Genomic DNA, 57,671 nt, shown 5'->3' on the forward strand with positions numbered 1-57,671 from the left:
TACAGGACTAAGATAAACTGTAAATCTAACACAGGATTATTCATTAAAAAGTGTAAACTTTTTTCAGGACGGCACACCGTTTCTGCATGGAACACCCCGAACATTATGAAACATTCTAATTATCAATTAATTACATTTTTTCTTGATTGTAATGGGCTGGTAACCAGTGAAATCGATTTTTAGCTGATAAGACTACAAGACCGGCAAAGGTGTCAACAGGGGTTGACAGGGTTGACAGCATTTCTAATGATTTCCCTGTAAGTGAATGATTTTCATTGTATTAAATAAATAGGGGGTTACAGGTGTAAACCCTTAAAACGTCTAACGCGTTCCGTTTTTCTGCGGAACACCACGAATACTACGGAACATCCTCATTACCAGTTATTTTGATTTGAGGCGTTTATAAGCTATTGGTAAATCAAAAGCAGACACGACAGGTTAAACATAGACTGAAATAAACCAGTTATAAACGCATTGCAAAATATTCGTTTGCGTTTTAAATAACCTTTTTCAAAACTTTTATCCTTCCGGAATCTTAACTCTATATAATTGAATATATAAATTTATGGATTTACTCCGCTCATTAAACGGACAAATTGCCCTGGTAACCGGGGCTGATAGTGGTATAGGGAAAGGTGTTGCAATTGCGATGGCGCATGCCGGTGCTAAAGTCGTTATAAATCATGTGGACGCTCACGAAGTTGCACAGCAAACAGTAGACGAAATTAAGGCAAACGGCGACGAAGCCTATGCCATACATGCCGACGTAAGTAATGAAGAAGATGTCCAGGCTATGTTTGCTGAAACTTATGCGCGTTATGGAACGGTTGATATCTTGGTGAATAATGCGGGCCTTCAAAGAGATTCAAAGTTTGTTGATATGACCCTTGAGCAATGGAACACCGTCATCAATATAAATTTAACCGGTCAGTTTTTGTGTTCACGCGAGGCAACAAAAGAATTTATTAGAAGGGGAGTTGTTGAAGGCCGTAGTAAGGCCGCGGGCAAAATACTCTGCATGAGCAGCGTTCACCAGGTGATACCCTGGGCGGGGCATGTAAACTATGCGGCCAGCAAAGGCGGTATCGATATGCTGATGAAAAGCATGGCGCAAGAGCTGGCGCCACACAAAATAAGGGTGGCAGGTATATGCCCCGGCGCCATACAAACGCCTATTAATAAGCCGGCGTGGGATACGCCGGAGGCCTTGAGCAAGTTATTAACGCTTATACCTTACAGCCGAATCGGCGAACCGGAAGACATTGCAAAACTGGCTGTTTGGCTGGCATCTGACGAAGCTGATTATATTACTGGTACCTCTGTATTTATAGACGGAGGGATGACGTTATACCCAGGCTTCGCTGACAATGGCTAGTTATCTTTCGGACTTGCAAATTACTTAAACCGGGTAAATCTGCTAATTTATTGGCTTTAGTCAACGCGAATGACTTTCCCCTGACACAAAATGCACGTTAACAAATTGTTAAAGCATTTTTTCAGGTAATCTTTCTTTGACATATTGTAAAAAATACACTAAGTAATTTGAAATTTTCTAAATTAAATATGTTTAATTGACATTATATATGAAATAATCACAAAAGTGCTATTTAGTGTATCAAAATTTTAATTTATGGCTATTTTTGTTGCGGATTTAAAATTAAAATAACATGAAAAGGATATTCTTAACATTCGCAACCGCTGCTTTATTAAGCGTGAACGTATTTGCTGCCGATGGTGGTAAAAAAGCTGATGAAAATGTGGCTTCTTATTCTGCAAGACAGGCTTTTACTTCCGATTTTGCCGAAGCTACCGACGCAGTTTGGACTATTACAAAAAATTGTCAGAAAGTTGATTTCGTAATCGACGGGGCTAAGAAAACTGCCTTCTATACTTTGGCCGGCGACTTCCTGGGTACAACTCAAACTACTGTTTACAAAGCCATTCCTGCAAAATCACAAAAATTAATTGCTGAAAGCTACAAAGGTTACACCCCTGGCGAAGTAATTGTTTACCAGGCAAATGAAGCTTTAAACAGCGATATTGAGCCAACTTCTTACTTCGTTGACTTAAAAAACGAAAAGCACGAGGTTTTGGTAAGGGTTACCGGTTCAGGAAGCATAGAGTTTTTTAAACAGGTAAAATAATTTATCTCCTTAATTGTTTAGGCTTAAGCCACCCGGATTCCGGGTGGCTTTTTTCTTGCTAACTTTTTTACTTTCAGTAGTTAATATTGACATTACTGACTTTTTCAACAGTCCGTTGCTTCTCGTTTTTATCCATAAAAAAGCACCGTGGTTGATAAAAATGCACTTTTTTAAAAACAAGTTAGTTAAATAAACCTTATATATTAGTCCGGATTCGCGGGCAGGGATACCTACATACCTACGCAATCCTTTTTTTCTAAAAACTAGTGTATTTAATTCTATGTCAAAAACTATTATCGTTTCAAACAGGCTGCCAGTAAAAATCTCAAAAACAGGCGACGAGTATACGTCGGCAACAAGCGAGGGAGGGCTGGCGACAGGTTTAGGATCGATCTATAAACAAGGTGACAATAAATGGATAGGATGGCCCGGCCTGGAGATCACCGAAGAGGCTGACCAGAAAACAATAACAAAGCAACTGGCTGAATTAAGTCTGGTGCCGGTATTTCTTGACCAGGAGGAAATTAACCAATATTACGAGGGCTTTAGCAACGAAATATTGTGGCCGGTGTTTCATTATTATACCTCTACCTATGCAGTTTACAGACAATCAAACTGGGAATATTACAATGCTGTAAATGAAAAGTTCAGGGATGCCGTACTGGCAATTGCGGAACCTGGCGATATCATCTGGATACATGATTACCAGCTTATGCTGCTGCCCGAGCTGGTCAGAAAGAAAATGCCGGAAGTATCCATCGGCTTTTTCCTGCATATCCCTTTTCCGTCGCACGAGATGTTTAGGCTTATTCCCTGGCGTAAGGAGTTGCTGGAAGGCATGCTTGGGGCTGATTTAATAGGTTTCCACACTTTTGACGATGTACGTCATTTCCTGGGCGCTGCAACACGTATTTTGCCTGTAAGCTCATCTGCAAATGTTATCACCTGCGGAGACAGGTCTGTAGTGGTTGAATCATTCCCAATGGGCATCGATTATAATAAGTACTCATCATTACCGCTTGAGCCGGAAGTAAAGGAACAGGCCGCGCAAATAAAAGATGCATTTAAAGATACCAAGCTTATCCTGTCAATCGACAGGCTTGATTACAGCAAAGGTATATTACAGCGCCTGCAGGCGTTTGAGCAGCTGCTGCAATTGCATCCAGAATATTGCGGTAAAATAACACTGTATATGATCGTGGTGCCTTCGCGCGACACAGTGCCACAATATGCACACCTCCGTGATGAGATTGATAAAAGGGTGGGCAATATTAATGCCCTGTACCGCAATATGGAATGGGCGCCTATTCATTATTATTACCGTTCTTTTCCAATTGAGACACTTTCGGCGTTGTATTCCTCGGCGGATGTGTGTTTGGTGACGCCGATGCGCGACGGGATGAACCTGGTGAGTAAAGAGTACGCAGCCAGCCGGACCGGTAACGACGGCGTACTTATTTTAAGCGAAATGGCCGGAGCCTCGAAAGAACTGATCGAATCCATTATTGTTAACCCCAATAATACCAATGAAGTTTGTGAAGCTATTTTAAAGGCGATAAAAATGCCTGCGGCAGAGCAGAAGAGGCGGATGCAGGCCATGCGGCAGCTTATCAGTAAATTCAATATAAGCCACTGGGTGAAAATATTTATGGACAGGCTGAAAGAAGTTAAACAAATGCAACGGTCGATGCAAACAAGGCATGTAAGCTTCGGTACCGAGCAGTCCATAGTTAACCGCTATAACAAAACAAAAAAACGCATCATATTTTTAGATTACGATGGTACGCTGGTAAGTTTTAAATCGAACATAAACCAGGCTGCGCCCGACAAACACTTGTATGCTATCATTGATAAATTAACAGATGACCCGGCTAACGACGTAGTATTAATAAGCGGCCGGAAGCACGAAAACCTTAACGACTGGTTTAGCGATAAAAAAATCTACCTGATCGCGGAACACGGCGCATGGTTTAAGCAGCAAAATACCTCCTGGCATAAAATATCCGGCCTGACTGACAGCTGGAAAAACGACATTTACCCGATATTGGAAACTTATGTAGACCGTACGCCGGGTTCGTTTATCGAGGAAAAAACCTACTCTCTGGTCTGGCATTACCGTAAGGCCGATGGCGGTTTGGGTGAATTAAGGGCTAATGAGCTGATGAATAATCTGAAATATCTGGCCAGCGACAAAGGCCTGCAACTGCTGCCGGGGGATAAGGTGCTGGAAGTAAAGAATATGGAGATTAATAAAGGCAAAGCGGCGTTAATGCTGGTTGAAAAGAAAGATTACGACTTTATTATTGCCCTTGGTGATGACTATACGGATGAAGACATATTTAAAGCCCTGCCTGACTCGGCTGTTACCATAAAGGTGGGGGGAAATTTGTCAGCTGCAAAATTCTACCTTCGCAACCCGCTTGAAGTGCGGAAATTATTATCCAGTTTTGTTGAAGAGGTGCCGGTGCAGTAACCTGCACCTCTTTTGATAGTATTCCGGATCAGGCTATTTCCTGGGCTTCCGCTCAACGATAATGCCATTATACGAGATCGGATCCCGGTTATTGCTAACTACCTGTAATGAAGCATACCCTGTAGAACCGATGTTAAGCCTTATGTAACGAACATCCTTTGCTCCGCGGTCATTATGTTCATTAGGGGTAATAACAATGTTATAACTGCCTTTTTTATCCACGGTGGACTTATAACTGAAACTTGTGGACGTAAATTTAACGCCGCCATCCGTAGGGTCGACAGGCGGAAGAGTTACCCGGCCATAATAAGGCAGGTACGCCGATACCGTATCTTTAGATACCGTTAAATCATAGCCATAGGTTAACGATTTGGAGTTGCCCGTCATAGGGATAACATAGTTAGCCTCAAAAACATAATTTTGCGACTGCAGCAGGGATTTGATTTTTTCAGCTTTCGCCGCCTCTCGTTCCTTCTTCCCCTGGGCCGATACTGCCTGTGTGCAAAATAGTATCACCACAGATACCATCAGCAATTTTGTTAAATTTTTCATTTTTAATTCCCAATACAATTAAGTAATTATATATAAGATGCAATTGCTTGCTTAATTCCATAACTAATAAGGTCGGCTAATTATTCAACTAATATACAGCTTAAAGGTTTAATAAATGCAAAAAAGCTGCCCGTTAAAGGCAGCTTTTTTGCATATCAGGATGTTCCGGTTTCGATTATATCAGGTTAACACTGCGGTTAACAAATTCCGTTAACTCTGCACCGGTTAATAAGCCTTGGGACAACAGGGCCAGGTCAAAAGCTTGTTTTGACAAAGCAGCCTGTGTTTCTTCGTTTTCTTCGCCCAGTATACGGCTGATAAGTTTGTGGTTGCCATTTACAATCACTTTATAATTATCCGGCATGTTGCCATAGAAGCCCATGCCGCCACCCATGGCAGCCATCTCCTTCATACGGCGCATAAACTCGTCCATCGTAATGGTAACCGGCAGCTCATCGGGGCTTAAGCTTTCCAACTCAACCTTGTATGCAGGCTTATTGATAGCTTTGTTAAAAATATCCTTTACTTTGGTAATTTGTTCCTCAGTAAGCACAGTCTCCGGCGCATCTTCTTTTTTAATCAGTTTATCGGCAACATCAGCGTCCACACGTTTAAACGATGTTTTTTCAAGCTTATGCTCAATGTGGCCAATAAAGTGATTATCGATAGGGGAATTCATTAACAGCACATCGTAGCCTTTTTTACCTGCCGACTGAATAAATGAATCCTGTTTCGCCGGGTCGTTGGTGTAAATGTAAACCAGCTGGCCGTCTTTATCGGTTTGTTCGGGAGCAATCTTGTCTTTGTATTCGTTAAGGGTAAAGTTTTCGTTTTTGGTATTGGTAAGCAAAACAAAATCCTTGGCTTTTTCATAGAACTTTTCTTCACTGATGATACCGTATTTCACGAACAGGCCGATATCGCTCCACTTTTCCTCATAAGATTTGCGGTCGGCTTTAAAAAGATCTGCCAATTTATCGGCTACTTTTTTAGTAATATAGGTGTTTATTTTTTTAACGTTACTGTCTGCCTGCAGGAAGCTCCGCGATACATTAAGCGGGATATCCGGCGAATCGATAACGCCGTGCAGCAGCATTAAAAATTCAGGTACGATGTCCTTAACCTCATCGGTAATGAACACCTGCCGGCTAAATAATTTGATTTTGTTTCTTTGTACCTCAAAATCGTTTTTCAGCTTCGGAAAATACAGTACCCCTGTGAGGTTGAACGGATAATCGACATTCAGGTGTATCCAGAACAGCGGATCTTCCGAGAATGGGTAGAGTTGCTTGTAGAAGTCAAGGTAATCCTCGTCCTTAAGTTCGTTTGGCGATTTTGTCCAGATAGGGTTGGTTTCGTTGATGATGTTGTCAACTTCAATAGTTTTATATTTAGGTTCACCTTTTTCATCAACGCCGTCGTCTTCAGTTTCAGTTTTGGTGCCGAATTTGATAGGTACTGGCAGGAACTTACAGTATTTATCGAGGATCTGCTGCAATTTATATTTGTCAAGGAATTCTTCCGAATCTTTATTGATGTGCAACGTTATTTCTGTTCCGCGCTCCTGTAAGCTCCCTTCACTCAGTTCAAATTCGGTGCTGCCGTCGCATGTCCAATGTGCAGGTTCCGCGCCTTCCTGGTACGATAGCGATTCTATTTCAACCTTATCAGCTACCATAAATGCCGAATAGAAGCCTAAACCAAAGCGTCCGATGATCTCGTTGGCGTCTTTGGCTTCTTTATATTTTTCCATAAACTCGGTAGCGCCAGAAAACGCTATCTGGTTAATGTACTTTTTAATCTCTTCGCCGGTCATACCCAGGCCGCGGTCGGAGATGGTGATGGTTTTCGCTTCTTTATCAAAAGCAACTTCAACGCGCAGTTCGCCAAGTTCGCCATTATATTGGCCCAGGGACGACAGTCGTTTAATTTTTTGTGTAGCATCAACTGCATTTGATACCAGCTCCCTTAAAAAAATTTCATGGTCAGAGTAAAGAAATTTTTTGATGATGGGGAAGATGTTTTCGGTATGGATCGAAATTGTGCCTTTTTCCTGCATAATTTTTTTATTTAATTTAAAGATTAATGTTTTAGTGATAACATGCCATATCAAGGGTTGTTCCAAATTGCTTTTGGTTGACAAATTGGCAGGGTTAGGCTGATTGATTTTGAATTATAAGTTCAGATGGAATTTAGCAGATTATTGAATACAGTTTTGATTTTTTCTTCTGTATCCGCATCTGTAATATTTCCCGCGGCGTCCATTTTTGAACGAATGTATGAAATTAACAGTGTCGTATCGTCAGACAAATTTGCATCAATCGCGCCAAGGACTTTAAGCAGGGCGGTGTGCGCATTTTCTCCGCCGGTTGAGGCAGTAATTAAAGCCGTTGGCTTACCCGAGAATGAGCCGCTCGACACCGTCCAGTCCAATGCATTTTTGAGCTGACCGGGGATGCCGAACGCATATTCGGGGGTACAGATAATTATTCCGTTAGCTTCGGCTATAAGATCCCGGAATTTTGTTACTGACTCTGGTGGAGTATCATTATCATTTCCAGGGTCGAATGGTGGTATTGTTGCCAACTCGTCGTAGATGGCGAAATTTACACTTGCCGGGGACAGTTTGCTTAAAAAGTTTAGTATATTATGATTTGATGAGCCGGAGCGAAGGCTTCCTGGGATGGCGAAGATTTGTTTTTTGACTGAAGACTGCATAAGTAGAATTGATATACAATACCACACTTTAACCTATTTGCTAATCGTTCAGCTATTAAATATGATGAAATGCTGACGATCTTACTCACTTACTCAGCAAAATCCTGTAATCCCTAAATCCTGCGAACGTTAATCAGACTACCCGCCCGGCGGACTAAACTGTAAAATAAAGGTAGCACCCATTCCCGGCGATGATTGTACCTGTATATTGCCCTTATGCAGCAGCATAATTTGTTTGCAAAGACTAAGGCCTATGCCGCTGCCGGTTTTGCGGGTACTAAAAAATGGTATGAAAATCTTATCGAGCAATTCGGGCGGCATTCCCATACCGTTGTCCGAAACTTTTACTAATGTGCGGTTATTGGTTACCTCCGCAGAGAGGGTTAAGCGTGGTTCTTCAACTTCTTTTACCGCTTCGATTGCGTTTACTACCAGGTTAATTAACACCTGCTCAATCAGGTTAAGGTCGGCTTCTATCGCTAACGTCGGGTCACGCAGGATAATTTCCAGGTCTATTTTTTTCTTTTCCATCGTTGGCCGCATCAGTTGGCTCAACGATTCGAAAAGGTTGCGTACCAGTATCTTGGTTAAATCAAGCTTGGTGATCTTGTTAAGATTACGGTAGCTTTCGGTAAACTTCAGCAAACCCTCGCTGCGGCGCTTGATGGTATCAATACCAAGTTCCAGGTCCTCCATTTCCCCGCCAACCTTGCTGTTTTTGATCTCGGGGCTTTGCAGCCGGTTTTTTAGTGTGTCTGCCAATGACGATATGGGCGCTACTGAGTTCATTATCTCGTGCGTCATTACGTTCAGCAGCTTTTGCCAGGCTTTTGATTCGGTTTCATCTAATGCCTCACTTACGTTCTGGAAAGCAATCAGCTTATAAATTTTTTCTTCGCTGCGCATAACACTGGCAGTAACCAAAATTTTAACCAGCTGCTGGTTGCGGGTTATCGTTAATATTTTAGTGTCGCCGGGTTTCAGCCGGATCACTTCATGATACAGCGTTTCTTCGCGCTTGTCTAAAGAATGGATGGTTTTTAAATAGGGGATACCTATCAGTCTTTTAAAGGCCTCATTTATCCAGCCTATTTCGCCGCTTTCCTGCTCATAAGATATGATGCCGGTATCCACCAGTTCCAGTATTTTTTGCAGGTAATGGTATTGTGTTTCACGTTCCCGGCTGATGAGTTTGAAGGTGGTATTGATTTCGTTAAAGCCCTTTCGCAGCGGCTTTAACTCATTCGGCGCTTTGCGCACATCAAAATGGCGCGAGAAATCGCGGTAATGTATCGATTCGACAAACTGGCTTACCTCGTCCTGGGCTTTCTTCTGAAAGCGGATAAGGTCGATGACTTCGTAAATGCAAAGCGGAATAGTAATTACCGCAAACATTTTTTGGTCGCCTAATAAAATTATAGATGTAGCAGTAGTTGTCGCAAATAGTATAATCACCCGCAGCACCAGCCGCCATTCGTAACGCTTAAATATCATATTTGCTCAATCTGCGGTATAAGGCCGTACGTGTTAAACCCAGTTCTTTTGCAGCGCGGGTAATATTGCCGTTATGCTTATCTATCACACGCAAAATGGCGTTTTTTTCAAGCGTGCTAAGCGGTACATTATCGTCATCCTCAACCACCTCCCCAGGCGTTTCCAATATCGAAAATAAAAGGTCGTCAGCCCTTAGTACAGGGTCATCTGCCATAATAACGGCACGTTCAATGGTGTATTGCAGCTCACGGACATTGCCCGGATAGTTATAGGATTTTAACTTCTGAAGGGCGGCAGCATCAAAATCGATGGCTGGTTTCAAATATTTGCCTGCATAAAGCCTGGCAAAATGCTTCGCCAATATCACAATGTCCTCGTTTCGCTTGCGCAGCGGCGGCATGTTGATTTCGACCGTGTTGATACGATAGATCAAGTCTTTACGAAAACGGCCTTCATTAGCCAGTTCTGACAGTGGCACGTTTGTAGCGCAAATCAGCCTGATATCCACATCTACAGGTTTATTGGTGCCCAAACGCGTAACTTGCCGGTTTTGCAGCACAGTTAATAGCTTGGCCTGTTGCTGTAATGATATGTTTCCGATTTCGTCAAGGAACAATGTGCCGCCGTGCGCCTCTTCAAAACGTCCGGCGCGGTCTTCACGGGCATCGGTAAAAGCACCCTTTTTGTGACCGAAAAGCTCGCTTTCAAAAAGAGTGTCGGTCAATGCCCCTACGTCGACCTTAACGAATGGTTTATCAGCACGAAGTGAGCGCTCATGAATAGCCTTTGCCATCAGATCTTTTCCGGTCCCGTTTTCGCCCAAAAGCAGAATGTTTGCATCGGTAGGAGCGATTTTGTTGACCTTGTGAAAGATATCTTCCATAACTTCGGATTCTCCAAGTATCGAAGTATCGCTACCTGAACTCTTGGACGATGACTTTGCCGGTTTTACGCCTTCTTTCTTATCCAGCAGGTCTTTTATGGTATCTATCAGCTTCTCGTTATGCCATGGCTTAACAATGAAATCGTTCGCACCTTCTTTTAAGGAGCGCACCGCCAGGTCAATATCTCCATAGGCGGTAATCATTATTACGCAAACAGCGGGCTTCCATTCTTTTATCTTACGTAACCAATAGATGCCCTCGTTACCGGTATTGATAGCGCTATTAAAGTTCATGTCGAGCAAAACTAGGTCAACCTGGTTGCGCTGCAGCAGCCAGTTCAGGTTCTCCGGGTTCTTTTCAGTTATAATTTCCTGTGCTTCTGTCTTAAGCAAAAGTTTAACAGCGGTAAGTACGTCCGGGTCGTCATCAACAATTAATACGGTAGCTTTTTTTAGTATCATTTATTTAAGTTCATGGGGGATAGCTCGTGGTTCGTAACCTGAAAACTACCTTGTATTATGTAAATATCAATAATAACACATTTTTATTGCCCATTCGGCAAAAGTTTGTAAAACAAGCGAATGATTTCAATAACTCAAAAACGGGAAATTAAGCGTTTGATTGCCCGCTGATGCCAACTATCAATTTTTATGCTAAATAGCCAAAAATTACTCATATTTATAGCAAAACGTTCACAATGAACCGTCAACTATATACTGTGAATGCTTTGAGGGGACAATTACGTTAATGCCCCTGCTGCGTATTGTATCATAACCGTACACTTGCTGTAACAGAAGCGTACGCCTTAAACTGCTATTTAAGCTTTAATTTATTGATAAACAGGTAATTAATTTGTGGCATATTCTTTTGTAACTACTAACCAAAATCAAAATATAAATAATTTAAACTGTGGACAGAGTAATTGAAAAAAAGAAATGGAATACCAAACGGATAATGACAATTGCCGGCATAACCGGCATTGTGTTGCTAATTGCCGGGAGTATTTATTTTACATCGGGCAAAAGCAAGCTTGATGTTGATACGGAACGTATAACTATAAGCGAAATTAAAAAAGGACCTTTTGAAGAATTTATACCTGTTAACGGCGTGGTAATGCCGCTTACTACTATTTACCTGGATGCATCTGACGGGGGCCGCGTAGAAGAAAAGTATGTTGAGGACGGCGCCATGCTAAAAAAGGGCGATCCTATTCTTAAATTGTCAAATACCGACCTTGAATTGCAATTGGCTAATGAGGAAACTGCTGTATATGCTCAGCAGATTCAGATGCAAATTTCGCACACACAGATACAACAGGCAACGATTTCAAAATTGAATAATATGGCCGACGTAGACGTTGCATTTAAAGAGGCAAAAAGAGTTTATGACGTAGATAAAGACCTGTATGCCAAGAAAGCTATAGGTTCGCAGGAAATGCAGACTGCCACCAATCAGTATTATTACCAGCTGAACCGCAAAAAACTTGCAACCCAAATCTTATCACAAGATACTGTTTCGGTTAAACAGCAGGAGAGCCAAACCAAAGAACAATTGTCGCAAATGAGAAATACATTAGCGTTGCTGAGGCAGAAAGTTGACCTTCTGACCCTGCGTTCGCCGGTTGATGGCCAATTAACCAACTTCGATGCTGAAATAGGGCAAAACAAAAATAAGGGTGAGCACTTAGGGCAGCTCGATGTTCTGTCAGGCTTTAAGGTACGGTGCGGAGTTGAGGAGCACTATTTGTCGCGGGTATTCACCGGTTTAAAAGGTTGGTTTGAGTTTGCCGGCAAAACGTATCATCTGGTAATAAAGAAGGTTTTCCCAAGCATTTTGAATGCACAGTTCCAGGTTGATATGGCCTTTGTTGGCGAGGTGCCAAAAGGTATAAGGAAAGGACAAACCCTGCAGGTGCACTTGTCACTAAGCGACGAAACAACTGCGTTATTGTTACCAAAAGGCGGATTCTTCCAGCAAACCGGGGGTAACTGGATATTTAAAGTGAGCGACGATGGCAAGAAGGCATACAAGGTTGACATCCAGGTAAACCGCCAGAGCCCTGACTACTTCGAGCTTACTTCAGGTTTAAAAGAAGGCGACAAAGTAATTACTTCGAGCTATGAAACATACGGCGACATACAAGAGCTGGTGCTAAAGAAGTGACGGTAGTTAATCGGCAGTAAAAGACAAAAATTAGATCATAATTTTTTTTGCAACTATTTATCAATCACCGGCGTCTTATACACTAAAGATTGAAATCAACCACTAACAAAAATAAAGGCAACTAATTAATTTACATAAAAACAAAATTAAACTTATATGAGCAAGAACGAAGAAGGTAGCGTAATGATAAAGATCACCGATATGGAGAAATTTTATCGCACCGAAGAAGTAGAAACGATCGCGCTGAACAAGCTGTCGATTCACGTAAAAACCGGTGAGTTTGTGGCTATAATGGGCCCGTCTGGCTGCGGCAAATCAACTTTACTGAATATTTTGGGTATGCTTGACGATCCGGATGAAGGCAGCTATATCTTTAACGGTATTGAGGTAGCTCACTTTACAGAGCGCAAAAGAGCCGACTTACGCAAGCACAACATCGGCTTCGTATTCCAGAGCTTTAACCTTATCGACGAGCTGACTGTATTTGAAAACGTTGAGCTTCCATTGATCTATACCGGTGTTCCGTCCTCGGAGCGCGTAAAAAGGGTAGAGGAAGTGCTTGATAAAATGCAGATCATGCACCGTCGTAACCACTATCCGCAGCAATTATCAGGTGGTCAGCAACAGCGTGTGGCTATCGCCCGTGCAGTTGTTAACAAACCAAAGCTGATACTTGCGGATGAGCCCACCGGTAACCTGGATTCAACCAATGGTAATGATGTTATGGAATTGCTGACAGATCTGAATGAACAGGGTACAACCATTGTGATGGTAACGCACTCTGAGCATGACGCCCGTTACAGTCACCGCATCATCCGTTTACTTGACGGACAAGCCGTGGTTGAAAACATAATGATATAACAAAGCCGGCTTCCGGCCAATGGTTTATAACCAGCCGTTTAAAGGCAAAGTCCGAGTTACTCATTATACGATAAACCGTAAAAGTTGAGCGGGAAGCTACCCAAAAGAAAGTTTATATAAGTTAATAAAGTGCCTCTGCTACCCCCTCCCCAAAGGAGGGGTAGCCTGAGTGTTGGGTTTACTATAGCTTTTGTTTTCCGGTTAAGTTATTATGCGTCAGACGAACATCGTATATAAATCAAGAACAGATGATAGTAAACTATTTAAAAACTGCATACCGGAGCCTTTTAAAAAACAAGAGCTTCACAGCATTGAATATTGCAGGCTTATCATTAGGCTTGATAAGCTGCTTGCTTATCGTATTTTATGTTGTTGACGAGCTGAGCTATGACCGGTATAACACCAAAGCTAATCGTATATACCGGGTAAATGAAGACCTTAAGCTTGGCGAAAACAACGTGCTGTACGCTGTGGCTATGCCGCCCCTTGCAAAAACATTAAAAGCTGAATTCCCTTATGTTGAAAATACCGTCCGGATTAAAAACGCCGGATCACTGCATGTAAAGCTGAATAACAGCAGCATACTGGAAAATGGTTTTGCCTTTGCCGACCCCTCGCTATTTGATGTGTTTACACTGCCCGTGATAAATGGCAACCCTAAAATTGCACTGGCTGAGCCCAATAGCGTTGTTATCACTGAAAGTACCGCGCAAAAATATTTTAAAAGCACCAATGTACTCGGCAAATTTATCCCGGTTGATGGCAATACGCTGCTGAAAATAACCGGTGTAATAAAAGATATTCCAAAACAATCGCACTTTAAATTCGACTTCTTTATATCCATGTCGTCGTTTAAAGACAGCGAATCCAACGAGTGGCTTAGAAGCGATTACAATACCTATGTATTATTTAAAAATGCCGCCGATCATAAAAAATTAGAAGCCGCACTCCCCGCGTTCCTTAAAAAATTCAGCGGGGATGACATGCGGAACCAACTGCACCAAACCATGTCCGAATTTGAAAAAGGCGGCAGCTTTTTCCGGCTAAACCTAACACCGCTTACAGATATTCATCTAAAATCAAACCGGACGGGTGAACTTGGGCCAAACAGTACCATACAATACATATATATATTCTCGGCAATAGCGCTGTTTATTCTGTTGATAGCATGCGTTAATTTCATGAATCTCTCCACAGCCAGGTCTGCAAACCGGGCGCGCGAGGTTGGCGTGCGAAAAGTTTTGGGATCCGCTAAGAAGCACCTTATTGCCCAATTTTTAGTCGAATCTATACTGGTTACGTTTGCTGCTACAATTATTGCCGTTGTACTTGCCGCTTTGTTGCTCCCCGCCTTTAATCAATTGTCTGGTAAGGATCTGGTTATTACCAATCAAACATTGATCTGGCTTATTCCCACATTATTGTGCATTGTTTTCGTTATAGGAGCATTGGCGGGTTCCTACCCGGCATTTTATTTGTCAGCATTTCAGCCTATACAAGTACTAAAAGGCAGACTGGCGGTTGGCTTTAAAGGCAGCAAACTGCGCAGTTTTCTGGTGGTGCTGCAGTTCTCAATTTCCATTTTCCTGATAATTGGCACGCTGGTAATTTACAATCAGCTTCATTATATACAAAACCGCGATCTGGGCTACAACCGCAACCAGATACTAATTGTAAATAATACATTCGAGCTTGGTGACCAGGCTCATATATTTAAAAACGAAGTAAAACAATTGCCCGGTGTTGCTGATGCTACCATGACGGGCTTTTTGCCAACCTCAGGCTGGAAAAATACAGCTGTCTTTTTTAAAGATGCAGTATTCGATCAAAAAAAGGCACTCTTTCCGCAGGTTTGGGAAATCGACGAAGATTATGTCAAAACCCTTGGCATGAAAATGGCGGCCGGCCGGAGTTTTTCGCACGAGATGCTTACCGATTCTTCCGGGGTTATTATTAACCAGGCGGCTGCCAGGTTTCTGGGGCTTACACACCCGCTTAACCAAACGCTTTACCGTTCAAATGGCGGCGACCAGACTGTTGCCAACTCCAAAAAATATCACATCATAGGTGTAGTTAAAGATTTTAATTTCAGTTCCTTACGCGATGTTATAAGTCCGATGGTATTGGTGCTTGGAAATAATAATAATTCGTTAAGCATTAAAGTAAGTACGGTTAACCTGCCATCTTTAATGAGGCAGATAACCGACAAATGGAAAAGCCTTTCCCCCGGCGTGCAAATGAATTTTTCGTTTATGGACCAAGATTTTGAAGCGAGTTACCGCACAGAACAGCGCGTGGGTACTATATTTATATTATTTACTTCATTGGCCATCGTAATAGCATGTTTAGGCTTATTTGGCCTGGCTGCTTATGCCGCAGAGCAGCGTACTAAAGAAATAGGTATTCGTAAGATACTGGGAGCCAGCGTTAGCGCGATAACCGGCATGTTATCGTATGATTTTATCAAGTTGGTATTGATAGCCATTTTAATAGCGCTTCCTGCAGGATGGTATAGCATGACCAAGTGGCTCCAAAGCTTTGCCTACCGCGAGAATATTCACTGGTGGGTGCCGCTTCTGGCCGGTTTTGCAGCTGTATTTATTGCCTTGATCACTGTAAGTTATCAATCCGTAAAAGCTGCTTTGTCAAATCCTGTCAATAGTTTACGGGCTGAATAGAAAGGCGGAGATACAGACAAGAATTCACAACGCGGAGGTACAAATTAATTACAAGCTTCGCCTGGCATATTATCAACCGTTTAATCCGAATAAAAAATGATACGGAACTATATTAAAACAGCTTTCAGGAATCTTTGGCGGCACAAGGCTTTCTCCGTTATAAACATCACCGGGCTTAGCGTTGCACTCGGTTCCTGTATGCTTATCCTGCTTTATACCATGGATGAAGTAAGCTACGATAGGTTTAACTTAAATAAAGATAAAATATATCGTTTAGTGAGCACTTCAACCGGCCCGACCGGCGAGGTTAGCAAAACCGCAAGTACAGGCATGATGCCGGGCCCAGCCTTTAAACAGCAAATTCCGGAAATCGAAAATTTTGTAAGGTTGCAGGAAAATAGTTTTATAGTAAAACGTGGCAATGATGTCTTTAACCAGGATGCCTTGTATGCTGATGAAAGCTTCTTTTCCATATTTTCATTCCCTACACTTCGCGGAGATCCGAAGACAGCATTGAAGGATATTCATTCTGTAGTGCTTTCTGAAGAAGTTGCTGAAAAGTATTTCGGAAAACAGGATGCAGTAGGCCGGGTGCTTGATTTGAAAGTGAATGATGCTTTTCAGCCTTTCACTGTTTCTGCGGTGGTGAAGCAATCTCCTCAAAATTCGTCGGTAAAGATAAAAATGCTGGTGCCAATGAAGTTTGCGCAATCGCAGTTTAACGATACCCAATGGTTCAACTTTTTTTTAAATACATTTTTTACAGTTAAGCCGGGCAGCAATTTGAAGGCGGTGGAGGCAAAGATAAACAGCGTGTTTAATAGGGATGCAGCCGCTCAGCAGAAAGAAATGGCGCAGAAGTACGGCTTTAAGGACAAAGTAAAATTCAGCCTTCAGCCGCTTCTGCAAATGCATACCAGTACCGATTATCCGTCAGATAACGGGTTAAAGGATGCCAGTAATCCTGTTTACTCTTATATTTTAACAGGTATAGCCGTATTTATTTTGCTGATAGCCTGTATTAACTTTATAAATCTCACCGTTGCCCGCTCTTTAAAAAGAGCCAAAGAAATAGGCATAAGAAAAGTTGTAGGCGGCATGCGCGGTCAACTGGTTATGCAGTTTTTAGGCGAATCATTTATCCTAAGTTTTATCGCTTTTTTATTGGCGATACTCCTGGTGCAGCTGGCATTGCCGGTATTCAATGATTTGGCTAACAAAGCACTTGCTTTTTCGTATCTGTTAAGTCCAAAATTGGTGATCGGCTACATAGCCATCTTCTTGCTTACCGGATTACTGGCGGGTTTTTATCCGGCGCTGGTGCTTTCAGGGTTTAACCCGGTGCAAACCTTATATAACAGACAGTATTTTGCGGGGAAAAACTACTTGTCAAAAGGACTGGTTGTATTGCAGTTTACGTTGGCTACTTTTTTTATAATCTCAACAATCACCATTTATTCGCAGTTCAATTACCTAATGCATTTTGATTTGGGTTATGATGCAAAAAATGTGGTATCGGTAAATGCTGCCGGTGCCGCCGACGAGCAAAAGCTTGAATTGTTTAAAACGGAACTGCTAAAGAATACCGGCATTAAAAGTGTTACTGCCGACCAGGGCGGAAGATGGGGTACTATCGCCCATATTAATAATGGGCAGCAAACTAATTTTGATATTAAGCATATCGACGAAGAATATCTTTCATTATTTAAGATTCCAATTGTAAAAGGCAGGAACTTTTCGAAAGACATGGTGAGCGACAGCAGCAATTCAGTGCTGGTAAACGAAACTTTTGCCAAACAGGCTGGTTGGAGAAACCCGATAGGACAGGTGGTTGATTTCTTTTATAGCAATAAAAAATACAACGTAATCGGTGTGGTAAAGGACTATCATTTTGCATCATTATCAGAAAAAATTGGTCCCGAACTTTTCTCAATGAATCCTAAGTACCCCTACGGTAATATCTACATAAAAATCAGTGCAAAAAACAGTGCTGAAGCGCTCAATTATATTGAGAAAGAGTTTAGGCAAATATTCCCTTTCAAGCCGTACCAGCATACATTTATTGAAGCACAGAATGCCGAAAATTATGACAAGGAGGCCAAGTGGAAACAAATTGTAACCTTTAGCGCACTACTGACCATTTTTATATCATGTATAGGACTGTTCGGACTTGCTGCTTTGTCTGCCGAGCGGCGTAAAAAAGAAATCGGTATCCGAAAGGTGCTCGGCGCGTCTGTTGAAGGCATCGTTAGAAAGTTGTCAACCGATTTTTTAAAGCTGGTGATCATTTCTTCTGTGGTAGCTATTCCCGCGGCATGGTGGGCAATGCATAAATGGCTCGAGAACTATCCATACCGCATAAAAATAAACAGCTGGATATTTTTGCTTGCCGCGGCTTTGGTCATGCTTATTGCGCTTGTTACTGTCAGCTTTCAATCAATTCGGGCTGCATTAAGAAACCCGGTGAATAGTCTAAGAAGTGAGTAGGCGCGCTGTAGCAGTTATGTTTTCGGCTATGAACTATTAACGAAGATATTATGATAAGGAACTACATCAAAACCGCTTACCGTTCTCTGTTGAAGAACAGGGGCTTTACAATGTTGAATGTACTGGGCCTTTCGGTTGGGCTGGCTACCTGTTTGCTGATTGTGTTATACGTGGTTGATGAATTGAGCTACGACCGTTATAATGTCAATGCCGGCAGAATTTACAGGCTTACTGTTCATGCCAAGCTAAACGGCAACGCAGGCGTTTATGCTACATCAGAGGGGCCGTTGCTGCCATTTATTGATGGGAAATTTCCGGATATTGAAAAGTCGGCCAGGGTAGTTGATGCAGGTGGGTTATTCTATTCGCCATCAAAATTCTACTTTAAAAAAGGCGCTGAAAGTATATTGGAGCGGAGCGTGGTTTATACCGAGACATCGTTTTTTAGCATGTTTACTCTGCCGATGATCAAGGGCAACGCTACTACGGCCCTAGATGAGCCGTTCTCCGCAGTAATAACTGAATCGGCCGCCAAAAAATATTTTAATAAAGTTGATGTAGTGGGCGAGACGCTGGTTATGAATGATACCAGCAATTACAAGATCACAGGGGTAATAAAGGATGTGCCACAGCAGTCGCATTTTAACTATGATTTTTTCCTGTCGTTTAATACGCTACCTGAAAGCAAGGTTAAGGGCTGGGGATATATGGGCGTGCATAACTACATAATGCTGAGACCTAATGCTAACATTGCCAGGCTCGAAAAGCAAATATCTGCTATTGAGCTGGAGCATTCCTTTAATCCGTCAGCATTTAAAACAGGGGATAATTATGTATTTATGAAGCTGAAGCCACTTCGCGATATTCATTTACATGACGAAGAAACTCAATACAGCCTTTCAAAGAACGGTAATATCCAGTATGTGTACATCTTTTCGGTTATTGCCATTGTCATACTGCTGATAGCCTGCATCAATTTTATGAATCTCTCCACTGCGCGTTCATCAAACCGTGCAAAAGAGGTAGGAGTGAGGAAAGTGTTGGGGTCGGCCCGTGGCAACCTGATCTGGCAGTTTTTAACAGAATCTACACTTGTAACATTCGCATCAACCATTATAGCCATTGTACTAGCATGGCTGTTACTTCCATTTTTTAACCAGGTGGCTGACAAGCAAATTACGGTGAATATTGATTCTATAACCTGGCTGGCGCCGTCTTTACTGGTAGCCGTGATCGTCATTGGTTTCCTGGCCGGGTCATACCCAGCATTGTTCCTGTCAGGCTTCAAACCCATAGACGTGCTCAAGAGCAAATTGTCTATCGGTTTTAAGGGCGGCTTTTTGCGCAGCTTTTTGGTAGTATTTCAATTTTCGATATCCGTTTTTCTAATCGTTGGTACACTGGTTATTTATAATCAACTTAACTACATCCGTAATAAGGATTTAGGTTTCAATCGCAGCCAGGTGCTTACCATCAAAAATACTTCGGCGCTTGGTAAAAATGCCAAAGTATTTGCGCAGGAGCTTAAACAGCTGCCTGGTGTGGTTAACGCTACAGTATCAGGCTATACGCCAACAGGCGATGAGCGGTTAAAAACCGGCCTTTTTCCCGGCAAACCATTTGATATTAAACAGGATATCCTGAGCGAATTCTGGCCGGTTGACGAAAATTATATCTCCACCATGGGCATAAAACTAGTCTCGGGCCGCAACTTCTCAAAAGATATGGCGACAGATACGGGTGCAATCATTGTGAACGAGGCTTTCGTGAAAAAATTTGGCCAGCGTGATCCGTTGAACAAAATGGTATACCGTTTTAGTGTTGGCGAACAGGATTTTCACATTATTGGCGTGATGAAAGACTTCAATTTCGAATCGCTGAAAGGTAATATTACGCCGGTGGTGCTTTCATACACCCCTGATTATGGGGCCGTAAGTGCGCGGATCCACACTTCTAACCTACCGGCGTTAATGTTGCAGATAGAAAATAGATGGAAGGTTGTATCGCCAAACCAGCAATTTACCTACGCTTTTATGGATGAGGAGTTTGATGCAACTTACCGTTCCGAGCAGCGCGTGGGCACGTTATTTATTGCATTTACTTCGCTGGCAATTACCATTGCCTGTTTAGGTTTATTGGGCCTGGCGGCTTACGCGGCAGAGCGGCGCTATAAAGAAATTGGCATACGTAAGGTGTTAGGTGCTAATGTCTCCACCATAGTAAAAATGCTTTCGATGGATTTTATAAAGCTGGTATTGTTATCCATATTAATAGCAACGCCATTAGCTTGGTGGGTTATGCACAAATGGTTGGAAGGTTTTGCTTACCGCACCAGTATTCAATGGTATTTGATTGCATTAGCCGGCGGCGGTGCCGTTATGATAGCGTTTGTAACTATCAGTTTTCAATCAATAAAAGCGGCCTTGAGTAACCCGATTGAGAGTTTGAGGAGCGAATAAATTAGAAGTAGCAGTTGTGGATACAGTTAACTGCCACTGCTACTGACAACTGCCACTTTTTTTCTTCGGTTATAAGCTATGAATAATTAACCATAAACCAAAAAAATGTTAAAAAGCTACATTACCATCGCATTCAGAAGCTTAAGGCGTAACCTGAGCTATGCCTTTCTGAATATCTTCGGGCTTACGCTTGGGATAGCGGCATGCCTGGTTATTTTCCTGGTAGTGCGTAATGAGCTGAATTACGATAACTATGCCAAAGCCGGTCGTATTTACCGCGTTACGCTGAATGCTATCGATTTTAACTCGAATGTTTCGATGGCTATTGCGCCTAAATTACGGAACGATTTCCCTGAATTGAATGTTACGCAGGTAATGTACAACGCCGAGGTAATGGTAAAGGTTAACAATAACCGTTTTCGTGACAAAGACTTCTCGTTCGTAGACGAACATTTTCCAGAGATATTTGACCTTGGCTGGATAGCGGGCGATCCTAAAACAGCGCTGAGCGAGCCAAATTCTATTGTGCTGAACCAAACACTGGCTCATAAATATTTTGGCGATAAAAATCCTATGGGCCAATTTATTAATGTAGAGAACCAGATAAATGCAAAGGTTACCGGTATCATAAAAGATCAGCCCGGCAATCGCAGCGTTCCGATCCAGATGCTGGCCTCACTTGAGACCATTAAGGACCAGATAAAAGATAATTACACTAACTTTTGGAACATTGGCGGCGGCTTCTTTACTTTCTTCGAACTGCCTGCTAATTCCGCCATCAAAAATATACAGGCTAGAATACCAGTTTTTCTCAAAAAAAACTGGTCGATAGAAAAGGACGTAAGGCTACCCCTGCAGCCAATCAGGGATATCCATTTCGACCAAAAATACATCAACAACGTTGTTACTCCGGTTTCTAAAAATACCTACTATGCTTTGTTTGGAGTTGCGCTGCTAATTATTATCACAGCCTGCATCAACTTTATTAATCTTGCTACGGCCCAGGCCATCAAACGCTCAAAAGAGGTTGGCGTGCGTAAGGTGCTTGGTGCACTACGCTCGCAATTGGTAAAGCAATTTATGGGCGAAACCACTGTAATGGTATTGCTGGCATTAGTGCTTGGCGTTGCCCTTGCTGCGTTATTTCTTACCAAAGCGCACAGTTGGATGAATTTAACGGTCGATGCAAGCCAGTTACAGCAACCGGTAGTGATATTCTGGATAACAGGGCTTACCGTTGCCGTTATTTTACTGGCCGGGCTTTATCCATCCTTTGTTTTGTCAGCATTTCAGCCGGTGGCATCGCTAAAAGGCGGCAATGCGCAAGCCCCGCGCAGATTTTCATTGCGCAAAGGTTTGGTGGTGTCGCAGTTTGCTATATCCCAAATTTTGATAGTTGGCACGCTGGTAGTAGCCAGCCAAATGGATTATTTTGAAAACCAGGATTTAGGGTTCAACAAAGATGCAGTAATATCTATCTATGTGCCTAACCAGGCGAAGACCGAAGTATTAAGGGAACAGTTGCTGAGCAACCCCGGCGTAAAGCAGGTGAGTTTTTCAACAGGGGCACCATCATACGCTAATAATGCAGCAGGTTTTTCCGCGCCGGCATACGGGGTAACCAAAGACGATGTGACCAACCTAATTTTCGCTGACGAAAATTACATCGATATGTTCGGCCTCAAAATGCTGGCAGGTGAAAAATTGAGAAAAATACCTGCAACAGATACCAGCCAGAATTTCGTGGTGAATGAAACGCTCATTCATAAAATGGGAATAACTGATCCGCACAAAGCTGTCGGCGCCCATTTTATACTGGGTGGCCGGAACGCAAACATTATAGGCGTCGTGCAGGATTTCCAGGAAGAATCGAAGCATAAGCTTCGCCGGCCGGTGATACTGATGTATCATGCGGAGTATTTTTTCAGGGCCAGCATTAAGCTGCAACCAACTAACATGAACCGTGCAATTGAAAGTATCGGAAAATCATGGTCGGCTTTATTTCCCGACAACCTGTACCAATATGAATTCCTTGATGAGCATATAGCTTCCTTTTATGAACAGGAGCAAAAAGTTTATACAGCCTTCCAGTTGTTTTCCGGCATAGCCATACTTATCGGCTGCCTGGGGCTATATGGCCTGATTGCATTTGCAGCAGCACAGCGTACAAAAGAGGTTGGTATTCGCAAGGTGCTTGGCGCATCGGTATGGAGCGCCGTAGGTTTATTTTCGAAGGAATTTATTGCGCTTATCGGCGTGGCATTTTTTATTGCCGCTCCGGTAGCCTACTATGCTATGAACAGTTGGTTACAGAACTATGCATACCATATCAGTATCGGTCCACTCATTTTTGTGCTGGCGGTGCTGGCATCGGGTGTTATAGCAGCTGTTACTATAATACACCAGGCCCTTAGGGCAGCATTGGTAAACCCTGTAAAAAGTTTAAGAAGTGAATAGCATCTGTTGGCAATGACAGTCATAAATATGTCCCCGGTGACTGCTACTTAACAGTGCTGCTGATTTCGTCCGGCTATAAACCATAAACTATTAATTATGAATTGATTATGATATTTAACTACATTAAAATCGCCTGGCGTAACCTGGTTAAACAGCGTCTGTTTAGCCTTATCAACATCACAGGGCTTGCCATTGGATTAGCCGTTTGTATGATGATAATGATGTACGTAGCCCATGAGAACAGCTACGACCGTTTTCATACGAATGCCGATAGGATTTTTAGTCCGCGGGCCGCTTTCAAAATCGGCGCCAGTACCATGAATCTTGCTCATACCAGTTTTGATGCGGCTGCAATTATTAAAGAACGGCAGCCTGTTGTTAAAGATTTTGTGCGTACCATGGCGTACTTTAAACCTGTAATAGTCAGTAATCCGGAGCGGCCTGAAACAAAATATTCAGAAAGCAAGCTGCTATTTGCCGACAATAACTTCTTCAATTTCTTTTCATTTAAGCTAGTATCAGGAAATGCCTCGAACGTGCTGGCGCATCCGTTCAACGTTGTCCTATCGCAGGAGATGGCTAGAAAGTATTTTGGCAACGAAAACCCGGTAGGTAAAACCATTACCCTAAAAACAGACAGCGCCTTTACTTACCAGATCACCGGCGTGGCTGAAAATACTCCATCAAATTCTTCAATCGAATTCAGCTTTGTTACGTCAAACCAGAGCCTTCTGCAAATGAAAGAGGCTGCGCTATATACAGGCGCCAAAGGCCAGATCAGCTTCGGAAATTTTGACAACTATATTTTGTTAAACAAAGCTTCAGACACCACATCACTCAGCCGAAGCCTTGACTTGATGGCAAAAAAAGATAAGACATTCGACGGTGTGCACTACACTTTTGTTTCGATGCCGGATATGCACCTTAAGAGTAACTTCGGAGATTCATCGAACACAAAATATTTAAAAATATTTCCGTTGGTTGCAATATTGGTGCTGATTCTGGCTTTGGTGAATTACATGAGCCTTTCAACCGCGAGGGCAACTTTACGGGCTAAGGAAGTGGGCGTAAGAAAGGTGGCCGGAGCAAGCAGAAAGACCATAGCTACACAGTTTTATGTGGAGTCGGCGATGTTTGCAATAATTTCTTTCGTGTTAGGGTACGTTTTATGCTACGGCTTTAAATCGTGGTTCCTGAATATTTTGCAGCTAAAGATTGATGATACTTTTTTATACAGCCCAACGGTGTTAATTTTATTGTTCGCGCTGTTGCTGTTAACTATTTTGATTGCAGGTAGTTATCCTTCATTGGTACTATCAGCCTTTAAACCGGTAACTACGCTGAAAGGAAAAATGAGCAAGAGCTCCGGCGGCGTTGCCGTACGTAAAGTTTTTACCACTTTACAGTTCAGCATATCAGTGGGCCTTATAGTGTGTGGTATAGTGATAGATCGGCAGCTTTATTATTTTCGCCATGTTGACACAGGAATTAACCGCGATAATGTTGTGATGATTCCTGTACACAATACGTTCGGCAGCAATTACCTGGCTTTTAAACAAGACATCAAATCTTTAAGTGGTATCGAAAGCGCTGCCACCACACATTACGAAATGTTTAAAGGCTTCGATATGAATTCGTTCAACGGCAAAACCAAAGAGGAAAATATTATGCTGGTTTCTCTGTTAGGTGACGATCAGTACATTAAAACACTGGGTTTGAAGTGGAGATACGCTCCTGTTGCCGGTGAAAAGCTGGCTGGCATGGACAGGATCGTAATTAATGAAGCTGCTATAGAAAAGCTTCACCTGCCTGCAAACCCTATAGGCTCCTATGTGAAATCGGGACCTCAACAATATAAAGTAACCGGCGTGTTGAAGAACTTTAACTACAGCTCATTACAGTCGGAGATAGCTCCATTGGTGTTAAATGTTGTGCCTGATAACATGCTGTTTTCCCCGCGTGACGGCTGTACGCTGCTTGCCCGTATAAAACCCCATACCAATATACCAACCTTGCTCAGCAAGATGGAGGCTATCTACAAAAAATACGATAAAGACACTCCGTTTGATTATACGTTTGCAGACGATGCCTTTAACCAGCAGTACAAAGCAGAAGACAGGCTGGCTTCGATATTCAGCGTGTTTACTTACATCACCATCATGTTGGCTACGCTTGGTTTATTCGGACTGGCTGCATTCACCATTGAGCAGCGCACCAAGGAAATTGGTATCCGTAAGGTGTTAGGTGCAAGCCTGGCATCAATCAATACCCTATTATCCCGCGATTTTTTGGCATTGGTGCTATTATCGATTTTAATTGCGTCGCCGGTAGCCTGGTGGGCCATGCATAAATGGCTGGAAGGATTTGCCTACAGGATAACTATTTCGTGGTGGATGTTTGCTGCAGCAGGCATAGTAGCGGTAGCTACTGCAATTATAACCGTAAGCTACCATGCGATAAAGGCAGCGGTAGCAAACCCTGTTGATAGTTTGCGGGCAGAATAGGCTAACATGGAGTAGCGATAAATTGCAGATTTTGAAAATAAAGTGTCACGTCTTCAGATGTTTAATAGTCATTATATCATTAAACAAATGAGCTAATAAACCAACCATCATGATAAAGAATTATATCAAAATAGCCTGGAGGAACCTTACCAGGAATAAGGGTTTCACCATCACTAACCTGTTGGGCTTAACCATAGGGATTACCTGTACCATCTTTATCTTTTTGTGGGTGAAGGATGAGCTTACTTTTGATAAGTTCAACATTAAATACAAAAATATTTACCAGGTAATTGCCAACCGCGATTTTAAGAACAACATTTTCACCGACCAGAATATGGTGTTCCCGCTGGCAAAGTCGCTTGAAACGGGGTATCCGCAAATAAAAAATGCGGTGATGTCCAGCTATACGTCTCCGCAATTGTTTGTATATGGACAAACCAAGCTAAAAAAGGACCTTGCAGTTGTAGGCGGACGTTATTTTGATATGTTTACCTGTAGGTTCATCAAAGGTAGTCCTGAAACAGCGCTTGCCGAACCCAATAGCCTGGTGCTTACCGAATCAACTGCCAAATCATTTTTCGGTACCTCGGATCCAATTAATAAAGCAATTAAAATAAACGATCAACTGCTGAAAGTAACTGCTGTAATTGCAGACATGCCCGGCAATTCAAGCCGGCAGTTTGAAGCTTTATCGGCATTTAACCCTGCAGATCCGCAGGTTCAGGGAGCGATGAAGGAATGGCAAAATTCGTCCTATTCCGTTTATATCGAAACTGTGCCAAATCCCAACGTTGCAACGATCGAGAAAGCCATCAACAAGGTGATGTTTGACCACAACCATGACAAGATAAGTACCTATTTTATCGTGCCAATGAGCCGGTGGCATTTGTACAGCGATTATAAAGATGGAAAAAACGTTGGCGGCCCGATCGAATACGTACGGCTCTTTACCATTATAGCGATTATTATCCTCCTGATAGCTTGCGTAAACTTTATGAACCTATCCACAGCGCGTTCTGAAAAGCGCGCAAAGGAGGTGGGTATCCGCAAGACATTAGGCTCTGATAAAAAGCAGTTGGTTACGCAATTCTTCGCTGAATCGATGATGCTATCATTGGCTGCCTTTACATTGGCCGTTTTAGCGGTGTACCTGTTAATGCCAGCATTTAATTCCATGGTGCAAAAGCATCTGTCGCTTAATATGGCAGACCCATTGTTCTGGATGGGGGCAGTGGTTATTATCTTATTTACAGGGATCATGGCAGGAAGCTACCCGGCATTGTACCTGTCGTCATTCAACCCGGTTAAGGTATTAAAAGGTACTTTCGCCGCGGGCAAAAGCGCAGTATTGCCAAGGCGGATATTAGTTGTTGGCCAATTTGTAATCTCAATATTTTTGATTGCGGCGACACTTATAATCTATAAACAGATCCAGCACGTTAAAGACAGAAACCTGGGTTACAACGTAAACAACCTGATCATGATGCCATCAACGCCGAACACTGACAAAAGTTTCCGCTCGATAAAAGACGATATGCTGAAGTCTGGTATTGTAAAGGAGGTCACCCGCACGTCTTCACCTATAACCGACATCTGGTGGCGGTCGCCTTCGCCAAGTTACGAGGGAATGGCCACTGATTCGAAAATCATTTTCTCCGGCATACAAACAGATGTGGATTTTACAAAAACAATGGGCATTAAGGTGTTAAAGGGCAACGATTTTCAGGGCACGCCTGCCGATTCTGCCTCGATGATGTTAAATAAGGCGGCGGTAGACGCCATGCGTGTTAAAAACCCCGTAGGAATGGAAATGCGCTATGGTTCTAAAAAATACACAGTCATAGGTGTGATCGATAACGTGGTGATGACCTCTCCCTACGCTCCGGTTGAACCTTTAATGGTTTACTATAGTGGCAGGGGTTCATCATACATCACTACCAGGCTTAAAGAAGGCGTGTCGCCGCAAAAGGCTATCGAACTGTTTAAAAAGATATATACGGAGTACAGTCCGGCAGATGTTTTCGAATACCAGTTTGTAGATCAGGAGTTTGGCAAAAAATTCGCAAGCGAGGAGTTAATCAGCCATCTAACCAACGTCTTCGCCGGCCTGGCCATCTTCATTTGCTGCATTGGTCTTGCTGGCCTGGCATCGTTCACCATCGAAAAACGTTTCCGTGAAATAGGTATCCGCAAGGTGTTAGGCGCAACCGTTCAGCAATTACTGATGCTGATAGCTACCGAGTTTTTAAGGTTGGTTGCCATTGCCTTCGTAATAGCCGTACCACTGACCTGGTGGATGATGCACAACTGGCTGCAGAAATATGATTACCGCATTGATATTGGCATCTGGATGTTTGGAATAGTAGGAGGGCTGATATTATTGTTAACAATGATAGTGGTAAGTGCAAACACGTTAAGCGCTGCTACCGCTAACCCGGTGAAAAGTTTAAGAAGCGAGTAATCAATGCCATTTGCTGCGTGACGATTAGACAGCGACAATTATAACAATCAAAAAAAAATAAAATTACGATAGGGGTAATAGGTGATCGGGTTGTATTAATTATGAAAAATGGCTGCAACCTATTTTTTTGACGCAACGTCTAACTTAAACAACTAACCCCTAATACAACACACTATGATTAAGAACTACATTAAGACCGCCTTTCGCGGATTGATGAAAAATAAAGGGTTCACCTTTATCAACGTGTTCGGCCTGGCCCTGGGCCTGGCTACCTGCCTGCTTATTGTATTTTATGTATTTGATGAGCTGAACTTCGATAGCTACAACGAAAAAGCCGAAAGAATTTACCGGGTAAATAACAACATCAAATTTGGCGGCAACGAAAACTCTTATGCCGTTTCGCCTGCGCCTGCCGCCGCCGCACTTAAAGCTGATTTTCCTGAAGTTGAAGAAGCTGTGCGCTTCCGGAACAGGGGAGGTAACCAGGTGAAAAAAGGCAAGCAAAATATTGTTGAGGATAGGATGGTATATGCCGATAACTCTATATTTAAAATATTTACCTTACCAATAGTAAGCGGCAGCGCTGATAATGCCTTGACAGCGCCTCACACGGTTGTTATTACGGAAAAAATGGCCAAGAAGTACTTTGACCGTACAAATGTGGTGGGGCAAACACTCACTTTTAATGATCCTTCTCTTTATAAAGTAACTGCAGTTATAAAAGATATTCCGAAGCAATCCCATTTTAATTTCGACTTCTTTATTGCCATGCCGGGACTTGACGAAAGCAAGGAAGACGCCTGGCTAAGTAATAACTTCAATACCTACGTATTGTTAAAACCCGGTGCTGATATTAACAGGCTGAAAGGGAAAATGCGGGAATTTATGGTGAAGCATGCCGGGCCGCAAATGCAGAGCTTAATACATTTGAGCTACGATGATTTTGAAAAGGCAGGCAATTACTACAAGTTTGACTTAGTTCCGCTGCGCAGCATACACCTTCACTCAAATTCAGTTGCCGAACTGGACGTGAACGGCGATATCAAATATGTATACATTTTCTCGGGCGTTGCCATACTGATTTTATTAATAGCCTGTGTTAACTTCATGAATTTGTCTACCGCCCGGTCATCTAACCGGGCCCGCGAAGTTGGCGTGCGTAAAGTTTTGGGTTCTCCCCGTAAGCATTTAATAGCCCAGTTTTTAACAGAATCCATTTTGGTTACATTGTTTGCAACGCTAATTGCGCTGGTAATCGCGTGGCTGTTCCTGCCGCAGTTCAATAAAATGTCGGGTAAAGATCTGGTTGTTACCGGCCAGATTATCTCGTGGTTATTGCCAACTTTATTGGTGATCATATTAGTTATAGGATGCCTGGCGGGCTCATATCCAGCCCTGTATATGTCGGCATTCCAGCCCATTCAGGTATTAAAAGGAAAGATAGCCGCAGGGTTTAAAGGCAGCATGTTCCGCAACGTATTAGTAGTTGGGCAGTTTTGCATATCGATATTTTTGATTATCAGCACCCTGGTAATTTATAACCAGTTGAAATATATTCAAAGTAAAGATCTTGGGTATACGCGCGACCATGTTTTGGTTATAAAAAATGTATGGTCGCTGGGAAACGGCGCCAAATCGTTTCGCGACGAAGTAAAGACCCTTGCGGGTGTACAGGATGCCTCATTGACCGGCGCGCTGCCCACCGACGATTATGGCAACAGCAGCGCTTTCTTTAAAACGCCTAACCTGGACCAGAAACAATCGATACTGAGCCAGATATGGCCGGCCGATGAAAATTATCTGCCAACGCTGGGCATCAAGATTATTGCAGGACGGAATTTTTCAAAGGAAATAGGCACAGATACTGCGGCACTGATTATTAACGAAGCTGCAGCTAAACAGTTGGGTTTTACCGATCCTATAGGTCAATTTATATATACGCCGAATGACAACATGGCTAAAACCATTAAAAAGTATCACGTAGTAGGTGTTATGCGCGACTTTAATTTCAGGTCGCTTAAGGAAAATATATCACCGTTAATGCTGAGAATGGACGAGGACCGTGGCGCAGTGACTGCCCGCATCAGGTCGGCAAATATTCCGGCCATCATACAACAGATAAAAAATAAATATGATTCTTTCTCGCCTACGCAGGCTTTTGCCTATTCGTTTATGGACGAGGATTTTGACGCCATATATAGGGCAGAACAACGTATTGGAACTATATCAGTAGCGTTTACCTCTCTGGCTATCATAATAGCTTGCCTTGGACTGTTCGGATTGGCAGCTTATGCCGCAGAACAGCGCATAAAGGAAATAGGAATAAGAAAGGTACTGGGCGCAAACGTATCGGCCATAGTAGGTATGTTATCCAAAGACTTTATTAAGCTGGTACTGGTATCTATTTTGGTTGCGACACCGCTGGCCTGGTGGGCCATGCATAACTGGTTACAGGGTTTTGCCTACCGGCAAAGCGTACAGTGGTGGATATTGGCGTTAGCAGGCGGTGGTGCAATTATCATTGCATTTGCAACCATTAGTTTTCAATCGATAAAAGCAGCACTTACTAACCCGGTGAAGAGTTTGAAAAGCGAGTGATTGCAGTTAGCGATCAGAAGTTAATGCTTATAAAGCGGCCATATTTCAAACTGGAATATGGGCGCTTTTTACAATTTTTTATCACCAATGACCACATTATGCGTATAAAAATCACTCCTTTTCTGCTGTTTAATCACGAGGCCGAAGAAGCGGCAAAATTTTATGTGTCGGTATTTAACGGCAAACTATTGAAGGTCGACCATTATCCTGAAGGTACGCCAATGCCACCCGATACAGTACTGACAGCCACTTTTGAAATATTCGGCATGACGATGACCGCCCTTAACTGGGGCCAGGAAGCAAAATATTCCGAAACCATTTCATTCGCTATTGAGCCTGATACACAAGAGGAAGTAGATCACTATTGGAATGCTTTGTCAGCCGATGGCGGCGAGGAAGGCCCCTGTGGCTGGCTGAAGGACAAATACGGCCTATCGTGGCAGGTAGCCCCCGAAATTTTACCCCGGCTGATGAGCGATCCAGATCCAAAAAAATCCTCAGCAGTGATGGTGGCCATGATGAAAATGAAAAAAATCATCATTAAGGACTTACAGGCTGCTTATGATAATGCATGAGGAATAGGTAAATCAATCCGGCAGAGGAGTATTACATCGCTGCGTTTTCCTGACGCTGCTATGAATTATCATTCATTCAACTATAGGCCAAATCTGCCTATCTTCGCAACATGCTCGATATACTTATCATAGGCGGCGGCCCAATCGGTTTGGCCTGCGGATTAGCGGCACAGAAGTCCGGCTTGAATTTTTTGATTGTAGAAAAAGGCTGCCTGGTCAATTCTTTGTTCAATTACCCGTCAACCATGACTTTTTTCTCCACCTCGGAAAAACTTGAGATTGGCGGTATCCCGTTTGTGACCACCAGCAATAAACCTAACCGAAACGAGGCTTTGGAATATTATCGCAGGGTGGCCACCTCTAACAACTTGCCGGTCAATTTGTTCGAAGAAGTTACCGGACTTGAAAAAATTGATGACACTTTTAGAGTTACCACCAGCAAATCCGTTTACCTTGCAAAAAACGTGATTCTATCAACTGGATTTTATGATATTGCTGTGCACCTTGATATCCCGGGTGAGGATTTGCCAAAAGTAAAGCATTACTATAAAGATCCGCATTATTATGCCATGCAAAAAGTAGTTGTGGTGGGCTCAAGCAACTCGGCAATAGATGTGGCCTTAGAAACTTACCGGAAAGGAGCGGAGGTAACGCTGGTGATCCGCGGAGAAGAGGTTAGCCACAGGGTGAAGTATTGGGTAAGGCCCGATATCATCAACCGAATCAAAGAGGGCAGTATCAAAGCTTATTTCAATTCCAACCTGAAAGCTATCCGTAGTCATGAGGTAGATATTGAAACGCCTGAGGGCCTGGTAACCATCCCAAATGATTTTGTAATGGCGATGACCGGCTACCGGCCTAACTTTGAGTTTCTTAAGAAATTAGGTATTACATTAACTAATGATAAATTTATTCCTCAATATAACCCTGAAACTATGGAAACCAATATCGCAGGACTATACCTGGCCGGTGTTGTTTGTGGTGGTTTAGATACGCATTTGTGGTTTATTGAAAATTCCAGGATTCATGCGGATATGATATTAAACGATATTATGGCAAAGAACGCCGTTGAATAAAACTTTCTTATAATTAGCCATCGTAAAGAGACAGATTTTTTGAGATTCAGGATGCGGACGGCGTCCTTATTATGAAGACTAAGTAATTTTTACGTTAAAAGTGCTATTAATGCAGTTTTTTCTTGCATAAACAAAAATTTATGCAATACTTTGCACAAATTTTAGAAAACACTATAAAAGCAAATAAAAGATGAAATTTCAAAGCTTAAATCAGCCAATAGCCAGAGCGACTTTCGCCCCGGTTGGCGTTGCTTTGCTTTCAAACGTGTTTTTATTTTCTCCATCCCGACGAAGGCCTTTTATGGCTCGGGCTTGATTTAGTTTCAGTCTCTCCCTGAACCCCGCTGTAAAGGCGTAGTGTCGTCTTTCCCCACAAAAAATCATTTGATTATTAACGCCGCAGAGGCAAATAATTTAACGGTAATTTTTCTATTTCGATGATTAAAGATTTTGATATACAGGTTGCGACCGCACAACATGTAGATTTTGCCCAGCAGATATGCGATGAAATGGCAGAGTCGGCTAAAGCGCGCGGCACCGGTATAGCTCAGCGTTCGCCCGAGTATGTGGCAAATAAAATGCTGGAAGGCAAGGCTGTAATTGCTATTCATAAAGACGGTACCTGGGCTGGTTTTTGCTATATAGAAACATGGAGCCATGGCGATTTTGTTGCCAATTCGGGCTTGATTGTGAGTCCGCAATTCAGAAAAGAAGGACTGGCCAAGGCTATTAAGGAGTGTATATTTAACTTATCGCGCAGCAAATACCCCAATGCAAAGATATTCGGCCTTACCACTGGTTTGGCGGTAATGAAAATCAACTCTGAGCTGGGCTATGAGCCGGTAACTTATTCTGAGCTAACCCAGGATGAGGACTTCTGGAAGGGCTGTAAAAGTTGTGTGAATTACGATATCCTCACCAGTAAGAACCGTAAGAATTGCATGTGCACGGCCATGCTGTTCGACCCCGCGGAAAAGCAGAAAGAATACGAAGAAAAGATGAAAAAGATCACGCACAAGGCAACGCTGCTGGAACGTATCGAGAACGCGATAAAACGCAGGATTGAGAAGTTTTCATTTACACCGGCAAATTAATTGAAAAACATAGCGACGCAATACATTGCGCCGCTAACCAACCATACATCAATGAAACAAAAAGTAGTACTTGCATACAGCGGCGGACTGGATACTTCCTTCTGCTGCATCTATCTGACACAGGATCTCGGTTATGAAGTTCATTCTGTGATCGTTAACACTGGCGGCTTCAGCGAAGAAGAACTTAAAAACGTAGAAGAACGCGCTTACAAAATGGGGGTTACCTCACATCGCGTGGTTGATGAAACCGAGAATTTCTACAACACCTGCGTTCGCTTCCTGATTTATGGTAATGTATTAAAGAATAATACCTATCCATTGTCGGTGAGCGCCGAGCGTGTTAGCCAGGCTACCGCTATTGCTAATTACGCAAAAGAAATAGGTGCGGAGTTTGTTGCCCACGGCAGCACCGGCGCAGGTAACGACCAGGTACGCTTTGATATGATCTTCAATATCCTGGTGCCTGATGTAAAGATCATCACCCCTATACGAGATTTAAAATTAAGCCGCGAAGAAGAGATCCAATACCTGAAAGACCATGGCGTGGATATGAACTTCGAGAAGGCTAAATATTCTATCAATAAAGGCATTTGGGGAACATCGGTTGGCGGTAAGGAAACGCTTACTTCAAACCTGGGTCTGCCGGAAGAAGCGTGGCCAACTCAAGTAACCTCGGCCGGGGTAAAAGACATCGAGCTTGAATTTAAAAAAGGAGAGCTTATCGGTCTTAATGGCGAAAAATTTGACCATCCGACCAAGGCGATACAGGCGTTACAGGCAATCGCACAGCCTTATGGCATTGGCCGAGATATCCATGTAGGCGATACTATTATCGGTATTAAAGGCAGGGTAGGCTTTGAGGCTGCTGCGCCAATCATTATCATCAAAGCACACCACACGCTGGAAAAACACGTGTTGACCAAATGGCAGCTGTCATGGAAAGATCAGTTGTCATCGTTCTACGGCAACTGGTTGCATGAAGGCCAGTTCCATGATCCGGTTATGCGCAATATCGAAGCTTTCCTTTCCGATACACAGCAAAATGTAACCGGCAAAGTATTTGTTCAGCTGCACCCTTATCGTTTCCAGGTGGTTGGTATCGAATCGGCGCATGATCTGATGTCAAATAAATTTGGCAGCTATGGCGAAATGAACAACGCCTGGACAGGGGACGACGTAAAAGGTTTCTCGAAGATTTTCGGTAACCAGGTAATGATATATCATAAAGTAAATTCATAAGGATGGATGCCGGGAACATTTCAAGAACTAAGGTAAGGGCGGGCATAGTAGGCGGCGCAGGTTATACTGGTGGCGAGATGCTGCGCCTGTTATTGAACCATCCGGATGTTGATATTTCGTTCGTGCACAGCACCAGCAACGCCGGTAATCATGTTTACGACGTGCATACTGACCTGTTCGGCGAAACGGATCTGAAGTTCGCCGCTGAACTCGCTTACAATATTGACGTGTTGTTTTTGTGTGTGGGCCATGGTGATGCAAGAAAGTTTTTGGAGGCTAATCCGATACCGGCTGATATCAAAGTTATCGACCTTAGCCAGGATTTTCGTTTAAGCAACAGCCCCGAAGGGCATAAAACGCGCACAAAGCTGTTTACTTATGGTTTGCCCGAGTTAAACCGGGATGCCATTAAAGAAGCGCACAATGTTGCCAATCCGGGCTGTTTTGCTACATGCCTGCAACTCGGCTTACTGCCATTAGCATCGAAAGGCTTACTGAACAGCGAAGTACATGTTACCGCTACCACCGGTTCGACGGGTGCAGGACAAAGCCTTTCGCCAACTTCGCATTTTACGTGGAGGAATGATAACCTGTCGGTTTATAAGGCGTTCGAGCACCAGCATTTGAATGAAATTGGTCAGTCGCTAAAACAACTGCAGCCGGACTTTAACCAGCCGATAAGTTTTATCCCTTATCGCGGTGATTTTACTCGTGGTATTATTGCGTCTATTTATATCGATACCGATTTACCCGAAGCACAGGCTTTAAAGCTTTATCATGAGTTTTATGACAAGCACACATTTACGCATGTAACCAGTCATAATATCGATTTAAAGCAAATAGTAAATACCAACAAGTGCTTTTTGCAGGTGAAGAAATATGGTAATAAGCTGTTGATTATAAGTGTTTTAGACAATTTGCTTAAAGGGGCGTCAGGTCAGGCGGTTCAGAATATGAATTTGATGTGCGGGCTGGATGAAAAAGCGGGATTAAAACTAAAGGCAGTAGCTTTTTAACCCCCTGCCCCCTAAAGGGGAAAAATGGCGGACATGTATATTTATTAAATTAATTTGTAAAGCCCCTTTAGGGGTTTGGGTACTATGAAACTTTTCGACGTATATCCTATCAATCCCATCAACATCGTTAAAGGTGTTGGCAGCCTCGTTTATGATGATAAAGGCACCGAGTACCTGGATCTTTACGGGGGGCATGCCGTGATATCTATTGGCCACACCAATCCGCATTATGTAATGCGACTGGAAGACCAGCTGCACCAGATTGGGTTCTACTCAAACTCTGTGGAGATTCCCCTGCAAAAGCAACTGGCTGAAAAGCTCGGACAGGTATCGGGTAAAGAGGATTATCAATTGTTTTTGTGCAACTCCGGCGCCGAAGCCAACGAAAACGCATTAAAGCTTGCTTCATTTTATAATTTAAAAAAGAAAGTTATTGCATTTAAAGGCGCATTCCATGGCCGTACTTCGCTGGCGGTTTCTGCAACGGACAATCCCAAGATAATCGCCCCGGTTAACGAAACCAATAACATAATTTTTCTCCCATGGAAAGATGAAACCGCGCTGGTTGAGGCATTTGAGACAAATGATATTTCATCTGTTATTATAGAAGGCATACAGGGCGTTGGGGGTATACAGGTTGCTCCGGAAGGTTTCCTGCAGAAGATCAGGTCGCTTTGCGATGAGCATAATGCCGTATTTATCGCCGATTCGGTGCAATGCGGTTATGGGCGCAGCGGTAAATTCTTTTCGCACGATTTTGCCGGTGTAAACGCCGATATCTATACCATGGCCAAAGGCATGGGTAATGGTTTTCCAATAGGAGGTATCATTATCTCGCCAAAAATAAAGCCCGCTTATGGTATGCTGGGTACTACCTTTGGCGGTAACCATCTGGCTTGTGCCGCTGGTTTAGCTGTGTTGGAAGTGATTGAGCGCGATAATCTGCTGCAAAATGCCGCTGAAGTTGGAGGCTATTTAATTGAGGAATTGAAAAAGTTTAAACAGGTTGTTGAAGTTCGCGGACGTGGGTTAATGATTGGCATTGAATTGCCTGCCGAACTTTCCAGCGTACGCAAAGACCTGCTGTTTAAACACCATATATTTACAGGCGAAGCCAAACCGAACGTAGTAAGGCTGTTGCCTGCGCTAAACTTAACAAAAGCATATGCCGACAGATTTTTGGAGGCCTTTGCTGAAACGCTTAATCAATAACACGCTAAACTCCGCCCATGAAACTATTTTCATCCGTAAATGATGTCCCTGATGTTCAATTACTTGTTAAGGAGGCGCTGCGTCTGAAGCAGAACCCCTATGCGCACAAAGACCTCGGCGAAAACAAAACCATAGCCCTGGTGTTCCTGAACCCAAGCTTACGAACCCGCATGAGCACTCAAAAAGCTGCATTGAACCTTGGCATGAACGTAATGGTGCTGAATATGGATAAAGAAGGCTGGGCGCTGGAACTGCGTGACAATGTGATTATGAACGGTACTGCCGTTGAGCATATCCGCGAGGCGGCAGCTGTGATGGGGCAATATGCCGATATCATTGCTGTTCGTTCATTTCCCGGCTTAAAGGACAGGGATGAGGACTATAACGAGGTTATTTTCAATAAATTTGTTGAGTTTTGCGGCGTGCCGGTTGTAAGTCTCGAATCAGCTACCCGTCATCCCCTGCAAAGTCTGGCAGATCTGATTACTATTACCGAACTCAAAAAACGCGATCGCCCTAAAGTGGTATTAACCTGGGCGCCGCACATAAAACCATTGCCGCAGGCTGTACCTAACTCTTTTGCCGAATGGATGTGCAGGGCTGATGTAGAATTCACCATAGCTAACCCTGAAGGATACGAGTTATGCGGGGACTTTACCAAAGGGGCTATCATCACCCACAACCAGCATGAAGCATTGGCAGATGCCGATTTCATCTACGTAAAAAACTGGTCGGCTTACGAGCCTTATGGAAAGGTAAGCCCGGTTAGCGAAGATTGGATGCTGACTAATGAGCGTTTGAAAATTACCAATGATGCTAAGATAATGCATTGCCTGCCCGTAAGGCGCGATTTGGAGCTGTCTTCGGAAATACTGAATGGCTCGTCGTCGATAGTTGTGCATGAGGCGGGTAATCGTGTCTGGGCTGCGCAGGCTGTATTGAAAAGGATGCTGGAAGGATTGGGTTAATCTACGGTGTTTCGTAATTTCACTCGTCATGTACATATTGTCTTTTAATAAATTCGATAACGTTGAAGAGGCTTTCGCCTTTATGCAGCGTTATAGCTTCGCAACTATCGTGACTGCAAAAGATGGCTTACCCGTGGCAACGCATCTGCCGTTTGTTGTGATAAAAAAAGATGATAAAATCATTTTGCGCTCGCACTTCGCTAAAGCCAACCCGCAATCAGAAGACATTTTCACGGGCAAGTCGCTCGTAATATTTACGGAGCCTCACGCTTATATCTCACCAAAAAACTACGAAAAAGTACAGAATGTCCCAACCTGGAATTACCTGGCTGTGCACGCTTATGGCAATTGTGTTGTATTAGACGGCGAAGAACAGAAAGCCGCGTTGCTTACAGAGACCATTAAATATTATGAAGCCGGTTATCTGAAACAGTATAATAGCCTATCCGAAGAATACAAGCAGCGCATGATGAAAGGAATCGTCGCTTTCGAGATGGTGGTTGATGATTTGCAAGCCAAAAAGAAACTCAGCCAGAATCGTAGCGAGTTGGAACGCGAAAACGTTATTGAACATTTAAGTAAGTCTGAAAATCAGAATGAGCAGGACATTGCTGCTTATATGAAGAACCTTATTAGCAGCCCCCAATTTTAAGGTCTTTAGCCCTTAATCTTTCAGCTTTATCTTCCCTTGAATATTTGCTAATTATATTAGTATTTTTCTATATTTGTGTCATGCCCGGCAAACGCATCATCATGCATATCGACCTTGATTCGTTCTTCGTTTCTGTGGAGCGAAAATTCGATCCGTCATTGATTGGCAAGCCTGTTATCATCGGCGGCTCGGCGGAAAGGGGAGTGGTAGCCAGTTGCAGCTACGAGGCGCGTAAGTACGGTATTCATTCGGCAATGTCGAGCAAGCTGGCGCATAAGCTTTGTCCGCACGCTATTTTCCTACGGGGATCACACGGGCGCTATGGCGAGGCCAGCCGCGAGGTTACTGAGATTATCCAAAATGCGGTACCGCTATATATGAAAACGTCCATTGATGAATTTTACATTGATTATACCGGCATGGATCGCTTTCATAACTGTTACCAGCATGCCAGTGAATTGCGGCAAAAAATAATGCGGGAGACCGGGCTACCTATTTCGTTTGGCATGTCGTCGGGAAAAACGGTATCTAAAATGGCCACCAACCAAGCCAAACCCAATGGGCAGCTGTATATTCCGCACGGTAAAGAAAAAGAGTTTTTAGCTCCTCTGGCCATCGGTAAAATTCCGGGCTTGGGCGAGAGCACTGCGGCTAAGCTTAACCAATATGGTATAGAAAGGATTGCCCAGTTGCAGAAAACTGATATCCGTTTCCTGGAAGCGATACTCGGAAAGGCAGGGCGTTATCTTTGGGATAAGGCGAATGGCATTGATGAAGGCGAAATCGTGCCGCATCACGAGCGCAAATCCATCTCTACTGAGCATACATTCCATAAGAACGTTTCCGACCGGCAGAATCTTGAGAATATATTGGTATCTATGACCGAGGAGCTTTCATCCAAGCTTCGCAAGGAGAATAAATTAGCGTCGTGCATGGCCATCAAAGTACGCTATGCCAATTTTGAAACACATACCCAGCAGGAGAAAATACCTTTAACTGCTGCAGAGCATATATTAATCCCGGGAGTTAAAAACCTGCTGAAAAAGGCCTGGAACCAGCACCGGCCGGTCCGGCTTATTGGTGTAAGGTTAAGCAACCTGGCCAGCGGCAGCTACCAGATAAACCTTTTTGAGGACAATGAAGAGCAGATACGCCTTTACCAGGCAATGGATAAAATAAATTTTAAATTTGGCGAGAAGACAGTTTGCAGGGCGGCAGGAATGGAGATAGGGACGAGGAACTTTAATCCGTTTATGCGTGGATAGATTCATATAATACCAAATGTATATTACTTTAATATCGGAGGATTTACCTGGGCCCGTGTCTCACAATTTCCCGTAGAGCAGGGTAAAACCAAGCTGTGGAGACACAACCGGAGGGGTAACTGTTGATTCATATGGTAACAACGATGTCAATCCCATTATTCAACAAATTTTACGGATATAGTTCCCGTCTCATCAGCAGATCCGTTTGCACATCATCTCCGAGCATGAAATTATGTCTACCAACTAAGCGAAAGCCATTGCGTTCATAAAACGAGATAGCCCGATGATTATGCTCCCAAACGCCGAGCCAGATGTAGTCCATTTTTTTATTTAAGGCAGTATTGATCGCAAAATTGATCAGTTGCGAGCCGATTTGTTTTTTATGGTGTGCGCGCGATACATAAATGCGTTCTATCTCAAGAGCCTGAGGGTCTTTAAATTCGTTTTGTGCGGCGTTAAAGTTGAGCTTAATATAGCCGGCGATTTCCTCGCCGTCCCTGGCAAAATAAAACCGGGAGTCAGGGTTCATCAGTTCTGAAAGAATTTTTTCCGGCGTAAATGCTATAGAAGTATAGGCATCGATATTTTTTTGCTCATTGACCGGGGGACCGAAAAAATCCAGAAAAGTGCTTAAGCTTAGTTGGAGCAATGAGTCTGCATCGCTAATCTGTACAGGAACTATCTGAATGTTATCCAACTTAGGTAGGGTTAAAACTAATTACAAGATTAGTATTTTTCATTCGCACATTTGCATATACGCATATCAAAAATCAATCAAACTGTTCCTGCAGCCTGATGAGCCTGTCGATCATCAGATTCAGCTTCTCTTCTTCGTTTTTAAACATGCGGGGCTTCAGGTAGAATGTGATAAACAAAAACCAGATGATGATAGAGCCGTAGGTTATCAGTTTGAAATACGTCGGCGCGTCTTCCAGAACTTCAACAAAGTACAGGGCCAGGCCGGTGCTTATCATCACCATAAAAAAGTAATAGAACCAGCCGATGGTTTTACTTCGGTTTTTCTGGTACTCCTTCAGGGTATTTAAATATTCTGTTGGGTTTTGTGTAAGGTCGTGTTTGTTTAAGATATGATAATGACGTACTATGAGGGACAGGTACATCAGCATTGTAACCAGTATGATAAGTATGCCAATTATAGTGGCGGGTGAGCGGAATGAGAAGAAAAACGTTATGATAAAAGCGCAAACAATTAAACCGATCATACCAACAATTCCCCAGTATAACCTACTGGTTATACCACGAATGCCTTTCTTTACCTGCTTCAGCGCCTCATCCACCGAAAGCGTGTCGCGTTTTGGCTGTCCCTGCCAAACGGACATTAAGTGCTCAAATTCTTTCATAGTGGTTGTATAATTCTGTTAACTTCTGTTTAATACGATAGATTTTTACCCGCAAATTCCCCTCTGATATGCCCGACACCTCTGCGATCTCGGGATATGGCACCTCATCCAGTACCATCGTAATGATTATTCTTTCCGACTCTTCCAACTTTGATATGCACTTATACAGCAGCGCAACCTGCTCATTTTTTTCAGATACTTCTTCTTTTTTTGTTTCAGATATTAAGGGTGTAAGCTCATCCTTTGCCTGTCGCTTTTCCGACCGCAAGTAGGTTAGACAGGTATTAACTGCGATGCGGTAAATCCAGGTCGAGATCATCGCCTGGTTACGGAACTTATCGAGGTTTTGCCAGACTTTTAAAAATGTTTCCTGTAAAAGATCGCTCGCAGAATCGTCGTCACCGGTGTAACCGTAACATAAATGGTAGATTTTTTTTGAATTGGCTTCGTAAATCTTCTTAAAAGCTGCTTCCTTTTCCGCCACTATCAGTTAATTTATTGGTTAGATTTTGTAACTGCAAAGATGTTACAACAAATAGTCATTCTTGTAGAACCAGGGAAATTTTTTTTCGGCTTCTTCAATTAGGTTATTATAATCGTTAGCGTAATCAAATTGCAGGTCCTCGTGCAATTTGTTAATGGCCGCCGCAATTTTCTGTACCTGCCGTATCAATATCATACGCATCGGCTTGTAGGAAGTATTACGGTTAATGTACTGAAGGTAGTTATGGCAAAAACCCAGCAACAGTTCAATTTCCGCCGGTTTGGATGCCATGAATTTCACATATTTACTGATAAGCCTTAAAATTTTGCGAACGCTTTTTGCCGCCTGGTAACTATGAGAAGACAACTGACTCATAGCGAAACCAACTTCGGCTTTTACCTGTTCGATAAAAGCATCTTCGTTATGTGCTTCGAATAATAAATAGGCGAGAAGTTCCTTATTTTCTTTTTTATAACGAGCTAATCTCAGGCATAAATCAGCCAACTGTTCAGCGGATAAGTGCTGCACTTCTTTTTTTATGTCCTGTAGTCCGTAAGTGGTGATGCTCATTCTTCAGGTTGCAATTTACGAATTGGTTGTAATAGTTGTAGATGTTGTATTGGTTGCAAATGTTTAGCTGGAAACCAACCGGTATCATTAACATTTATTACACATTTCATAAACAAACGTTGTTTGTTATAGTTGGCATAAATCAATATCATTGCATAAACCAATTACCCTTTACCTAATACTTTACTTATGGCGGATACTGTAAACATAAACGGCAAAGCGAAATCTGACTATACTTATGATGCGATTGTTATTGGCTCCGGCATCAGCGGCGGCTGGGCTGCAAAAGAGCTGACCGAACGTGGCCTGAAAACCATTATGCTTGAGCGTGGCCGCAATTTTGAACATTTAAAAGATTATAAGTCAGCATCAAAAGACCCATGGGATTTTGAGCATCGGGGTAACCCAACGCAATTGGAAAGGAAGGCCCGTCCGGTTATTTCCCGCGGATGGGGCGCTTATGAGCCGATTATGGATTATTGGGCCAATGAACAGGATGCACCATATACCGAGATAAAACCGTTCAACTGGTGGCGCTCCTATCAGCTTGGAGGGCGTTCCATACTATGGGGACGCCAGAGCTACCGCTGGAGCGACTTTGATTTTGAAGCGAATTTGAAAGACGGGTGGGCTATTGACTGGCCGATACGCTATAAAGACATTGCACCCTGGTACGACCACGTAGAAAAGTTTGCCGGGGTAAATGGTTCAAAAGAAGGTTTGCCGCAACTTCCGGACGGACAGTTTCTGAAGCCGATGGATTTGAATGTGGTAGAGAAGGATGTAGCCGAAAGGATAAAAAAACATTACAATAATACCCGGCACATGATTATCGGCCGCAGTGCTAACCTTACAGAGGCGATACCTGGACGCACTAAATGCCAGTTCAGGAACCGCTGTTGGGAGGGATGTCCTTTTGGGGGGTATTTTAGTACGCAATCATCAACACTACCGGCGGCGATGGCAACGGGAAATTTAAAAGTGCGGCCGTTCTCCATCGTCACTAAGATACTTTACGATAAGGATAGCAAAAAAGCTACCGGTGTTGAGGTTTTGGATGCAGAAACACATCAAACCTATCAATACTATGCTAAAATAGTTTTTGTAAATGCCTCTGCATTAAACAGTGCATGGGTGTTGATGAATTCGGCAACCGATATCTGGCCGGACGGACTCGGCAGCAGCAGCGGTGAACTGGGTCACAACATTATGGACCATCACTATAATCTCGGTGCATCCGGCACAGTAGAAGGCTTTGAGGATAAGTACTATTTCGGCAGGCGCCCAAATGGTGTCTATGTAGTGCGTTTCGCCAATTTACCGGGGGACCACAAACGTGATTTTATTCGCGGCTTTGGCTACCAGGGCGGTGCAAGCCGTGAAGGCTGGAGCCGTAACGTGGCGGAACTGAATGTCGGCGCTAAATTTAAAGAAGCTATTACTGAGCCTGGTCAATGGACTATTGGTATCGGCGGCTTTGGCGAATTACTGCCTTATCACGAAAATAAAATCACCCTCGATCCCAATAGGAAAGATAAATGGGGTCTGCCTGTACTTGCGATGGACGCTGAAATAAAGGATAACGAGAAAAAGATGCGCGTAGATATCGTGAAAGAGGCTAAAGAAATGCTAGAGAGCGCGGGTGTAAAAAACATACAAACCTGGGACAGGGGCCACAACGTGGGCGACGGCATACACGAAATGGGCACCGCGCGCATGGGGCGTGACCCAAAAACCTCAGTATTGAATGAGCACAACCAGGTTTGGGACGCGAAGAATGTTTTTGTTACTGACGGCGCAGCGATGGTTTCGTCGGCTTGCCAGAACCCGTCATTGACATATATGGCGTTAACGGCCCGTGCTGCAAATTTTGCTGCTGATGAGTTGAAAAAAGGAAACATTTAGCACAATCTTAAACTTATGAAGTTGAAAAACTTTGTAAGTTTGAGCCAGCCATGCCATCCAATATCTTTCCAACTCAATATTCGACACTTTCAGCGAAGGCTTTAAATGATTCCATTTCAAAGCGTTATGGTTTAAGAAATACTGCTTGCCGGTTGCTGATAAGAAACGTAAGTGACACCTATGTTATTGAAAGTCCAACTGATAAATTCATATTTAAAATTTATCGCGACGCGCATCGTAAGCTTGACGAAATAAAAGGCGAGGTTGAATTGCTTACCCTCCTGGCCGAAAAAGGTGCTAAAGTATCCTACCCGATCCCCGATCTTTCAGGCAATAAAATACAATCCTTCAGTGCCGCCGAAGGCACGCGTAATGGGGTATTGTTTAGCTATGCCAAAGGGGATGTCAGTGCCAATCCTACCGATGAACAATTGTCAGTAATTGGCCGGGAAATGGCAGAAATACATAATATAACTGCCAATATAACGCTGAATAACAGAAGGTTAATTATTAATTCAGAAACCACAATAACAAGTCCGCTTAGCATAATCAAACCAGCTTTTGAAGAATTGCAGGATGAGTACGAATACTTAAAAATCACCGGCGAAGAAGTTGTCACCAAACTTAACGGGGTTAATTATAAAAACTTCGGCCACGGTTATTGTCATTACGATTTCCTGCCGAAGAATTTTCATTTTGATGAACAGAACAACATTACTTTCTTTGATTTTGATTTTGCGGGGAAAGGGCTGCTGGTAAATGATATCATGACATTTTATGTTCATTATTTTTTAGATGTTACCTACGGCAGACTTTCGAGAGATGAAGCCGAAAGAGCTTTTAGTAGCTTTCTGGAAAGCTACCGGCAGATACGGCCTTTGCATAATGATGAATTAAAGGCCATTCCTTACCTTGGTTTTGGTTTCTGGACTTTTTACCTTGGATTTCAATATGAAAATTTTGATGACTGGTCGAATTTCTTTTTTGGCCCTAAGTTTTTAAGGGATCGTACAGCCCTCATAAAAAAATGGATGAACTGGTTCGGAGAAGTTTAGAAAACCAGACAGCAGGGGTATGTAACATCGGCTTGATATCCTTTGGTTTAGCCCGTTTCATCAAACGCCCCCGTATTTTTTGGCATATAATGTCATTGATCCTGATCTGCATTTACCGGCCTTGAAAAATAGAATACCACATCGCGCTGAAAGCTAATTGCATTGTTGATATACATGTGTTTGAAGCCAAAATGCTGTAACAAAATGATTACAATCTATCCCGGGGAAGTGAAATTTTTCTATTTTTATACAACTGGAAGTTGTATAGTGCCGTTGCCACAGGCCACCATTTAAACTGGATTTACAGTTATTATTTGCTGGTCATTTTGTTTTTTGCCTACCCCTTATGCGATTAAAAAGTATGAAACATCTATTTCACCAATTCTCGTTTGGCCGATTGTCTATCCGGCAAAGAATGACTTTTTTAATATGTACTCTCCTGTTAGTATCAATCATTATTTATGGGTATGCTAATTATTATAGTATAAAAAAGGCTTCGTTAATAGTAGGAAAGGAGCGCCTGACTGCTATAAGCAGGCAAGTAAATAACACTTTTAGCCAGTCTGCTCAATTTTTGGCGAGCGCGTCAAATGCTGCTGCAGCCCGAAAAGAGGTTATCCAATTTTTAAAATCACGCGGAACACTGTATCGCAGCGAAACGCTTGACATTCTTGGAAAATTGCGCCGTGACAGCACCTGGGTTTGGATAGGGCTATTAGATTCAAACAAAGCACCTGTTATCCGCACCGATCACTCTATTATTGCTATAAAGGCCAATATCGGTGATGCCATATCTTCGGCCAGGGGCAGCGGGGATTTTAGCAAAATGGGGAAAATATATGTGCAGAATGGTGCTGTTTACTTTCCGATAATTTCTGCGGTTAACGACGATGGTAAGACAATTGGATATATCGTATCCTGGAAATCATTGCTGGCTGGCTCAAAAGCTGTGGACCAGTTTTCGGAGCTTGTAGGAGCCAGGTCCACTTTTTATATGGGCAATACCGACGGTAGCCTTTGGACTGATTTAATAAAACCATTGTCGCAAGTTCCATTCACCATAAAAAAAATGGGGGAGGTGCTTGAATATGAACGTCCTGTTGATGGTGAAATGATGGCGATGGCTAATGGAATTCCGCATACCAATTGGGTGCTGGTAGTGGCGTTTTCAGAAAAAAGCGTGCTGACGGGCATAAAGAGTTTTGCAAGCTGGATAATTGTGGCAGGAGTAATACTGATGGCAGCCGGCTTTATTGCCGCATCAGTGCTGAGCCGCAATATTACCAAACCGCTCAATTTGCTCACCAATGCTGCAGCAAATATCTCGCGTGGAAATTATTCATCCCAAGTTATGGGTGACCTGGACGGCAGTTATGAGCTAAGAAAACTTGCATCTGCATTCAATATCATGGTGGGTGAGATAGATCTTATGCGCAATACGCTGGAAAAAAAAGTTAAAGAAAGGACGGCACAACTTGAAAACGTGAACAAGGAGCTTGAAGCTTTTTCATATTCAGTTTCACACGATTTAAGAACACCATTGCGGGCTATTAACGGTTATTCGGTTATGTTGAGCGAGGACTATGAGGATAAACTTGACAGCGATGGTAAAAGGATGTTGAAGAACATCATCAACAACGCGACTATGATGGGGCAACTGATCGATGACCTCCTTTCATTTTCAAAACTTGGAAGAAAGGAGTTGACGTTATCTGTGGTAGATATGCAGTCGCTTGCAGAGCAAGTTACGGATGAGTTATTACATAACGAACCGCCCGGTAAATATAAAATCATCATAGAAGCTCTTCCCCCAGCCAGTGCCGACCAGGGCATGATGAAACAGGTACTGCTAAACCTTATCAGCAATGCGATTAAATACTCTTCGAAAAAGCCAAATCCTCAAATAGAAGTTGGATTTACAGACGAAGCCATCAGTACGGTGTATTTTGTAAAAGACAATGGTGCGGGTTTTAATATGGCCTACGCTGATAAACTTTTTGGCGTGTTTCAGCGGCTTCACTCCCTTGAGGACTTCGAAGGATCGGGTGTCGGCCTTGCGCTGGTAAACCGGATTATTCTGAAACACAAGGGTGAGATATGGGCTGAAGGCGCTGAAAACCAAGGCGCTGTATTTTATTTCAGGTTACCTAAAAATTTAAACGAGAGCTAACTTTAAAAATGATGAATAACGACAAAATAGACGTATTGCTTGTTGAAGACAACCCACACGACGCGGAAATGACCATACGAGCGCTTGCCAAAGTTAATCTTGCGAATAAACTGCACCACGTAAAAGACGGTGTTGCTGCACTTGATTTTATTTTCGCCAGGGGGGAGTATAAGGAAAGGCAAATAGACAACAAGCCAAAAATCGTTTTGCTGGATATTAAAATGCCGAAGGTTGACGGCATAGAGGTTTTAAAACAAATTAAAGCTGACGAAATAACCAGGACCATTCCCGTTGTCATTATGACGTCTTCAAAAGAGGAACAGGATATTATTACGAGTTATAATCTTGGCGTCAACAGCTACGTGGTTAAGCCCGTTGACTTTGCCGGTTTCGCCAAAGCGGTTTCAGAACTGGGTTTTTATTGGCTGATTACCAACCAGTCTGCAGATTAACATCTATTTAAATTATGACAAAAGCACTAAAGATACTACACCTTGAAGATATAGCAAGCGATGCAGAATTAGTTGAAAGGGCTTTAAGAAAAGGAGGTATAGTTTTTGAAAGTAAGGTTGTTGATAATGAGGCTGCATTCGTAAAGACAGTTACAGAATTCGGTCCGGATATTATTTTATCAGACCATTCTCTGCCATCGTTTAATTCTCTGGCAGCATTGAAGATTCTGAAGGAAAAAAAAATTGATGTACCCTTTATCCTTATTACATCCACTATTTCTGAAGAGTTTGCTGTAAATATAATTAAGGAAGGAGCATCGGACTACATACTAAAAGACAGATTGCAGCGCCTGCCGAATGCTATTGTCAACGCCATAAAAAGATATCAGTCGGAGAGAGACAAACAAGTTTTTTTCAACAAGGTGGTTGCTAGTGAGGCTTTATTTACAAAAGCTGAAGCGATTGCCGAATTTGGTACCTGGAAGGTTGATTTGGTCAATAATATTATTGATTGGTCGGCCGGCACTTATAGACTGCTTGGTTATGAGCAAAATGAAGTAATACCATCCTACCAAAATTTTTTAAAAAACATTCATCCCGACGACAAGATTGAAGTGGAGCAGAGCTTTAAGAGCGCGGTGGCCAAAGGAACACCGGCACAGGGTGAATGCCGTATCTTAAATAAAGATAATAGCATCAGGTATATGAGGAGCCAATTTGAATTTGAGATGGATGAAAATGGCAAACCTGCATTTATTATCGGTTTTAACCAGGATATCACCAAGTCGAAGCTTGATCAGCTGGAGATACAGCGGCATGTCGAGGAGTTGAAGTCTGCCAGCGAAAGGCAATCCTCGATATTAAATGCGCTGCCGCCGAGTATAGTGCTGCTGAATGAGCTGGGCAAGATAATAGCTGTTAATGAATCCTGGCGGAAGTTTACCATCGCCAATAACTTGGGTATCCCCAAATATGGCCAGGATTACAGTTACCAGGTAATATCTGAAAAGGCAACCGGTGTAGATCAACAGACAAGCATCGAAATTGGAAAAGGTATTAGAGACGTAATTGCCGGCACGACCCGGGAGTTCTCCTTAGAATATTCATGCCTCATAAATAAAAGAGCAACATGGTTCCACCTGATTGTTACGCCGCTAACCGATAAAGCCAGGAAGGGCGCGGTGGTGCTGCACATTGATGTTACGGACAGGAAAAAGGCCGAAGAAGCAATGCAGCAATCTGAGGCGAACCTCCGTACAATTTTCGAAAATACAGATGTTGCCTATGTACTCTGTAACGCCGAACACAAAATAATCTCTTTTAACTCAAAGGCCAATGAGCTTTGCGTGGAACAAACAGGCAAGTCATTGAGAACCGGCGGTAACGGCTTTGGCTTTTTTCCAAAAAACAAAATTCCGAATGTTAAAAAAGCCATAAAGCAGATATTGAACAACGGAATGGTTGCCTATGAAACCAGTTATACGCTTGGTGAGGGAATGGTTAAGTGGTATGATGTACGATGGGTCGGAGTCGCTGATAAAAACGGTATGAATATTGGTTTCATATTAGCTTTTAAGGATATAACCCGCCGGAAACTTTCGGATATTGAACGCGATAAAATTACAGCCGACCTGGTAAAACGGAATAAAGACCTGGAGCAATTTACTCATATAGTTTCGCATAACCTGCGCGCGCCTGTAGCTAACATAATGGGTTTATTAAATATATTGAACAGCTTTGACCTTAATGCTGGCGAAAGCCGGGAAATCACAATCGCCCTTTCTGATTCGGTAAATATCCTCGACAATACTATCAATGACCTAAACCAGATTATGGATGTGAATAATAACGTCAATAAGAAGGGCGAAGAAATTTCGTTAAAGGCGTTGACGGAGGATGTGGTTCGCCTTATTGATGATTTGATAAGGGCTGAAAATGTTAAAATAAATACCGACTTTGGTGCTGTAGATAATATTTTCGGTATAAAAAGCTATATGCACAGCATATTTTATAACCTGTTAACCAATAGTGTAAACAACCGGCGTGCAGAAATTGATCCCGTTATTTCAATAGTCACAAAGAGGAACAACGATTTACTTGAAATAATATTTAAAGACAATGGCAAAGGCATAGAGCGAAAATACTTGAAGGATATTTTTGCGCTGTATAAAAAAATTGACAAAAATGTACCGGGCAAGGGGATAGGCCTATTTATCACAAAAATGCAGGTTGAAAATCTTGGCGGGGAAATATTTGTTGAAAGCGAACCTGGTGTAGGTACAACGGTGAAACTGGAATTTCCTTACACAACGGTTTGTGTCAATGTTTGATAGACTCTATGAACAAGTTTAAACTAATGCTGCTCGCGTTTATAATATTTTCGGCAAGCCCTGCCATGACAAGGCTGTATGCCCAGAATATGGAAACCAATGTTAAGGTAAAAGGTGAAGTTGTTACACCGCTTAATTTAAATAGCGCTAATTTGCAGGGATTTACGCAAGCTGAGGTGAAGCGAAAAGACCACGACGGTAAAGAACATGTATATACCGGCGTTTTGCTTTCGGAAGTCCTGCAAAAAGCTGGGGCACCTCTTGGCAAAGATTTGCGAGGGAAGAACTTGGGGAAATATGCGCTGGTAAAAGCAAGCGATGGTTACCGGGTAGTTTTTTCACTTGGGGAACTTGATAAAGATTTTACGGATCGGATAATTATTCTGGCGTCGCAAGTTGATGGCAAACCATTAGGGCCCGCAGAGGGCCCGTTTAGAATTATTGTTCAGAATGAAAAGAAGCCTGCACGATGTGTACGAATGGTAACGGAAATAGAAATACAGTCGGCTAAATAGTAAAAATATGTCACAGGATATAAAAATAGAAGGCTTGGCGCCACTTTTATATGTTTTTGATATGCCGGCTTCGCTTAAATTCTATCGCGATATTTTAGGATTTAAGGTGGTATTGTCATCCGGACAGAATGATACTGCGGATTGGGTGCTGCTAAAGCTTAATACAACCGAACTGATGCTGAATACCGCCTATGAGATGGAGAACCGGCCGAAAAAGCCAGACGCAAACCGACTTGCCATGCATGCCGATACCTGGTTGTATTTTGGTTGTCCGGACACTGACGCGTTGTACGAACATTTGAAAAGTCACGGTGTAGAATTAGATAAACCTGGTATTACCAAATACAACTGGAAAGCTATTCATCTTAAAGATCCTGACGGCTATGGCTTGTGCTTTCACTGGCCATTACCGAATAACTGATCATCAGACAGCTATCCGCATAAATTCATTCAAAGCTTCGAGGTGGTGACAGCCGTATTGGCCGTTCGAACGCATCTTAACGGCGGCGACGTTAACAATTTGCTGAATCTTTCGCTCGATAATATTGCCGGGTTGACATGCGTCTGCAACTGGCAATTGACCATGAGCGGACAATTGATGGAGATTGACTTTAATAGCATTTAAAGCGGGCGCATTTCTTCGCGTGCTGCACCAATCCAGGAATAAGTTTAGTTGGTTCGTAATAATAGCTCTTGCTTTTGGAAGCTCTGCTTCGCGGATTTTTAGGGTTTCGTCATTAATGCGTGAAATTATATCAATATTAACAAGTGAGACGTTCGGTAGCTGCCCCGCCTGGATTTCAACATTACATGGGACAGAAAGATCGATGATAAGCTTCTTGCCCTTGTTTTTTAATTGTGATGCAAGCACTATAGGTTGTTCGGCACTTGAAGACACCACTATGATATCTGCGCGGGCCAATTCCCGGTCAAGTTGATTAAAAGCAGCATGTTCAAGCTTTAATTCATTGGCCAGCTCAATAGCTTTTTCATGGGATCGGTTGAGCAGTGTAATATTGCGGGTTGGCAGATAGTCAACAAGGTTTTTGCAGGCATTTCGGCCAATCTTTCCTGTGCCAATGAGCAGTATCCTAGTATCCGCTGTAACATTTACATGCTTCCTGATAAAATCTGTCGCTGCAAACGAAACTGAAACAGAGCCGCTGCTCAAATGTGTTTCATTTTTAATACTTTTTGAGGCCTGCAGAACGCAATTAAATAAACGTTCCATAAAACAATTGATATGCCCCCGGTCTCTGGCAAACTTAACGGCTTGTTTAAGCTGTCCGGTTATCTCATAATCGCCTAATATTTGGGAATCAAGCCCTGCGGCTACATTGAATAAATGTTCGATCGCGTCAGTACCGGTTTTTGTATACGCCAGTGCAGTAAAGGTTTGTTTTGAACCGGCAATTTGCGTGCATAACAAATCGATTAAGTCCTGTTGCCGCTCTGCAAAACCATAAATCTCGGTACGGTTACAAGTAGAAAGCACAAACAGACTACCGGTATCGTGATCTTTAGTTTGATTCAAAATCGCCTCATATCCGTCTTTGCTAATGGCGAATTGGCCGCGCAATGCAGCGTCGGTTTTTTTGTAATTAATACCGATAGCAAAGAAATGGGAAATGTCATTTGCGCCATTCATGGCAGTTAATTGTTTTTATTAAGATTACAGGAATTTTGGTTGAAAAGACGGCTTATAGCCTTGGGGTCAGATTAACAAAATGTGATAATTATTCTGTAAAATTAGCCCGGTATTCCCGGGCTAACTAAAGTGTAAACCTTATTTCTGAACAACCTGGGCTTTTAAACTAACTATGATTTTCCCAAGTGAGCCAATCAGGTTTGCCGGCAGTCCGTTCTTGTTAGCGCCTTTAACTACGTCGTCCACAAAGGCATCAAAATCGGCACTGCTGGCTTTACCGTTCATGCGCGGATTTTGCGCCGGATCATGAGCAGCAGTCATATCCATGCCAGTATAGGTGTAATTTTTTGCTCCGGTACCAACGGCCACAAAGTCGGTAAGGTTTTTACTAAGCTCGGTAAAGCCAGTAAGGTTCCCTGCGGTAACTTCGCTAAGCAAAACAGTGAAATGACCATTAATCCGTGTGTCGGCGGCAATTACAAAAATGGTGCTGTCAATAACTGACCGGATGCCCAAACGGCCTTTTTCAATCATCGTGCCGGAATGAGCCGGGTCGTTAACCATAACTGTGCCGCCCAGCGAGTCGTACAAAGTGGCCTTTACAGGCGTTACATTGTCTTTTTTGTTGCTGCATGAGTTAAGTGAAAGGGTTACAGCCATGGCTACCATCGCCGCAAATAACAGGGTGAGATTCTTCATTTGTTGTTTTTTGTTAGATAATTTGTGCTATAAATTTGTATACTTTGTAAGTGAAGGCAGTTGCGGCTACGGGGCAACCGCTGTTTAAGCTTTGCTGACTTGGTTTAAATCTTTCAGCAGGATAGGCAAAGGCGCTTTTAAAATCAGCAGTAATTTTATCGCCGGTGGTTTTCAATGGATAAAAAGTGAATATGACGATGTTGGTTTGCGGGTTAACTAATACATGGTCAATTCCCTGCTGGTGATACATCCAGGCTGCTATTTTGTCCGCGTCGTCTTGAGTCAGCTGCTGCCTGACATCTATTCGGGCCATGACCTTAGTGTATTTGTCCGCTTTGGGCCGGTAAACATAATAAATGTGAGCCGCAAGGACGAGTGTGAGCAGCAGAATGGTTCCGCCTGTCCACAGTGCAATTTTTTTAATTTTCTTCATAGCTGTGATGATTAAGTGTGCAAGATGTTAATGACTTTGTTTTGACAGTTGCTCCATTTACGGTGGTTTGTATTATTGCGGTTTTATAAACCGGGTAAATAATTTGCTTTATATTATAAATAGTTAATAATCAATGATTTTATTTTATTCTGAATAGTTGTTTTGATACGAATTCCAAGTGTTTTGCCGGTAGAGAAACTCTTTTTTATTTTGATTTTGTTGGAAATAAATCGTGAAATCACGAATCTGTGGCGTTGCGAACATTATAGCTGCCTCATGGGTCCCGCCACTGATAAAAGGTTTCCCTGGATCAGTAGCCTGGATGGATAAATTGCTGGTTAAATAAAGGCTTAGTGTATTATTGGAATAAAAAAAAACCTTAATATGCCGATAGCATTTTGGGCATAAAGAATTTTTTCATTTAAAATCCAAAATTACTCTGCTGTGATTTTTTATTAAAACCTTCCTGCGCCTTTTGCAGTTAATTAAGCTTAGCAACGTACCCGGATTACTTAACTAGTCACTATGCGCCCAACCTGTACTCATCTGCTCCCCGCAAAATATTTTTTTGTTTTACTATGCGTTGCCTTTATTTTTCCGAAAAGCCTTTTTGGCCAGATAGAAGTTGACCGTAAACAGCAAAGGGAAGCCGATAGCCTGGCAAAAGCAAAGCTTTTTTATACACCCAGGGAGCGCACACATCATTTCGGCCGTGCTGCTTTGTTTCTCGGTATCGCGGAGGTTACACCCTGGCTATTTGACAGGTACGTTACCCAAAAAGATTACGCCCGTATTTCCTGGAAAACGGTTGGGCATAATATTAATCCTGCCCATTGGGAATTTGATAACGACGAGTTTCAAACCAATCAGTTTGGCCACCCATACCATGGCAGTAATTTTTACAGTGCATTCAGGGTAAACGGGTATTCTTTTTGGCAGGCTGCGCCCGCTGCTTTTGCAGGGAGTTATCTGTGGGAAACCTTCGCCGAAAACCAGGCGCCTGCTCCAAATGATTTTATCAATACAAGCTACGGCGGCATCATTTTAGGCGAGATGACTTACCGTCTGTCGAATAAGATAGTAAATAATCGCACCCGTGGTTTTAAAAGGCAGGTGGATGAAGTGTTTGCCTTCCTGGTAAATCCAATGAACGGACTGCACCGGATCACAACCGGAAAATGGGGTAAAGTGAGTGGGAATTCCACAGAAAGGGATTCGTCAAAAATATATGCTGAGTTCGGCCTGGGCATACGCACATTTAATAACGGTCTGCACAACGCACAATCCGGGTGGTTCGGACACATTAAACTGCTGTATGGAACGCCTTATGAAAATTACAGGGTTCCATTCAGCAATATTTCCGTTAACGCTGAATTCGGCAAAGATGATAGTACCCGTATCAACGTGGTAACTGTTTATGGATCGCTGGCCGGCTGGGAGATCGCCTCAACTGAAAAGCAGGAACATCTTGCGGTGCTATCCGCCAACTATGACTACGTCCGGAACGTCGCTTTTTTTTATGGGGCACAAAGCTTAAGAATAAACGTTCTGTCGGAGTTTGACATATCAAAGAAAATCACCATTAATACCCAGGTAGGGGGAGGGGCGTTGATATTGGGCGCCGTGCCGGACCGTTATTTTACACGCGGCCGGAACTATGATTACGGCTCGGGAGCTGCATATAATCTTTCGGGCGGAATCAATTTTGCTAATAAATTGTTTTATAATCTTAATTACCGCGGCGGCTGGCTTGTTACGTTAAATGGCAGTGCATCGCACTATTTTCTGCATACCCTGTCATCAGAATTTGGCTACCACATCAATAAGAGCCTGGAACTTGCAGCAGAGCCAGGCTACCTGATACTCAATTCTTATTACAACCAGCATCCTACCATCAACAGTAAATACCCCTATTTCAGGGCGTCGCTGCGTTACACCGTGAATTTTCAATAATGCCTGTTTGACTGAGAACTATTTTGTATGCAGGTCTGTAGACTTACATGCTAATGGGGCCATTTTCTCTCTATATAGTTGATTTTGTCAACTATTCATTATATTTACCTGATGAATACAGAATATATAGAGCGTTTGCGGTTATTTAACCGGTTTTACACTTCCGTAATGGGTTTGTTGGATAAGCAATACCTTGATAGTAACTTTTCACTTACCGAAGTGCGCGTTTTATATGAACTAGCTAATAACGTCGGCGAAATTACAGCAACAGCCCTGATCCAGTTGCTCCATCTTGATAAAGGATACCTCAGCCGGATACTGCGGACATTTGAAAAGAAAAAGCTGATCATAAAAAAGCAATCGGCGACCGATAAGAGGGCTTTCTTCCTTCAGCTTTCTCCGCAGGGAGAGAAAATTTTTACAGGCCTGAATGCAGCTGCGCAGCAACAAGCGGCTCACTTATTATCGTCAGTTGGCGATGCTGATGCGGCCAGCCTAATCGGGCATATGGATGCCATCCGTAATATATTAACAAAAACGGTTGTAAAAAATGAATGTTAATATCAATGATATACAAATCCGTACTGAACTACGGCCGGGCGATATTGGCTATATTACCTGGATGCATGGCGTGATATACAGCAAAGAAAACAACTTCGGACTTAGTTTCGAAGCATATGTTGCAAAGGGCTTCTATGAGTTCTGTCAAAATTATGATGCTGAATTGGACAGTGTATGGCTGGCTGAGCATAATGAACGAACGGTTGGCTTTTTGCTTTTAATGCATCGGGAAAATAATGCAGCGCAGTTGCGTTATTTTCTGCTCGATCCAGGCTACAGGGGTATTGGGCTGGGTAAGAAGCTTACCTTTTTGTTCATGGATTTTCTTAAAGCCCGGGGCTATAAGTCTTGCTATTTATGGACGACCAATGAACAAGAGACTGCGATAAGCATTTATAAGAAATTAGGTTTTCTCTTGACGGATGAGGTTGAATCGGCGGCTTTTGGCAAACTGTTAAAAGAACAGCGTTATGAAATAGCACTGAAATAAATATTAATAAAAAGAGTCCCCAGCCTTTGTTGAGACACTTAAATTAAATCAGCATAGCAGATTAAACGCTCAATAGGGTGCTTTCCCGGCTAATGACGTCGGCGATACTGGTTTCAGAAAGTATTTTAAGCGTAGCATCACGCACTTCGATAAATACGTCGCGAATGCCGCAGGTCGTTTCCTGGTGGCACTCGTCACATTTATGATAAAAATTTAAACTGGCGCAGGGTACCATAGCTATAGGCCCATCTGTAATGCGCATTATCTGTACCAGGAATATTTCTTTAGGATCCCTGTTAAGACTATATCCGCCACCGGCCCCTTTTTTACTATATAGAAAGCCAGCGTTGCGCAGGTCGAGCAGTATTTGTTCAAGAAACTTCTTTGGTATGCGTTCTTCCTCCGCTATTTTGGAGATTTGCATCGGTGGTTTGTCTGTATTCTTTCCCAGTACCACAAGTGCCTTGATGGCATACTTTGTTTTTTTCGATAACATATTTACGGTGTCGCTTACAAAGATAGATAAAAGATTTTGTGTTGCCTTAACGCTGAATTTACAGTGATGCTTGTTGTAAAGATAACATTTTATTTAATGGAGATAAAATGTAATGCATGCATAGTAAGTAAGGTTGCTTTGCAGCTCGCAATAATTTTTTGATTTTAAACCAAAAAACGCTCATCGACATTTTTTTGCAAGACAATCAATTCATCACCAACTGCAATCCCGCCTTCGCCCTTATGAATCAAATTTTGCCCGAATAGGATCTTGTTATTTTTGAACCGGTATTTAGCCAGTGTTTTTAACGGCTCTTTGCCCGTTATGGCAGTATCCTGGTCTACCGTCGTCATTATGCAGCGGGCACAAAGCTTAACACCATAAAAATTGATGTTGTTGATTGTAAAATGACCGTACAGATCTTCACCAAACGGTTCGCCGCCGGTAAAAACTATATTAGGCCTAAAGCGATTCATAGGCAATGCCTCAGTAAGCCTGGAGTTCAGGTTATCCAGCGAC

At 42.8% G+C, this 57,671-nt stretch carries 45 protein-coding genes (1 of these 45 running past the window's edge); 31 read left to right on the forward strand and 14 right to left on the reverse strand.

The window, feature by feature from the left end:
• Positions 1–565: 565 nt before the first annotated feature.
• From Q3W13_RS18260 to Q3W13_RS18270, 3 genes are all read left to right on the forward strand, one after another.
• A complete protein-coding gene (locus Q3W13_RS18260; RefSeq protein ID WP_302866223.1) occupies positions 566–1,375 on the forward strand; it encodes an SDR family oxidoreductase in 810 nt (269 codons plus the stop codon).
• A 292-nt stretch (positions 1,376–1,667) separates the two neighbouring features.
• Complete coding sequence (locus Q3W13_RS18265) at positions 1,668–2,144, forward strand: hypothetical protein (protein ID WP_302866225.1); 477 nt, start codon at positions 1,668–1,670, stop codon at positions 2,142–2,144.
• 280 nt (positions 2,145–2,424) lie between these two features.
• A complete protein-coding gene (locus Q3W13_RS18270; protein WP_302866226.1) occupies positions 2,425–4,617 on the forward strand; it encodes a bifunctional alpha,alpha-trehalose-phosphate synthase (UDP-forming)/trehalose-phosphatase in 2,193 nt (730 codons plus the stop codon).
• Between the two features lie 33 nt (positions 4,618–4,650).
• Here the strand turns inward: Q3W13_RS18270 and Q3W13_RS18275 are convergent, their stop codons facing one another.
• The 5 genes from Q3W13_RS18275 to Q3W13_RS18295 all read right to left on the reverse strand — a co-directional run bounded on the left by Q3W13_RS18275 (position 4,651) and on the right by Q3W13_RS18295 (position 10,726).
• A complete protein-coding gene (locus Q3W13_RS18275) occupies positions 4,651–5,169 on the reverse strand; it encodes a DUF4251 domain-containing protein (RefSeq protein WP_302866228.1) in 519 nt (172 codons plus the stop codon).
• 175 nt (positions 5,170–5,344) lie between these two features.
• A complete protein-coding gene (gene htpG, locus Q3W13_RS18280) occupies positions 5,345–7,228 on the reverse strand; it encodes a molecular chaperone HtpG (protein WP_302866230.1) in 1,884 nt (627 codons plus the stop codon).
• A gap of 122 nt (positions 7,229–7,350) precedes the next feature.
• The gene (locus Q3W13_RS18285; RefSeq protein WP_302866232.1) at positions 7,351–7,887 is read right to left on the reverse strand and encodes an NADPH-dependent FMN reductase; all 537 of its coding nucleotides are present in this window, start codon (positions 7,885–7,887) and stop codon (positions 7,351–7,353) included.
• 138 nt (positions 7,888–8,025) lie between these two features.
• On the reverse strand, positions 8,026–9,381 hold the full coding sequence (locus Q3W13_RS18290; protein ID WP_302866234.1) for a PAS domain-containing sensor histidine kinase: 1,356 nt from the start codon (positions 9,379–9,381) through the stop codon (positions 8,026–8,028).
• A complete protein-coding gene (locus tag Q3W13_RS18295) occupies positions 9,371–10,726 on the reverse strand; it encodes a sigma-54 dependent transcriptional regulator (protein WP_302866235.1) in 1,356 nt (451 codons plus the stop codon). Before Q3W13_RS18295 ends, Q3W13_RS18290 begins: the two co-directional genes overlap by 11 nt.
• A gap of 448 nt (positions 10,727–11,174) precedes the next feature.
• Between Q3W13_RS18295 and Q3W13_RS18300 the strand changes: the two genes are divergently transcribed.
• From Q3W13_RS18300 to dinB, 18 genes are all read left to right on the forward strand, one after another.
• The gene (locus Q3W13_RS18300) at positions 11,175–12,428 is read left to right on the forward strand and encodes an efflux RND transporter periplasmic adaptor subunit (protein ID WP_302866236.1); all 1,254 of its coding nucleotides are present in this window, start codon (positions 11,175–11,177) and stop codon (positions 12,426–12,428) included.
• A gap of 183 nt (positions 12,429–12,611) precedes the next feature.
• Positions 12,612–13,289 (forward strand): ABC transporter ATP-binding protein, encoded by a 678-nt coding sequence (locus Q3W13_RS18305; RefSeq protein ID WP_302866413.1) that lies wholly within the window; start codon positions 12,612–12,614, stop codon positions 13,287–13,289.
• A gap of 248 nt (positions 13,290–13,537) precedes the next feature.
• Positions 13,538–15,967, forward strand: a complete 2,430-nt coding sequence (locus Q3W13_RS18310; protein WP_302866238.1) for an ABC transporter permease — start codon at positions 13,538–13,540, stop codon at positions 15,965–15,967.
• 96 nt (positions 15,968–16,063) lie between these two features.
• Positions 16,064–18,454, forward strand: a complete 2,391-nt coding sequence (locus tag Q3W13_RS18315; protein WP_302866239.1) for an ABC transporter permease — start codon at positions 16,064–16,066, stop codon at positions 18,452–18,454.
• 50 nt (positions 18,455–18,504) lie between these two features.
• The gene (locus tag Q3W13_RS18320) at positions 18,505–20,913 is read left to right on the forward strand and encodes an ABC transporter permease (protein WP_302866242.1); all 2,409 of its coding nucleotides are present in this window, start codon (positions 18,505–18,507) and stop codon (positions 20,911–20,913) included.
• A 105-nt stretch (positions 20,914–21,018) separates the two neighbouring features.
• Positions 21,019–23,370: an ABC transporter permease gene (locus Q3W13_RS18325; protein WP_302866244.1), complete on the forward strand. Its 2,352-nt coding sequence runs from the start codon at positions 21,019–21,021 to the stop codon at positions 23,368–23,370.
• Between the two features lie 107 nt (positions 23,371–23,477).
• The gene (locus Q3W13_RS18330; protein WP_302866245.1) at positions 23,478–25,874 is read left to right on the forward strand and encodes an ABC transporter permease; all 2,397 of its coding nucleotides are present in this window, start codon (positions 23,478–23,480) and stop codon (positions 25,872–25,874) included.
• Positions 25,875–25,983: 109 nt separating this feature from the next.
• Complete coding sequence (locus tag Q3W13_RS18335; protein ID WP_302866246.1) at positions 25,984–28,335, forward strand: ABC transporter permease; 2,352 nt, start codon at positions 25,984–25,986, stop codon at positions 28,333–28,335.
• Between the two features lie 174 nt (positions 28,336–28,509).
• Positions 28,510–30,933, forward strand: a complete 2,424-nt coding sequence (locus tag Q3W13_RS18340; protein WP_302866248.1) for an ABC transporter permease — start codon at positions 28,510–28,512, stop codon at positions 30,931–30,933.
• 23 nt (positions 30,934–30,956) lie between these two features.
• Positions 30,957–31,508, forward strand: coding sequence for a VOC family protein (locus tag Q3W13_RS18345; RefSeq protein ID WP_302866251.1), 552 nt, complete (start codon positions 30,957–30,959; stop codon positions 31,506–31,508).
• Between the two features lie 110 nt (positions 31,509–31,618).
• Entirely contained in the window at positions 31,619–32,584 is a 966-nt protein-coding gene (locus tag Q3W13_RS18350) for a YpdA family putative bacillithiol disulfide reductase (protein WP_302866254.1), read from the forward strand.
• 437 nt (positions 32,585–33,021) lie between these two features.
• Positions 33,022–33,678, forward strand: coding sequence for a GNAT family N-acetyltransferase (locus tag Q3W13_RS18355; RefSeq protein WP_302866255.1), 657 nt, complete (start codon positions 33,022–33,024; stop codon positions 33,676–33,678).
• Positions 33,679–33,729: 51 nt separating this feature from the next.
• A complete protein-coding gene (gene argG / locus Q3W13_RS18360; protein ID WP_302866260.1) occupies positions 33,730–34,917 on the forward strand; it encodes an argininosuccinate synthase in 1,188 nt (395 codons plus the stop codon).
• Between the two features lie 2 nt (positions 34,918–34,919).
• A complete protein-coding gene (gene argC / locus Q3W13_RS18365; protein WP_302866262.1) occupies positions 34,920–35,933 on the forward strand; it encodes an N-acetyl-gamma-glutamyl-phosphate reductase in 1,014 nt (337 codons plus the stop codon).
• An 84-nt stretch (positions 35,934–36,017) separates the two neighbouring features.
• Entirely contained in the window at positions 36,018–37,145 is a 1,128-nt protein-coding gene (locus Q3W13_RS18370) for an aspartate aminotransferase family protein (RefSeq protein ID WP_302866264.1), read from the forward strand.
• A gap of 17 nt (positions 37,146–37,162) precedes the next feature.
• Complete coding sequence (locus Q3W13_RS18375; RefSeq protein ID WP_302866265.1) at positions 37,163–38,113, forward strand: acetylornithine carbamoyltransferase; 951 nt, start codon at positions 37,163–37,165, stop codon at positions 38,111–38,113.
• 28 nt (positions 38,114–38,141) lie between these two features.
• Entirely contained in the window at positions 38,142–38,765 is a 624-nt protein-coding gene (locus tag Q3W13_RS18380) for an FMN-binding negative transcriptional regulator (protein WP_302866267.1), read from the forward strand.
• Between the two features lie 80 nt (positions 38,766–38,845).
• On the forward strand, positions 38,846–40,030 hold the full coding sequence (dinB, locus tag Q3W13_RS18385; protein WP_302866269.1) for a DNA polymerase IV: 1,185 nt from the start codon (positions 38,846–38,848) through the stop codon (positions 40,028–40,030).
• Positions 40,031–40,199: 169 nt separating this feature from the next.
• Here the strand turns inward: dinB and Q3W13_RS18390 are convergent, their stop codons facing one another.
• From Q3W13_RS18390 to Q3W13_RS18405, 4 genes are all read right to left on the reverse strand, one after another.
• Positions 40,200–40,727, reverse strand: coding sequence for an N-acetyltransferase (locus Q3W13_RS18390; RefSeq protein ID WP_302866271.1), 528 nt, complete (start codon positions 40,725–40,727; stop codon positions 40,200–40,202).
• A gap of 73 nt (positions 40,728–40,800) precedes the next feature.
• Positions 40,801–41,391 carry a hypothetical protein gene (locus tag Q3W13_RS18395; RefSeq protein WP_302866272.1) on the reverse strand — a complete coding sequence of 197 codons (591 nt, stop codon included), beginning with the start codon at positions 41,389–41,391 and terminating at the stop codon, positions 40,801–40,803.
• Complete coding sequence (locus Q3W13_RS18400; protein WP_302866273.1) at positions 41,378–41,875, reverse strand: RNA polymerase sigma factor; 498 nt, start codon at positions 41,873–41,875, stop codon at positions 41,378–41,380. The genes Q3W13_RS18395 and Q3W13_RS18400 overlap by 14 nt, the downstream gene beginning before the upstream one ends.
• 42 nt (positions 41,876–41,917) lie before the next feature.
• Positions 41,918–42,445 carry a hypothetical protein gene (locus Q3W13_RS18405; RefSeq protein WP_302866275.1) on the reverse strand — a complete coding sequence of 176 codons (528 nt, stop codon included), beginning with the start codon at positions 42,443–42,445 and terminating at the stop codon, positions 41,918–41,920.
• 189 nt (positions 42,446–42,634) lie between these two features.
• On the opposite strand from Q3W13_RS18405, the gene Q3W13_RS18410 reads away from it, so the two are divergent.
• From Q3W13_RS18410 to Q3W13_RS18440, 7 genes are all read left to right on the forward strand, one after another.
• Positions 42,635–44,350, forward strand: coding sequence for a GMC oxidoreductase (locus tag Q3W13_RS18410; protein ID WP_302866276.1), 1,716 nt, complete (start codon positions 42,635–42,637; stop codon positions 44,348–44,350).
• A 50-nt stretch (positions 44,351–44,400) separates the two neighbouring features.
• Complete coding sequence (locus Q3W13_RS18415; RefSeq protein ID WP_302866277.1) at positions 44,401–45,405, forward strand: phosphotransferase enzyme family protein; 1,005 nt, start codon at positions 44,401–44,403, stop codon at positions 45,403–45,405.
• 361 nt (positions 45,406–45,766) lie between these two features.
• Positions 45,767–47,575, forward strand: coding sequence for an ATP-binding protein (locus tag Q3W13_RS18420; protein WP_302866278.1), 1,809 nt, complete (start codon positions 45,767–45,769; stop codon positions 47,573–47,575).
• An 8-nt stretch (positions 47,576–47,583) separates the two neighbouring features.
• A complete protein-coding gene (locus Q3W13_RS18425) occupies positions 47,584–48,027 on the forward strand; it encodes a response regulator (RefSeq protein ID WP_302866280.1) in 444 nt (147 codons plus the stop codon).
• A gap of 14 nt (positions 48,028–48,041) precedes the next feature.
• Positions 48,042–50,357, forward strand: coding sequence for a PAS domain S-box protein (locus Q3W13_RS18430; protein WP_302866282.1), 2,316 nt, complete (start codon positions 48,042–48,044; stop codon positions 50,355–50,357).
• An 8-nt stretch (positions 50,358–50,365) separates the two neighbouring features.
• Positions 50,366–50,872, forward strand: a complete 507-nt coding sequence (locus tag Q3W13_RS18435) for a molybdopterin-dependent oxidoreductase (protein WP_302866286.1) — start codon at positions 50,366–50,368, stop codon at positions 50,870–50,872.
• Between the two features lie 7 nt (positions 50,873–50,879).
• Positions 50,880–51,293 carry a VOC family protein gene (locus Q3W13_RS18440; RefSeq protein WP_302866287.1) on the forward strand — a complete coding sequence of 138 codons (414 nt, stop codon included), beginning with the start codon at positions 50,880–50,882 and terminating at the stop codon, positions 51,291–51,293.
• A gap of 3 nt (positions 51,294–51,296) precedes the next feature.
• Here Q3W13_RS18440 and hemA read toward each other — a convergent pair whose 3' ends face one another.
• From hemA to Q3W13_RS18455, 3 genes are all read right to left on the reverse strand, one after another.
• A complete protein-coding gene (gene hemA, locus Q3W13_RS18445; protein WP_302866289.1) occupies positions 51,297–52,520 on the reverse strand; it encodes a glutamyl-tRNA reductase in 1,224 nt (407 codons plus the stop codon).
• Positions 52,521–52,658: 138 nt separating this feature from the next.
• On the reverse strand, positions 52,659–53,219 hold the full coding sequence (locus tag Q3W13_RS18450; protein WP_302866290.1) for a hypothetical protein: 561 nt from the start codon (positions 53,217–53,219) through the stop codon (positions 52,659–52,661).
• Between the two features lie 13 nt (positions 53,220–53,232).
• The gene (locus Q3W13_RS18455; protein ID WP_302866291.1) at positions 53,233–53,652 is read right to left on the reverse strand and encodes a hypothetical protein; all 420 of its coding nucleotides are present in this window, start codon (positions 53,650–53,652) and stop codon (positions 53,233–53,235) included.
• 525 nt (positions 53,653–54,177) lie between these two features.
• On the opposite strand from Q3W13_RS18455, the gene Q3W13_RS18460 reads away from it, so the two are divergent.
• The 3 genes from Q3W13_RS18460 (at position 54,178) to Q3W13_RS18470 (ending at position 56,656) form a co-directional block, all read left to right on the forward strand.
• A complete protein-coding gene (locus Q3W13_RS18460) occupies positions 54,178–55,605 on the forward strand; it encodes a DUF3943 domain-containing protein (RefSeq protein ID WP_302866293.1) in 1,428 nt (475 codons plus the stop codon).
• Between the two features lie 111 nt (positions 55,606–55,716).
• Positions 55,717–56,166, forward strand: a complete 450-nt coding sequence (locus Q3W13_RS18465; protein ID WP_302866295.1) for a MarR family winged helix-turn-helix transcriptional regulator — start codon at positions 55,717–55,719, stop codon at positions 56,164–56,166.
• A complete protein-coding gene (locus Q3W13_RS18470) occupies positions 56,156–56,656 on the forward strand; it encodes a GNAT family N-acetyltransferase (protein ID WP_302866297.1) in 501 nt (166 codons plus the stop codon). The genes Q3W13_RS18465 and Q3W13_RS18470 overlap by 11 nt, the downstream gene beginning before the upstream one ends.
• 61 nt (positions 56,657–56,717) lie before the next feature.
• Here Q3W13_RS18470 and Q3W13_RS18475 read toward each other — a convergent pair whose 3' ends face one another.
• Together Q3W13_RS18475 and Q3W13_RS18480 are read right to left on the reverse strand one after the other, a co-directional pair.
• A complete protein-coding gene (locus tag Q3W13_RS18475) occupies positions 56,718–57,152 on the reverse strand; it encodes an Rrf2 family transcriptional regulator (protein WP_302866298.1) in 435 nt (144 codons plus the stop codon).
• A gap of 164 nt (positions 57,153–57,316) precedes the next feature.
• On the reverse strand, positions 57,317–57,671 hold the 3' end of the coding sequence (locus Q3W13_RS18480; protein ID WP_302866300.1) for an MOSC domain-containing protein. The gene runs 479 nt beyond the window's last position; the window shows 355 of its 834 coding nt (coding positions 480–834); its start codon lies off the right edge, out of view — the gene reads right to left on this strand; its stop codon occupies positions 57,317–57,319.

This window comes from Mucilaginibacter sp. L3T2-6 (genome assembly GCF_030519355.1).
Lineage (GTDB): Bacteria > Bacteroidota > Bacteroidia > Sphingobacteriales > Sphingobacteriaceae > Mucilaginibacter.

Coding starts and splice junctions, on each gene's coding strand:
- Q3W13_RS18260 (WP_302866223.1), top strand. CDS start 566: ATGGATTTACTCCGCTCATTAAACGGACAAATTGCCCTGGTAACCGGG.
- Q3W13_RS18405 (WP_302866275.1), bottom strand. CDS start 42,445: ATGAGCATCACCACTTACGGACTACAGGACATAAAAAAAGAAGTGCAG.
- Q3W13_RS18285 (WP_302866232.1), bottom strand. CDS start 7,887: ATGCAGTCTTCAGTCAAAAAACAAATCTTCGCCATCCCAGGAAGCCTT.
- Q3W13_RS18415 (WP_302866277.1), top strand. CDS start 44,401: ATGCCATCCAATATCTTTCCAACTCAATATTCGACACTTTCAGCGAAG.
- Q3W13_RS18395 (WP_302866272.1), bottom strand. CDS start 41,391: ATGAAAGAATTTGAGCACTTAATGTCCGTTTGGCAGGGACAGCCAAAA.
- Q3W13_RS18410 (WP_302866276.1), top strand. CDS start 42,635: ATGGCGGATACTGTAAACATAAACGGCAAAGCGAAATCTGACTATACT.
- Q3W13_RS18265 (WP_302866225.1), top strand. CDS start 1,668: ATGAAAAGGATATTCTTAACATTCGCAACCGCTGCTTTATTAAGCGTG.
- Q3W13_RS18475 (WP_302866298.1), bottom strand. CDS start 57,152: ATGTTATCGAAAAAAACAAAGTATGCCATCAAGGCACTTGTGGTACTG.
- htpG (WP_302866230.1), bottom strand. CDS start 7,228: ATGCAGGAAAAAGGCACAATTTCGATCCATACCGAAAACATCTTCCCC.
- Q3W13_RS18440 (WP_302866287.1), top strand. CDS start 50,880: ATGTCACAGGATATAAAAATAGAAGGCTTGGCGCCACTTTTATATGTT.
- hemA (WP_302866289.1), bottom strand. CDS start 52,520: ATGAATGGCGCAAATGACATTTCCCATTTCTTTGCTATCGGTATTAAT.
- Q3W13_RS18430 (WP_302866282.1), top strand. CDS start 48,042: ATGACAAAAGCACTAAAGATACTACACCTTGAAGATATAGCAAGCGAT.
- Q3W13_RS18465 (WP_302866295.1), top strand. CDS start 55,717: ATGAATACAGAATATATAGAGCGTTTGCGGTTATTTAACCGGTTTTAC.
- Q3W13_RS18355 (WP_302866255.1), top strand. CDS start 33,022: ATGATTAAAGATTTTGATATACAGGTTGCGACCGCACAACATGTAGAT.
- Q3W13_RS18305 (WP_302866413.1), top strand. CDS start 12,612: ATGATAAAGATCACCGATATGGAGAAATTTTATCGCACCGAAGAAGTA.
- Q3W13_RS18380 (WP_302866267.1), top strand. CDS start 38,142: ATGTACATATTGTCTTTTAATAAATTCGATAACGTTGAAGAGGCTTTC.
- Q3W13_RS18335 (WP_302866246.1), top strand. CDS start 25,984: ATGATAAAGAATTATATCAAAATAGCCTGGAGGAACCTTACCAGGAAT.
- Q3W13_RS18295 (WP_302866235.1), bottom strand. CDS start 10,726: ATGATACTAAAAAAAGCTACCGTATTAATTGTTGATGACGACCCGGAC.
- Q3W13_RS18470 (WP_302866297.1), top strand. CDS start 56,156: ATGAATGTTAATATCAATGATATACAAATCCGTACTGAACTACGGCCG.
- Q3W13_RS18340 (WP_302866248.1), top strand. CDS start 28,510: ATGATTAAGAACTACATTAAGACCGCCTTTCGCGGATTGATGAAAAAT.
- Q3W13_RS18370 (WP_302866264.1), top strand. CDS start 36,018: ATGAAACTTTTCGACGTATATCCTATCAATCCCATCAACATCGTTAAA.
- Q3W13_RS18375 (WP_302866265.1), top strand. CDS start 37,163: ATGAAACTATTTTCATCCGTAAATGATGTCCCTGATGTTCAATTACTT.
- Q3W13_RS18420 (WP_302866278.1), top strand. CDS start 45,767: ATGAAACATCTATTTCACCAATTCTCGTTTGGCCGATTGTCTATCCGG.
- Q3W13_RS18310 (WP_302866238.1), top strand. CDS start 13,538: ATGATAGTAAACTATTTAAAAACTGCATACCGGAGCCTTTTAAAAAAC.
- Q3W13_RS18425 (WP_302866280.1), top strand. CDS start 47,584: ATGATGAATAACGACAAAATAGACGTATTGCTTGTTGAAGACAACCCA.
- Q3W13_RS18435 (WP_302866286.1), top strand. CDS start 50,366: ATGAACAAGTTTAAACTAATGCTGCTCGCGTTTATAATATTTTCGGCA.
- Q3W13_RS18455 (WP_302866291.1), bottom strand. CDS start 53,652: ATGAAGAAAATTAAAAAAATTGCACTGTGGACAGGCGGAACCATTCTG.
- Q3W13_RS18330 (WP_302866245.1), top strand. CDS start 23,478: ATGATATTTAACTACATTAAAATCGCCTGGCGTAACCTGGTTAAACAG.
- Q3W13_RS18270 (WP_302866226.1), top strand. CDS start 2,425: ATGTCAAAAACTATTATCGTTTCAAACAGGCTGCCAGTAAAAATCTCA.
- Q3W13_RS18275 (WP_302866228.1), bottom strand. CDS start 5,169: ATGAAAAATTTAACAAAATTGCTGATGGTATCTGTGGTGATACTATTT.
- argC (WP_302866262.1), top strand. CDS start 34,920: ATGGATGCCGGGAACATTTCAAGAACTAAGGTAAGGGCGGGCATAGTA.
- Q3W13_RS18290 (WP_302866234.1), bottom strand. CDS start 9,381: ATGATATTTAAGCGTTACGAATGGCGGCTGGTGCTGCGGGTGATTATA.
- Q3W13_RS18320 (WP_302866242.1), top strand. CDS start 18,505: ATGATAAGGAACTACATCAAAACCGCTTACCGTTCTCTGTTGAAGAAC.
- Q3W13_RS18350 (WP_302866254.1), top strand. CDS start 31,619: ATGCTCGATATACTTATCATAGGCGGCGGCCCAATCGGTTTGGCCTGC.
- Q3W13_RS18325 (WP_302866244.1), top strand. CDS start 21,019: ATGTTAAAAAGCTACATTACCATCGCATTCAGAAGCTTAAGGCGTAAC.
- dinB (WP_302866269.1), top strand. CDS start 38,846: ATGCCCGGCAAACGCATCATCATGCATATCGACCTTGATTCGTTCTTC.
- Q3W13_RS18315 (WP_302866239.1), top strand. CDS start 16,064: ATGATACGGAACTATATTAAAACAGCTTTCAGGAATCTTTGGCGGCAC.
- Q3W13_RS18460 (WP_302866293.1), top strand. CDS start 54,178: ATGCGCCCAACCTGTACTCATCTGCTCCCCGCAAAATATTTTTTTGTT.
- Q3W13_RS18345 (WP_302866251.1), top strand. CDS start 30,957: ATGCTTATAAAGCGGCCATATTTCAAACTGGAATATGGGCGCTTTTTA.
- argG (WP_302866260.1), top strand. CDS start 33,730: ATGAAACAAAAAGTAGTACTTGCATACAGCGGCGGACTGGATACTTCC.
- Q3W13_RS18450 (WP_302866290.1), bottom strand. CDS start 53,219: ATGAAGAATCTCACCCTGTTATTTGCGGCGATGGTAGCCATGGCTGTA.